The following is a 57,671-nucleotide window of genomic DNA, read 5'->3' as shown; positions in this document are numbered from 1 at the left end:
CTTCCACAAATGCTGGAAAGGGAACAGCTTCCCTTTGTGCTGCAATGGCTACAATGAGCGTAGTTGGCACCATTTCCTGGTGGAAAGTTGTAACGGCGACATAAGTAGCAGGTGCAATTAAAGAAATCATAAACATAAAAATACGCAAAAGACGAATCGAGGTTGCAATGTCAAAACGCGCATAATAATCTTCAGCCGATTGGAAAAATTGCATGAACAAAGCAGGCGCAATCAGTACAAAAGGGGTCCCATCCACAAATATAGCAATCCGTCCTTCCAACAGGTTCCCGGCTACAACGTCAGGTCTTTCGGTGTTGTACATAGTTGGAAAAGGGGTGAATGTTTGATCCTCTATTAGCTGTTCAATATAACCTGATTCCAAAATGCTATCGATATCAATACGATGTAATCGCTGACGAATTTCTTTAACGACTTTATCATTGGCAATGCCATGTATGTACATAAGCGTCACATCTGTCTTTGTTACACGTCCAACTTTTAAAGACTCCATCCATAAATCGGGGGTCTTAATGATACGGCGTACCATAGCTGTATTGGTCCCAAGAGACTCGGTAAATGCTGCTTTTGGCCCTCGCACCACCATTTGGGTAGTAGATTCCGCAATAGAACGCTTTTCTCCACCTTTAGTGCTAGCGCTCAGTGCTCGGTCTACTCCGTCTATTAAAATAAGAGTATCGCCTGCCATTAAAGATGCAAACAGGTCATCCAAGTTAGTGACGGACGATATATTTCCAATGGTCATCATATCTTCAGAAAGCAGGTCTAACGCATTGTACTGATTTATTTCTCCTTTATGATCATCCTTCATCATAGATTGCAGTAGATACTCTTGAATCGACTGATTGTCTACAATTCCATCTACATAGACAATGGCTGTTTTAATATCGGAATTGCTCCCCATTTTTATCTCACGAATAACAACATCTGAACTATTTCCGGTTTTCTGCTTAATCATGTTAAGGTTGTCCGATAATGAAACTTGTATCCGTTCTATTGGGTGATCAGTAGTTTGATTTTCGTCATCCTGTGGTCGTTTCTTTTTTGGTTTGCGATCTTTAAAAAACGAAGGCATAGATTTAAGCACCCTTCTTTCAATTTTTATTACTTTAACCATATAAGAGTTTTTTTATGTAAAAATTAACAATAAATATTTATGTATCATCATAGAAGAAAGAGAAGAACCTATTAAATGGAGCGTGATAAATATGAAAATCATGAGTATTAGTCTTTTAATGATGGGATGCTTAATGGGCTTTTCTTTAGGCATCGATATTCTCCAAGGATTTGATGTTTCTCAGGCGTTGTACAACGCCGTGAGTCCATTTAGGGTAATGGAGGTTGCTGAATTATTTGTACTCTTTTTTCTTCTTTTTCTTTTTTTTGCTGAATCTTTATATCTTTTTATGAAGAAGAAAAAGCAAAGCAAGTAACTATATACTTATAAATCGCTATTTTTTTAAATAGGAGATAAAAATAATAGGAATGTAGCTCAGGCTATCCGTTTCAATCGGTTCTTTCATTAATCAATGGTTCACATAAAATAATTCATCATCTAGATTATTTAGTTGGTTTTTTATCCATTTCCTTACATTATTCATTCTGGAATCAAACGCCATTTGAAAAAGACCCGTTAACTGAAAATCGGTAAAATGACTTCCTTTTAATTGGAGAAAAGCCTCGTGATAGGAAGAGAAATGAAGCTGTTTGAATAAGAAATCATCCATTGCCTCTCGAATATATTCTTTATTTTTCCAACAATTCATGGGAACATGAGCAAATTGCCAAGGCCTAAAGACCCCAGGATAAATAGCTTCAACTATTTGAAAAGGGGAATAGCCTAAAAGAGTAAAGGCGCCACCTAAACTATGTTGTTTAAAAAAATGAAAATTAACCTGAAAGGGTATTTCTTCCATAGGAATCTTCATTTTTTCTTCTATTACATATCTTACTGCCTCAATGGCTCTTCTCTTTCCTTCTTCTCCCTCCCAATATTTATCAGGAGCTTGTTGAAATTGCCAAGGTTTAAATTTTCCTGGATAGGCGTTATCAATGACTTCATAATAATTCCATCCATATAGCATAGCAGGGGGTCTGAGACGATGAGACCACAATGTATTGGCCCTTACTTGAAAAGGGATTTCATCGATGGGGATCGATAAGTATTGCTCAAGTAAATAGCATGTCATATAGCGCATATATTTTTTTCCTTCCTTACCTACAAAGAAATAATTAGGAAACCTTTTTCTTTTCTTGTCTAGAACATCTTGATAAACTTCAATGACTTGTTCTCTATTCACTATCGAAAGCCCCTTTTGAGAAAGTATATTTGTTTATTATTATGTATAATAATGGGATTTATATACGGATGGAGCTGAATCTGATAAGATACATAATGAAAAGAAAAGCTACTGATAAAGGATCAGTAGCTTTTCTTTTCATTATGTAAATAGGGATAGGGGAATTGATAAAGGAAAAATAATATACGCGTGCATATTGGTTCTTGAAACCAAACTCCAACAAGTCCGCCATCCTTTCTAAGCTACGATTTTTTTGTGTTTAAAATAAAAATGTAATCGTTTTCTAATTTGATTTGTTGTAAAATAAAAAAGGCATGTTAATTGGAGATTTTTCGAAATGTCATCTTAACTCATTGAGCCTATTCCCACATCACAGCACCAGGGAATAGGTTTTTTTATGCAATTATAGATATAATATTTAAACCCAAATTTAAAATAGGATTATTTGTATAAATTTAACAATAACACAAAATATATCGTTCATAAAAGTATACGTTTACGAACTTTCCTTTTATATAAGAAAACTATTATTTTTATCGTTCGTTTAAGTTTAAAAATGGATTACGAACGTCTTTTTTAATATAAACACATTTACGAACGTTTTTAGTAAAGTAATAGAAAAGTAATCTAAAAAAGGAATATCTCTACACTGGGCATAGAGATATTCCTTTACTTTTAATGTGTAACCTATTACTCGTAGGTATAGATTCTAATCTTTAACCTTAGTTTTAAATTTCATAATTAGATAAAATATTAAAGAACACCCTAACGAAATATAAATTGATGGTAGTACTAATGCAAGCATTGATTCATCAAATATAGATGACACTGCTATTAATATAGGTACTAGAAGACTAAATAAAATATACAAAAATGCTTCTAACAAAGCATCAGTCTTTTTAATTTTTTTCATAATATAACTTATAAGAAATGAACAGGGTAGCCCATATAATATTACAAATGGAGCAACATATATCCCCCCCATAATGAGTGAGGATAAATATAAAGGATTAGTTCCATTTGAAAATACAACCCCAAAAATAACAGATCCTGTAAATACGGAAATAATTGTCGCTATTATTCTTCTCATCTACTTCCCTCCTTTTATTTTCCTTAACTTAATTTCTATCTTTTAGAAATATTAATTCGTTTGCCTGCATATCCAGTTAAATAGTTAGGGTTTGTACCAGCTTTTATAGGATCAAATTTGTATAAATTCTTCCAACTACCAGAATCATTTCTACGATAAATCTCATACGCTGGAAATTGATCATGTGATCCCCTGATTACGGTTAAACCGTTTCTATAAATATATTCGGTAAACTTATAGTCAATGTTAGGAGGAGTATTGAAAAAGTATGGCAAACCTACGCTATGGCGAATTTCTGCAACTGCCCATACTTTATCATGAGTTGTGACAGATGCTTTCATTCCATTTGCAGAGGCAGTTCTATGACTATAAGGTACATATTTCCCATTAACTTTCTTTAATCGATGAGATGTTCCTACAGCTTTACTAACTGTCCACCCTGTACCATACGTTTTACTTGTATTAGTCCATTTAATTGTAATATCAAATCTTGTTCTATTAGTTCCAGAAGTTGGAGAGAAAGATGCGTATCTTCCACTTTTTCTGTTATCTCCTTTAAAATAGTAAACCCCACCAAGACTTAAAACAGATTGTGGGATAAATGTTCTGTGTCTAATTGTTGTACTACTAGGACCACTTGATCTTGCTGCCATCAATGTCATTTGTTCTTGCAAACTTGTATCTACTGGAATATTAATGGAAAACTCATCTTCATTATCTGGAGTACTATCTTCAATACTTTCTGAACCTGTGTCTTCCATTTCTTCTGGAATATCCGTATCTTCTTCAATTGCCTCAGTACTTTCAAAATCTAAGTTAGAATCATTTGATGTGTCTAAGTCAATGTTATTAGAATCTTCCCCAGAACTTAAATCCTCTTTTGAATAAATTTCATATTCATAGTTGTTTCCTATACTTATGTCATTATCTATAAATTCTGTATCACTTGTTGTAGTTAATAATTCACCATCTTTATAAATTTCATATTCGTTAACACTTCTTAACGGTTGCCATTTAAATGACACATTTGAACTGGTAATAACAGTATCAAAATTCAGTTTGTCAATACCATCATCAAACTTTGTCATTGTATCTATCTTTGCAATATCTAATAGATTGCTATCTTTATCATAAGCTTTGATTTTATAAGAGTATATAGTACCTTGCGCTAAGCCTTTATGAGTAAAGCTAGGTGTATCACCAGAATAAATCTCTTGTGTAACATCATCTAAATCTTTGTATATTATAGAATATTTTGTTGCTGAAGGCACTGGATTCCAAGATAACCCTATGGAATCTTTTTCCTTTGTTACATCAATATTTGTAAATGTTTTTAAAGGGATAGAGGGCATATATGCTTCCGAATTTGCGCTATTTGGATAACCTTGATTACTATATGCTTTAATTCTAAACCAATAATTTTTATTTGAAATATATTTTCCTCCTGAGTTCTTGTATACGGAAGAAGGGTCTAATGCTAATTCACTACCATTTTCATCATGATGTAACGAATATTGACCATTCGCAATTTCACTACTAGTTGGCCAGATTTTTTTTCCTCTTGTCGTCCAATTTGTAGAATTCCCTACATCAAATTCTTCATAGCTTTTCCCATTAAAAACCAATACTTTATATCCTGTAGCTCCAACAACAGACTTCCAATTTAAATCTACATATCCATCGCTTGAATTTGGGATATTACTATACGCAATACCTGTTGGAGTTGCCGGTTGTGATAAAGGAATATATGGTGTAACTTCCTGAGATTTAGGACTATCTCCTTTAGGATAAGTAGCTACAATCCTTACCCAGTATTGATGACGCGTACTATAATTTGTAGAACTTCCAGCTTTATAAGCGTTGCTATAAACAGCAGATGGATCGACAGGAAGCTCTGCTCCAGCTTTGTCTAAGTGTAGCTTATATCTTCCAGCAGCAATTTCACCACTAGTTGGCCAAATTTTTTGTCCCTTTGTTGTCCAATTTGTTACATTTCCAACATTAATATACTCATATTCATACCCATTATAAATAGCAACTTTGTAACCCGTTGCCTCAGGTACAGGATCCCAAGAGATATTAAAATAACCTTGATTAGAACCTGAAGAATACGCTTTGACTGTAGGAGCACTTAGAGCATCATAATGGTAAGTTACGGATAGGTAAGGAACATTTGTTGCGTTGTCTCCTGAAACAACCTTCTTCCAAAATGTTTGTCCATTTCCATTTGTATGGAGTTTGAAGCCATAGTTACTTTTACTCCCACTTAGCCATGATTGAACTGTATTTGTTACACTAAATTGTGCCCATTTATCTCTTCCTACATCTGTTTTTGCAATGTTAGTAGACGAAGGTTTGTTATTCCATGTAAGAGTCGAAGGAGACCAATCACTGGAAACTTCATCTAGCCATAGACCATTAGGTGAATCTGCATAATAGGCATGGGTTACGTAAGCATTGAACGTGGCACTGTCAATAACTGCACCTTTTAAGCTAGATATATCTTGCTTAAGATAAGCATAATTAGTACCAGTTGTTCCATCGTAATAACCTACTTTTAAAGCATATTCATTCTGCCCAGAATCCCATTTTTTTGATGCAGTTCCATAGTTAGTACTAGCATATTGACTAGAAACATAAGCATCTGATGAGGTTTGAACTGAAGTTGTAGGATCAATATAAACGGGATATACACGATCAGAACTCTTTAACCACTGTTCATCTGCTTTCATCGTTAAAAGATAGGATCCAGCTGTTTCCTCTTTAAAATCATAAGTGACCTTATTAGACTCTTCTGCATCCCCAGAACGATCATTAACATTTGAGTCATACATAAATGGTTTAGGCACAACAAAGGCTGTGTTACCCTTAGTGTCTTTAAACGTAATATTTCCATCTTGTGAGTCGACACTAGGAACTAAAGAAGTCTTAATTCTAAATGTAAACGTATTATACCCTTTGTAACTATGTAGAACTAAATCTTCTTTAACATTTTCATTAAAAGTAAGATTCCTTAAATCAATATCAGGATATACCTCTTTGTGTAAGGCTTGATTATCCTTCGTTTCAATACTGCTTTTATTAAACGAAACAGCTTTTTCATCATTGCCTTTAGCGTCTACCAAAGCATATGTAAGAAAATCAGAACCTTTTAAAAAGCTAGCATATTCTCCTTCTTGGGTGATTGAATAAAAATTACTGTCTAGCTTCGTATTTTCAGCTTCTACAACTGATTTTGTACCCTCTTTTGGTATAGATTTGCTACCTGTGATGAGATCTGTAGAAATGTTATTCCATTCACCTTCATCTTTATTATGTATAGGCTCTACATAAATTTTCTTTGTAAAGGTCCCATCTCCATTATCGAAGACCTTAGTATTTTCAGTTCTCTCTTCTGTTATTTCAGCTACTTTCTTATCGTTAACCTTATTTTCCTTAATGTCACTTTCAGTTTGTTTCTCAGCATTTACTTTTCCCACCGCATTAGTATGGATTGTTACTATAGGAATTAATAAGATAAAACATAGAAAACACACTGCAATTTTTGATAATAACTTGCTCACTGTTTCAAATACCCCCTAAAGATTTAATTATAGTAAGTTAAGATTAAATACTTACTCTTTACCAAAGTTTTTCATTTCTTTTGTTACAATCCTCCTATGTTTTTTAAACAACTTTGTAATCATAATGTAATATTTAACGTAATTCAACATATTTTTTGGTTTTTATAGATTTATTTAGTCGAAAAAGCATGATAAATTTCTACTAGCTATATTTTTCATTTATCTTTAGACCTGGTAGTACATTTTAAGAATATAAAATATCTTGTATAAATGATTCCAATAAATAGACAGAAGAGAATGGTTGAAACTAAATTCTTCATGTTTCATTATAGAATGAATACTATATGTACTCTTTGTTTGCATAATCTTAATTTCGTAAAACATTAAAAACGCCATCCCATAGCGTTCAAGGGATGGCTTTCCATAAAAAATTTATCATTTTCACTCTTTATTAATTTATTTTTTTCCTCTGATTGGAATAACCTTTTAATTCCTCAATACGTTTTTTTAAGCTACTTCTCATCATTCCTGTAAGGATATACATTACTAGAAATGCATAAGTAGCAATAAAAAATAAAGGAGCAAGTAAAGGAAAAGGCACTGCATATTTGAAGAGAACACTTGCAACTAAAGCTAGAATCATAAGAAGACGGCTTTGCTTTAACAGTTGATTTGTTTTTTCTAGTAACAATTCTTTTTGAGCAATGAACGTCTTTACCATCGCAGGCCTCTTTTTAATAGCTTCACTTTCTATTTTCCTGTTAGCCTTACCAATGGCAGTAGCTACAATAAAAATTAAACTTGTTACGATTAATGCTATAATAACGGAATTTGACATAAGAGTTTTTTCCCCAATCTTATTTATATTTTTAATCTATAAACACCTTTTTTCTAATAAGCTAGCTACTCAATTAGAGGACAATTGCGAGAATCACTAAATTTCGAAGTTAATTGACTATCATCAACAAAATAGAAGTTAATTTTGTCACAGCGCTTCTCAGCAACACCCTATTTTCTATTTATTTAAGAAAATGACTCTCTTTTTACACATATTCACCGATAAAGTACATTTCGTTTTTTTGATCCATTAACAAGTGATAACAATACGCAAACTCTGGTTTTCGGATGAACATGATTTGCGATTTGATATCCTGATTATGATCAATCACTCTATTTTCCATCTGGATATGCTGACTATCAAAATACTCTTGTATGTGCATATATTCTTGAAAGTCTGAGTCATTGGTGTAAACACGTAAAACCGTATACATTTCATATGAGGTATCTTGCTGCCTGTGTTTTGTAAGTTTTTTCAAGGAGAATACTGAACTCTCACTCTTAAATTTCAAGGCAAACATCACAACGATCCATCCTGAAACGAACATAAGAGGATAAAAGAATCCACTATGGGTTAAATTAAACAGCTGACACGAAACAATTAACACAACAAACGCCGTAATAGGTAGCCAATAATCGCTCCAAACGCCTTTGGCATTCCTAATTACAACGTCTTTTATGCCCTCAACTTGTTCTTTTTCCATGAACTCACCCTCTTTTCATTAAGCTACACGTCGCACATTTCCATTAAATCGATCTTTCCAGTACTTTGTATTTAAATCCCCCACTGATACTCCTTGTGAACTGCTGTCATTAAGAAACTTCCCATCGCCTAAGTAGATGGCAACGTGGCCATTAATCTTATACGTATCAAAGAAAATAACGTCACCACGCTTCATTTCACTTGCTTTAATGACTTTCCCGCGTTTGATTAACGTATCTGTTGTCGTAGCACTTACTGGTCCTAAATCAACTCCAGCTGAACTATAGACCCATCTAACATACGAACTACAATCAAATTTATGTGCGTTAATGTCTTCTTGATTTCGTCCACCGCCCCATACATAAGGGCTTTTTCCTACGATAGATGATCCTACCTTAATCGCTTTTTCAATGGCTTCTGAACCTTTTGCCGAACCACCTTTAATCGAAACAGCTTCAACAGAACCACTTGTGTACTCTTTCATAAATCCCATCACTCGTGATACGTACCAACTGGCATGGTTGTACGCAAACACAGCTTTTTGATAGTTTCCGGAAGCTCCTCCATTTGCAGCCAGATAATTCGCTGTTGAGTACATAGCATCTGTTACATTATAAGGATCAGCTTTTCCGTCCCCATCGCCATCAACACCAAAACCACCATACTTTGATATAGCAGCTGGACTCATTAGAGTCTCTTTGGGAATAGAGGCGTCACCGAGCCTAGTTCCTCCCGGAAAAGACCATCCAACCCATGTTTTTACCATGAACTGACTATGCCCAATGGCCCCAACTGAAGAGGTATTTAAGTCTTGGCCAAAGTTCGTTTCGACACGATGAATCGCGGCAATGAGTGTCCAGGGGATATTGTATTTTTCACCTGCTGCTTTATAAATAGGAATATACTCTTTTGGTATCTGGCCTTCCCCAACCTTGGATATTTGAATATCTCCCAAATCTACAGCTGTACCGTCTAATTCTGCTACATCTTCTTGATCTGGTAAAAGAATACCAAACACACTCACCATAGCCATCGTACTTACAACGACGCCTAATGCTAATAAAGCTGCCACAATAGCTAGTAACATTTTAGATCTTCCTTTGGCAGAATGATTCAATTTATGGATGGGCTTAATTCGGTACGTTGACACGAACACCCACCACCTTATATCCAGCCTCTTGCTTTTCAAGTGTGACTAAATACCAATCTTCCTCTTGTTCAGCGTTTCCATCTACGTCGTACACTTCCCCTTGCATGATGACATTCCATTGAATAACATCGGTATTATCATTTGAAACCTCTGTCGTTTCAAGGTTTTTTGGGACAACCTTATCATAAGTAAGCGTACCTCGTTCTTTTTGTTCTTTATAATTTTCATACATGTCCTCTGACATATAAGGCTTAGATTGTTCAATATGTTTTGAAGGGTTCTTAGCATCAAAACTAGCAAAGGCTTTGACAAACTCTTTTGCGATTTCTTTCGTACTCTGTAAGTCTTCTTTTGTATTTCGTTGTGTCTGATCATAGGGGTTTTTATTGTCTTCTGTAGCCTCTTCTTTCTCTTGTTGCACAGATTCAGAAGAAGGAGCTTGCTTCTCCCCTTTCGAAGAAGCAGGCTTTTCTTTTGAAAGAAAAGAACTAATCATAATGCCCAAAAAGACAACGACACTCAGAAATACAAGCATTTTCTTTTGTTGAACACTCATGAAAAGCCCTCCCTTTTAATCTTGTTGAGACTGTCGCCTCATTTGTTCAATCTCTTTAGAACGGTCTATATGACTTCCATTTGATTCATTCGCAACAGAAGCTTCTTCTTCCCCTTGCTGAATTTCTTGTCGTGCCTGTTGTTGCCTCATTTGTTTATGAAATTGCTGATTGGTTTTGTCTGTTCGTGGTGGTTTAGGTTGTGCTTTTAACGGTGCTTGTTCTTGGTTGAATTGTTTCGTTGAGACTTCTCCACTAGCTGGGACCAAACGGCGAGAACTTTGAATGGGTGCTTGCTGATTTTCTGAACGCGCCTCTTGTTTTCTCATTTGCTCTACAACCTTACTGGATTGAGAAGAACTTGATGTTTGCTGCGGCTGTGCTTTCAATGGTGAGTTTTCTTGTTTTTCTTGTTGTCTTATTTTTTTCATGACTTGTTCATTTTGTTTCCCAGAAGTAGGTGCATTTTCTTTTACGCCCTCTTGTTGAGGTCCTTTAGGCTGTGCCTTTAATGGTGCATGCTCTTGTTTTTTCTGTTGCTTATCAATCTGATTAGACACGGCTTGATTATGATTTGATGCCTGATCCTTTTTGTGAGGGTTTGGAATCACACCGTTTTCAGAAGATAGATTATTTTTTCGTTCTTTCTCTTGGCGTTTTCTAAACGGCATTACATTTCGTTTTGGTGCATCTTCAATCACGTTCCCGTTGCTATCAATAGGTTTGTTTCTTCGTAAAGTCGGTTTATTACTTTGGCGTTCCATTGCTTTTTCCATCTGTTCTCTAGCTCTTGTGTCTGTTGTTCCCCTTTGGCCAGACCTCGAACGTGAATGTACGTTATCCCCTGTATAAAATGGCTCTACATGTGCATATTGACGTTGGGTATCTCGAAATTTAATGGCATCAACTTTTTGTCTCCAAGCTTGTTGGATTTGTTGTTTCTTTTCTGAATAAATCTTGTACCCGAAAAGCTGTTTTTGGAGGGCAAATATGGCTGCAACCACAATCAGAACGGCCACGATGGTTTGAGCATAGGCCCAATTATTCTCACTAGCGACTTTATAGGTGATGTTAACAAAACTAAATAATAAAATGAGTAAAACTGTAAGTCCGATACACATGGCCAAGAACCCTACTAACTTACCAACAAATTGTTTGGCAAACCGTTGAAACGTTGGAAAGATGCTAAGAAATAAAACAAATACCCCTGTAATGGCTGTAAGTAAGAAGCCTACTCCATATATCTGAATGAATGTGGCTAAATAGCCGACCATCGCTAATATGACAAGTGCCGGAACCCAAATTAACAGGGATAAAACAATCCGTTTATTTGTATGCTCTGGAGCAAAAAGAGAGTTATTAGCATTTTCCTTAACTACAGTATCTCTTTTACTACTTCCTGGTTTTTTACTTAACAAATCTTTTACTATCTCTTTACCTTTTTTTATTTGTGCTGATGAGGCATTGTCATTTTTGCCACCACCAATGACACCATAGTTTGTTGTACCAAACTCTAACAACAAATACGGTTTCACAATTAATAAATCATGCATTAAATTTCTTATTCTTGATACACCGTACCGTACGGATGATGTGTCCTTATAGCTTTGTGTAGCTTGATCTCGCTGTCTATCTTCAATCATTTCTTCTTTTATTGCCTCTTCATCCCCATCACCTAGTGAATAAGTAGAAGAAGTCAAAACAGCACCTGAGATATAGTTACGAGCTTGGTTTAATTGACCTAGTAACTGATCACTATTTTGCACATAAACGGTAAAAACCGCGGACAAGAGGGCTGCCATAAAGAGTCCTGAAATAGTAGCACGATATTTCTTTTGAGCAAAAGAGTAGACCAGCCATCCAGCCACCATAATCATCATAAAGCCCATGAATTGACCAATTCCATACATGCCACCTGTTTCTGAAATAAACCCGGGAATGTATGAAAGCATGCTGTTAATGATGTCAAAAGTGAACGCTTGCTCCATTAAGAAAATCCCAAAATTGACAACTACTAAATATCCGTACCAAATGCCACTTAAGATTTGTTGTTGAAAGGCTGCGATGTTGTTATAAACTTTTTCATCGACTTTAAAAATATTAATAGAGTCAAACCAGCCTTTATCGTCGTCATCCTTTACGTACACATCAATGTCGTAGTTTTCCAGAGGAACTTCATTGTATCGAAGTAAAGGCGCATTCGTTTGTGGTAAATTACTGTTCGGCATTAGCTCATCCATCACATTAGGCGCGGCAGCTGATACAGTTGACATGGGACACAGTAAACAGACTACAACTAATAGAAAAAGCAACTTTGTATAAAAGTTCTTTCTCATTATTTATCCCCCCTTATTTTCAATAATTCTCAACAGGTTGTGGGCCAAATGTCGTTTTATCTGTCTTGCTTAAACCCTTTGAATAATATCTTTTATAAGGAACTATGGAGCCTTCATGCTTTATATCATTTTTAACTGCTCCATTAACATAATTGCTAGTTAAATACTTACTACCTTTTTTATAAACTCCAACAGTAAAGTTTTTAACATCTCCGTTACGAAAATCTTTAAATCTAAATTTATAGACATATTTTTTGTTTGGAACTACTTCATACTCTAACAATCCGTATTTTTTAATTTGTTGACCTTGATATTTTTTATAATCTGAAAGAATATGTTCTTTAGCTTCTTTTTCATCGTCATAACTAACAAGGTTTTCATCTTTGTTTTCCATTTCATATGCCTTGTCACTAGCTCCTTGCTCTACATACGTTGTATACTGTAAAGCTGTTTTACAAGGTTCAATTTGTTCACACGTTTTTGGTTTTGGCTCTGTAGTGGCCTCATCATTCCCACAACTTGCAAGCATACCAACAACAACGATAATCGAAATAAAGGCAAGTATCTTTTTCATATTTAGTCTCCCTCTCTCTAAACCTCTTAGAAGGCTCTCCCTCCGTTTTCTAAACGAAAGGATTAACCTTCTACACTTGTTTTGCAAGCTCTCTCACGTCTACAGATGTGTCAAAGGCATCAAATAGATGCTCTTGTAAAATCCGAACCTGCATAACGCCTGTTCGTTGATGCAAATCACGGTATAAACAATAACCCGACTGCATTTTAGGCATCATATCTTCTAACCCCGCACTATCTTCTAGTTTCATAAACTCTTGAATCGTTTCAATTTCCTCTGGTATATCGGTACGGAAACAGTAGGCTGTACCAATTTGGCCACGCATACTACTTGGAATATCCATTAGATTTTGGGTCATTAAGTAAATTGGTGAAAACAAAGAACGTCCTTCACGGAATAAACGATCAATTAAGCGTTCACCTGCTGGATTTTGGAAGAAGTTCCACGCTTCATCAATGGCCACAACCGTTAATTCATTCTGGAACATCCGTAAAAACTTCATCATGTAGGCCGTTAGACTAAACAAAATGGCGACGGATACAATGTTTGCTTCTGTATATTCTTCTGCAGATGTGCTCTTTTTGGGTAGCTGTAAATTATCGACTTGCAGCACATTAAATTGATTCGCATAATTCAAGACATTTTCATCATTCATACGCTTTCCAAAAATCAAACGAGCCAGAGACACATCTTCAAATTCTTCTAAAATGGAAGCTAATTCTAATGCCATTGGACGATGATCTTCTGGTAACGTGTCATGTTCCTGTACTAAATTTCGTAACTCGTCTTTGACGAATCGAATAGATGGATCTGCCAATTGCCCAACACGCTTAACGGCTTTAGTGACAATTGAGCTTTTAACGCTATCGTTTCGAATATTGATATTTAACAAGTAATAAATAATCTCTCTTGAAACCTCCACGGCTTCAGCTCGATTATCAAACAAAAGAAACGGATCTAATTTCCCGGCATCTTCATCCTTAGTAGAAAAAGAGATAAAGTTGAGCTCGCTTCCCAATTCCGTTAATTTTTCATCCCATTTGCAAATATCTTTTCTCTCTGACTTTGGATCCAACAACAATACCTTTCCTCCACTTAATGCCGTTTCGTAAATATCTCGATTGGCAGCCATGGATTTACCAGAACCCGTTTTTCCTGTATACACCGTGACAAGCGACTGTGTAAGGGCCGCGCCTGATGCAGCAAGACCAGGTAAGACATAAACAGCCGTACCACTCAACGTTCTTCCTGCGTAATAGCCGTATTCATCACCTAATTCTTGTCGATTTCCAAAGAAGCTCGCTGTGACGGCATTAATGTCTACGTCTTGGATAAACTCCGTTACATAGCGTCTTGAACCTGGTAGGCATTCAAGCAAACTGCGTAATTGAAGGCCATATGTGTTTTGCAAGGTAATACCCATTCCAGCGTATTCATCAATAAGGTCGTTCACTCGCTGCATCAATTCATCTTTATCAGAGGAACTGACTGAGAAAATAGCACTCATTAAGTATCCGCCTTCTCGTTCCTTTTCCACATTAGAAATGATGCTTTCAGCATGGGAAATCCCTTGATACACATTTGATCCTGCATCTTCTCCAAAGGTGTTTAAATGGTTAGCTTGATCTTCTAAATTGGATTTCTTGCGACGCAACTTGCGCAATCGTTGATCTGCATCTTGATAACTCATTTTTAAATTAACGCCTACCGCAAAGGGCAGAGACCGCAAGGCTTCTAACCATCGCGTTTCTGGGAAGTGAATTTCTTCCGGCATACCAACCATATGCAAGAAAGCCACGTGTGTCTGATGGTTGTAGCCTTTTGCATCGGTCTGATGTAGCGTTAAATACCGACGTGAACGAGGGTTCTCAATGCCCGTTAATTGAAGGTTAAGCACATCTTCTTCTGTCTGAATACGAGCAATAAGCTCTCCTTTTTTATTAAAAATAGGTGTGAAACGATCTTCCCAGTTCTGCCAATTAGGTGGAAAGCGTAAGCCTATATTAAAGATCCAAGGAATTAATTTCGTCATCCCTTCTGGTGTAACAGGCGTAAATGTAAAGGGTAATCCTTCAAGCAACCGTGTGACCTCTCGATTAGCACGATAAATTCTTCGTAAGCGATCTTCGGTTAGATGAACATGACTGTCTCCACGGATTTTGGCAAATTTTGAAGACACCCAATCTTTTAAGGCTTGATACATTTCCTTGTACGTCATATCCTCTGCCTCGTCATCCAGTGTACTCTTACCTAGCTCAACACCGATATAAAAGTCGTAACGACGTTCCTCTGCACCTAATTCATCACTTGTTTTAAGATAATTGAAAACCGATTGGATATGAGAACTTGCTACGACTCGCAAGTTCCCACGGATCATAGATGCATATTTTTCTTGAACATCATCAATGGATTGACGCGTTGGCACCACGATGCATTGAATTTCTCGCTTAATTTCTTTAAATAAGCGCTTTAACTCTGAGAAGTGAGCCATCAGCTGAGCTTCTGAATCAAAACTCGTATGGAATCCACTGAATTTAAACCAGCCTTGATCTCGTGCATCCCTTGTTATGACGGTGTTTTGCCAAACAGCTATAATGTCGTTTTGGATATCCATTTCCATCACTACTCCTTACATCATTTTCGGTAAATAGGAATCTTGCGCTTGTACGTGATCTTTTTGGCTTGCTCCACTTCTTCAAATCGAAAGAGCTCCTTTGGCTCCATGAACGTTTTGAACTTCACTTGCCAATAGCGAATAATATTCATATTTTCTCTTGTCTGAGAGCCAACAAGATAACCAAAGAACATGGGTGCCGCCATACACACAACAATGACGCGTGCAATTTTATTAGGGATCAGAGGAGTTAAAGGAACAACGAGAAGAAGACTAAGAAGAAAGAAGATAAAGATCACAATGATTTGAGTAACTGTAACAGAAAAGGGAAGCGAAATGCTTTCCCTTCCCCCAGCTAGCCCTCTTACGATATTTGGAATGGCAAAAATTTTATTTGTACAATATCCAGTAACACGTCTCATACATAGACCTCCTTAGGTTGAAAGACCAAAGAATTTTAAAAGGGAATCACCTAACGAAACGATGTTACTTGGACCGTAGATGAAAACACCAATCACCCCGCCAAAAACAACAACCATAAGGGCACCACGATATTTTTTCATGACCAACGAACCGATGATCGCAAATAGCACCACCCAGATAAACACCGTTTGTAAAACACCCATTACGTTTGTGTCCCCTTGACTACTAACACCTTGTAAATTAATGTCGCCTAGCATAAATGTGTGTAAGAAGCTTGTAAGCATACTGAATCCCTCCATTTTCACTTATTGAATGTCGTACGAAACAGGTTTCATGTGTAAAATCTCAAATTTATCTTGACCATCGGTTTGAACATCAAACTCATAGCTATGGTTGCTTTGAATACCTGTATCTGGCTGTTCAAACTTGACTGAACATCTGACAATATACCTTCCTTTAGAAGACTTCTCTTCATAGACCGATACCTTGTTTAAAGATTTGTAGTTCATTAATCCATTTAACGATTGCGCTTTTTTCGAATCTTTAAAGAAGAACTTGGTTTCATCACTTCGATCTTTGGCTGTATAGGTTTTAAAGAATGATTCTAGAAAGCTTTGAACCTCATGATTGACAACTGAATCCGTGTTTTTGTTTTGTTCATTCTCAGAAACCGTGACGCGTTGATTTTCTTTTGGCATATACGGTTGTGGCAGATCAATGACGCTATAGCCGTTTTTACCTTCATAGACTCGGACTAGATAGTAAACAGTAGCCGGCTTCTCTTCTTTCGTTTTCTCCACCTTTTCTTTTCCATCTTTGTCTTTCGATTTCTTTTCCACTTCTTTTGTTGCTGTGACCTGAACTTTTATGGATACATCTGAAGTATGGGCATCTTTTTGTTTAATAGAAACGACGTCACTACTGTCATAACGCTGGCTTCCAGGGAGATTGGCATAATCAATTCCAGCGTCTTTATCTAGACCGGTTGCTAAAAAGCTCTGCAACGCATCTTCCCTTGCTTTCTGTTTATCCTCTCCTGGCTCAATGTTCGTGTACTGACGCATAAACTGAGTAGTGAAGTACTCAACAGCTTTAATATTTTGATTATTTTGACTTTTTTCTTCACTCGTACCTTGTTGTTGAGCTGATACTTTGTCTTCTAAATCACTAATAGCCAAGTTGTGGCGAAAGGCACTAAAGACTCCTAAAGCTATAATCACTAGACTTAGAACCATGACAGCTCTTCCTATAATGGCTGCTGTTGATCGTTTCATCGTTGCGCGCTTAATCATCCGTTGTTCTTGTTGCTTTTCTTTTTCATCCCTCTTTAGTAAGTTCGGCATATACTTCTTGGATGAACCGACTTTTTCTTTTCCTTTTTCTTTTGGCACCTGTGAAGGGTCAGTAGAAGCAGGCTTCTTTTTCTTCTGCCATTTCTTCATCGTCATTCCTCCTTATTTTTTACCAAAGAACAAGAAGGCGACAATCGCTATGATGATGAGTGTACCTGTCACGCCATAACTTGCTACACTTTGGTTATAGAAAACGGAAAACTGTTCTTTACCTGTCTCCCAAAGTACGTTCGCTTCTGGGAATGTCCGTAGGATAAAACTTCCTACGAGACAAATTCCAGCGATGTATAGAAGGGTTTTAAATAAACTACGAACCACTAGACGTCCCCTCCTTACAACCCTCTTTTTACCTCTATTGATTCACTGAATACATAGTGATAGATATCTCCAAAGGCATCTTTTTGTACGTCTTCAATGTTTGCTGTCAAAACGGGAATCTTGATATGGGACCTTTCTTGACTGGGAATGCTTAAGATATCGCGCATGGTCTTTTTCGTGTTTGTTTGATTTCCAGCGACAAACAAGACTCGCCAATCTAAAACAGGTTCTTCAAAGCCAACATAAAGATCATATTTTTCGAGTGTTTCTTTTCCACGTTTCAAAAAGTCGTTATACCTTTGTATCTTTTGAATGGTATTTTGTCGTTTGGCTACACTACGTTCCAGTTCAATAAACAAACCAATATTTTGTTCGCTATCTGCTTCTCCCACAACTAATACGCCGTCCGGTTTGATGACCTCTGACTTGCTCTTTCCATATTGGAAGGTCCCTCTTGCTTCTGGAATCCATTCCTTAACGGCTAGCCCTACTTCTTCTGCCTGTTTCCTGTAGGATAAAACCAAACGGTTTAACATCAATTGATGTTGATACCAGGCAGGTACGTCTGTTGACCATTTTTTCTGCCATTTCGAGAATCCTTGCAATTCCTGTACGTTCTCAACACCAAATGCATCGAGTGTATATAAATTGCCTGGCTTTTCATAGCCTGGCATGGGAACAGTAAAGCTCTTAAGGTACTTTGATTCTTCCAGCAATCGCAAGCGCTGCATCACATATTTTCGGTCCGCGTAATTGGTTAAAATGTGATCCACAATAAAGTTTGAATCAATGTAGATGAAGTCATGTAACTTAATAAGTAAATCCGTGTCTTGTTCATTCAGTGTGATATATTTTTTCATGTTGTTTCCCCTCTCCTTTGTCTGTAAGAGAAACGTTACGTTCGTGAGCCATTAATCTATTTTTCTATCTCTATTTATAGTAAAACGCTTACTCCACTCTTTTCCTGCCATCTCTACTCATTCTTTTCTGAAGGTTTTTTCTTTCGTAGTGACACAATAGGCTGTGGCTCCATTGGTAAATCTTCTATTTTTTCCTTAGAAAGCGTAACAGCAGGTTCCGTCGATATAGGATCCACTTCCAGAACTTGTTCTTTCTCTTCTAAAGCAGGCTCGACAGCTGCCGCCGTTTCCTTCATTCCCTGTGCTTCTTCTTTATGAATAGAACTCTTCCATGAAAGGGTAAGCATCGGTTTGAAAGGCGTATGGGCTACTGGTTGTTCCTGTTCTGGCCGTTTTCTCTGTTTTTTTGAAAGGGTAATCGTTGCAAAAGAATCTTTTTGATGTTCAGTCTCTTGCTTCACGCCTTCTTTTTTACTTGGTTCAACTTCATCAACGGATGCTGCAGCAATGCCTTTTGGTGACTCAATAGTTGAATCCGTTTTCCTTTCTAAGGAAACCGGTGCCTCTGGCTGCGCTCGTAACGGGGCCTTTGGTTTCTTAGGCTGTAATTTCTTCACTTGTTTCGGTTCATAGGTTTCACCTTGTAGATAAGCCCGAATCATGACATCAACTTCAGATTGATGATGGCCATTTTTAGATGACAACTCTTTTACTTTGGCTTTTGTCCAAGCATCAGCCTTGGCTTCTTCCGTTGCATGTTTGTATCGTGCTTTTTGTCCATTCGGCATATAACGATCTAACGGAGGTAACTTGGCCACACATTGTACGATTTCATCCACACCGTTTACATTATCTTGTGTACGAATGACCGTTACCAAGTCAGGCAAATTTCGAAAATACGATTCCGAAAAAAGAGGCTGATCTTTTTTGGTGCCTTGAACACTGAACATTTTACTAGCTGCAACTGCACCTTCTGCCCCTTGTCGGCAAACAAAGAAATTCCCCTGAACTTCTGTTAGGGCATTTTTAAGCTCTTGATCCAGTTGATGCATGGATTGTGTACCGATTCCCAGCGACAACCCTTTTTGACGTTGTTCCGCAATGATACGAGGCAGAATCGTCATTTTCTCCAGTCTGGCAGCTTCGTCAAATACAAACTGATGCATTAAAGGATTAGGCATTCTTGTATCAGCCACTCGGTAATACAAGTAGGTGAGAAATCCACCAATTAACCCTGTTTCTTCTTCGCTTAATCCACTAAAGTCATAAAAGATAATATGACCTTGGTCCATCCATTCACGGATAGGAAGAGTGAATTCTTTTTGACCAAACATCCGACGTAATAATGGATTAGCTGAGAAGGTATCTAAGCGATTAAATAACGCAATGCGACTAGCATCAATTAAATCTTCTGCTTCATTCTCCCAAAAATCTAATACGTCATATGCTTCAACATTGTCCTCTAGACGATTCAAAATCCGTTTTCTGAACGTAAAATCATTGACTAATGGTTTTACACCCAAAATTGTATGCTGACCTTCTACGTCCAATACAAGGGTTTTAATACAGTTCACCAAAAGACGTTCCGTTTGTTTCGCCACTTGGAAGTTTTCACCGATAATCCGCATGACGATTTGTGTGACTCGTTCAGGTGATTCATCCGGAAAACGATGAAGCAAATTTAAAGCTGGTGGATATTCCGTATCTTTAAAGGAGATCCAATGAACTTTATCCCAGTTAATAGTCGCCCCGTCATATTCAGCTTTTAGCATTTGATTCAATAAAATCATGGCTGTATTTCTTGCAGGATCACCAAATGAGAAACCAGGTGATGTTTTGTTTTCCATTCCTTGCTTCATAAATTGATGAACATAACTCATCAGCACATTATTGAGCAGCGTTGATTTCCCAGAGCCTGTCACACCAAGCAAGGACCAATGCTTCTGAAGAACACTCATTAAAATCCTGATCGTGCGATCTTTGACAAACGGATGATATTGTACACCGAAATCGACAGACCCCTCTTCATGACTCAAAAGATGGTCTGGAAGAAGTTCTTCACCACGTTTCGAATGCGGGACCTCTTTTGCAAGCTTTTGCATAATCGTTCGTTCATCAAAGTGTGGCAAATGAAGAAGGTTTGCAAGCTCTCCACCCGTCCATGTCATACGATACGGACTCATAGTTGGATACCATTGAACCGCCTTTTTCCACTTCTTGTACTTCAATTCATTTACATGATGCAAAATAGAATTAATAGCGTTGGCCATACTTTTTACAACAGGTACACCAGGGTAGTACTCGGAAGCCATGGACACTGTACAGTCAAAAGCTACTTCATTGCCTGAGTAACGATGTTTTAAGCCTACTAATTCCTCTTTATCAAATGCAGACTGATCTCTGAGAGGCCTATCCCCTTTTAAGTCCTTTTCAAGCTTCTGGATGGCTTTTCGGAGCTTCCACCCATCATTAGGGGTAAAGCCTACTTGTAACCATGTACCAGGCTTCATATGCGAAATGATACCGGGTAGTTGATCTGACTTATACCGTGAAAGAGGAAGTGACTTTTTCAAATTATTGCTTTTTAATTTCAATCGCCCGCCCACGGCCTTTTTTTCTGGAAATTCTAAGTCATCCGCCGGAAAGAACGTTAAATTCGGATAGACACTCTGAAAATTGGACTTAATGGCTTCTAACTGATTCTTTTCGGCTCCCATATAGAAACGGTATTGGATCCCTGCAGATTCATCTACTACGTGGTGGATAAGAAACGAAAAGCGTTCCTTTCCAAGAAAGAGCCTTTCAATCCACCTACGCTTTGTTCCATGAATGCGTCTCATTAATTGCCCTAACATTTCTTTCGACACGCCGTCATCTGCATGTGGCAGCAATTGAACATACTCAAACTGTCGTTGAATGCGAAAGACAGCACATATCCATCGAATCACAAGAAATACAAGCAGCAAGACCAGTAGGAACTGAATGCCATGAATAAAGAGTGTCAACCAATGCTGGATGATTTCTGGACGGTATGGCAGAAGAGATAAAAGCAATTCCTTCTTCCAAATACCAATGCCAGCCAAACCAAGAACAGCAATCGCTCCCCCCTGCCTTGGATGTTCAATCAGTTGATCCAGGATATCGTCAAAGATGGTCGATTGTTTTTTAGATGGTTTTTGTTGCATTTTGTTTCCCCTCCTTGCGAAGAGAGGAAGGAAAAGAGCTATGAAGTTTTCGAGGAACGAGGTTCATAGGGTGTTAGTTTCCGAGTTGTAGTAAAGTACGTTTCTAGGGTGAAGTGCATCGGTTCGTATGGTTGCCAGCATGTGTAAGGCCATGTTGGTTTGACGCTAGGTGCGCCCGCCGCCAATACGAATGACTGATACAAATAAAAATAGGAGTACTAGTAGGACTTCTCCCATCGGTACATGATTACTAGCGTAATCAATGTTACCTCAGGGAAAGTATCTTGAAAAAAGTAGGATGTTTATTGCTTACTTCCATGATATTCCTTCCCTACACGTGCTTCAAGGGATTTCCAGAGAAAACAACCTAATACCTAGTAGAAGTTTTACTACATAGCCCTTTAAGGTCACATTTTTTAACAAAACTGTAATAAAACCTCCTATTTTTATTACTTTCATCCTAATGCATATTTGTCACGAAACATGTGCACATTTAGTCAATTATGTATGAGCTATCCTATTAAGTCATATACCAACTCAAGCTTTAATTAGACATTGACAAAAACGAGGTTGCGATTGCCTTTTGTTCACCGTTTTTATACAATGACAGTGATTATTCTGTAAGGAGAATAGTTACGTTCGTGAGTCGCATCAAGAAAGGAATTTAGATCTTTTCTTGATGTTTTTTTATGAACATCAATCCTCTGTTTTCATGAAAAGTTTGAACTGATTCAAGCTCGAAGTAAGATCAAAAGCAGCATGATTTGTATAATGCTTGCGTCTTTGGCGAGCCGACTCTTCACGTTCTAGCTCTCTTAATTTAGCAACTTGCAGCTTTCGATCCACTACATGCTTTTTCTGCAATATCTCTTCTAACTCCATGCCCACATGAGACAACATAACGTCACTTAAACGCTCAATTTCTTCCACAAATTGAGTCAATTGAGCAGATCGATACTTCTTGAAAAGCCCTTTCATTACCCCAAAGAGATACTTAAAGAAAACATCTTCCCCTTGGAAATCTCCTGCAAGCACAGAACCTTTTTTCTGAACCGTTAAGCCAACAGCCTCCACGGATAAGCGTACATAATGCGGAGTAGACGAAATAGAACGATAAGAAATAGCAAACTCTTTAAAGGCTAACTGAACCTTCCCCCAGGCCCTAAAGATAAAACGACCATCTGTAAAACCCCGGTTAAACAACGCACTAGTAAAGGCGGAAGGAACATTCCCCGGAATAGGTGACGTCTGTAGAGTAGTAGAATACGTAGACGGTAAATTTAAGATACTATGTTCAGAAGAACGAGCAAACTCTATACCCTGAGAAAGCGATAGAGCCGTCCCACCCACCACCGTATCTTTAATTGTATTTGAATTGAGCCCATTATTTTTAGGAGCAGCGTCTTGCTCTTTTTTTGAAGCTTCAGATTGCGCTCTACGCGCTTTTACTTCGTCAACGATACATAACTCTGTTGAAGCCCCTCTCCCTTTACCAGAGACCTTTTTCGAAAGGATTTCTTGTTCTTCCAATCTAGCAATCACTTTCTTAAACGTAGCATAAGGAATTTTCTTGTCAGCATTCACACTTGACGTAATTTGCTCAGCAAGATCACGTTGTGATCCTGATACACGTCCTCCCTGAGCACGAATAAATGCTAATACGTCTCCTTCCCACTCTTGAATGTGGCTATATGTACGTTCTTCACGTGGTTTCGCTTCTTCCCAAATGACATAGCTAAATAGCATGCCCGATAACTCACGAATTTTTTTCGCAGATGGAGCATGAAAACGGCCGTTGTATGCACTCTTTACTTTTCGTTTAACCTCAATTTGGCGCATTTGAGGCGTATTTTTTTGATTCCAGTTATGTAAGTATGCTTCTGCTGTTTTTTCATCGTATCCAGCTGCCTTGTAAGTCAGAGCAAGCGTGTAGCAAGCCGTGTCACGTTGACCTTCATGTACACCTTCTAGGATTTTTTGAACAGCAGGATGCTTTAAAAGAGTTTCATAGCCTTTGCAGAACCCTTTTTTGTATGTATGTACGTCTTGTTGATCTTGCTCTTGAACCATTTGGAACCATTCACATAACGAATCAAACGATACCCGTTCCTGTGAATGAAAGACTGTATTTTCCTCCGTAGGTAAACGGAATAGTCGCTCTGGACCAATCGCATGTACGTCCCCTTTTAACATCTCAGCAATACATGTTTGGATACGACTATAATGAGCATTCAACTTGTCCGAAGCCCGTTTTGACTGTTCTAAAAACCAGTGAACATGAAACCCTTTAGAAGGGGTTTGAACGATTAAAGAAGGCATCGGAAGTCCTGCTTCTGTAATCAACTCTTGCACGTCCGGAAGAGTCATCCCCTCGTTCTCACCGTTCTTTGCATCAATATCAATAGACATCGCATTGATCCAACGTAGCGTACTTAAACGACGTAGGTCATTCCGATAGAACGTATTGGGCGTAAAATATGTATAGTCTTTGCTGACATTAAATAACGAACCATAGGTACGAACGGCTTTTGTGGTTTCTTTTGTAAAATCTTTTGATACGAATACCCAACCTAAACGGCTACTATAACCGTTTTTTTTCTTTTGTGTTTGTTTTTTTGAATATTCCGTCAACTGGTTTCCATAGATTTGTTGTGCAAGGTTTCTCATTACCTGTGTCCCTCCATTTACTCGGAAACACAAAAAGCGTCGTTTACCGTTAAGTGGTAAACGACGCTTTTATATATAGAGAAACCCTATAAATTTAGCGTTACCTGTTCAAATTAATCACTCGTAATATCTTGATTATATTTTCTACTTGTAGTAAAATTCCAAGTAGGAAAATACATTATGTACGTTGAATACGTACATTGAGTGAAAAGCTTGAGCAGCAGTTTACCGTAGTGTCGTTACGGTGAACGATTAGATAGGATTGCCGTCCGATTCTAATCGCTTGAGCTTTTTGCTTTTTTTTCCGTTCATTTAGTTGTACTTCTATGATACTGCTAAACTTAACCACTTTACAAGTATAAAATAAAAAAACACAACCATTTTATTCTAAATTATCTGACAAATAATCGCGCAATCTATTATTTCTTACACTGATTCTTAATACCTTGTTTCCTTAAAATGTGTTATAATACTGGTGTATTATTTATCGAGTATTATGTTACAGAAATACGCCTTTAATGCTGTAGGGTATGTTCAAAACGCGTAGAATCTCAAAAGATTCTACGCGTTTTGTCGTTTTTTTTAAATACAATACTTTATCTTTAAGTATGTTGAATTTTATTATATTTTAAAGAATTAGGTTATAATTAAAATAAGGTTGCTTTAGTTTAACTAAAGTTCAACTTAAAATCACATAAATTCCTATATACATAGGTTTGTATCTTTTAAGTTGAACTTAAAAACCTTCAAAATAACATATATAACTAAAAAATCACCTTTCAAGTTCAACTAACTAAATCAATTGCAAAGAAAGATTAAAATTCCAACATAATAGTTTAACTCAAGTTCAACTATTATGTCTTTTCGGTTTAATAAACCTTATTTTCAAAGTATATTATAGACACTTTCAACCTTCTAACATATGTAGTAACATTAAAAAAACACTCTCTATAAAGAAACAAATTAAAAGATTTTGAATTTGAAAAGAGGATATATTATGCTGATTACATAATAGTTCTATATAGGTTTTAAATTAGGTTCTAACTATTATAGTGCTGATAATCAACTCTACATAAGTTCGATAGTTACATTGATAGGAAGAGAGGTAAAAACATGAGTACTGATGATAATCAAGTTAAAAATCAAGCTGTTAAAGAGCAACCAGAAGAACGTGAATATATTATAAAAGATATAGCAGAGATTTTAGAAGAAGAGCCACATACCATACGTAACTGGTTAAAAGAACTTGAAGGCTATATTCCTTTCACAAAAAAGAAAAATGGATATCGTATTTTTAAAAAAGATGGATTGGAAAGATTTCAATTAATTAAACATCTAAACCGAGATCAAGAGTATACACTTAAAGAGATAGCTTTATACCTTGATACTGGAGGAGAAGCATTCAAACCTGTTCCAGAAATAAAGGCTGATTCCATATTAGCTGATGAAATGAGAAGAATGAGAGAACGTCTTGATCAGTTAGAGGAACGTGATAAAAAACGGGACGAAGTACTTATGAACTTAGCAGAACAGCTAACTAAGCAAAATGCTTATATAGAACATACCTTACAAGAAAGAAATGAAAACCTTACTGCTGCTATGCGTGAGATGCTAGAGGGTAAAAAGCTCACCGCAGTGAGTCAGCATGAAGAACAACCTACTAAGAAAGGTTGGTTACAACGATTATTAGGTAAGTGAAATTGCAGAAGCGAGCATTCAAACACATACAATTGCTTCTCAGTAACCTTTACTTTTAAAGTAATAAGATAATTTTTATAATCGATAAAAAATAACACAATAAAAGGATCTTATCTCATTATGTGCAACAAAAAAACCTTGTTCTTCTAAGGACAAGGTTTTTTTCTATAAAAATATGAATACCTTGAACAAAGACCGCCCATTATGCATAGTTTATAAGGCGGTCTTAACTATATTCATGCTATATGTTTATGGTCAATATATCGACATTATTCTAAAAAGACGTCAGGTAAAAAAAGCAATGGCCAAAATCGTTGCTAAACAAGCTAAATAGATATTCCCACTCCAATCTCTCTTTCCTTTTTCGTCCACCAAATAGCTATTATAAGAGCCTTGAATTGGTTCTATTTTAAGCTTACGTTGTTGCTGAACCTCTTCATCTAAAATCAAGCCGTATTCCTCCATTGTTTGATAGTTGTACGGCAGGAAACGTCCTTGTTCGTCTCTCAATCGGTTGCTGACGTCTCGTTGACTCTGTTTGTTCTTCATTGATAAAAAGCTGCTGTTCGGGTTGAATAATTGTTTCTGATATTGTTCTGCTATTTGTTGATGTTCCAAATAGTGTAGGAGCATTTGAAGACGCTCCTTTTCGCTCACTGTTATCACATTCCCATCCTCCTTTCTCTTCAATAATAGGCTCTTGCTCCATCCATAACTGGTGGGAAGAATGTTTCCACGGAGAGGAGGGAAGAGGGACGTCACTCATTTTATACTTTTTCATTAGTGCTAAGAAAATAGGATTGTGGGCTGCTGTAAAAAGCGCACATCTCATAATTTGATTTCGGTCTAACTCGGTAGCCTGAAAAAGATGATTTACATATGTACGATAAATAGAATGATACCGCACCGTTGGTCGATAAGTGCCTACTTGATTTTTGGGCTTCTTATTTTGCTTCATACGCGTTTTTCTCTTTCAATATGACCTTCTAACATCTGTTTCCCCTCTAAAGTTAAATAGACGTCTTTTGGACTTAACAACGAGATTGCTAATTCTTTTGCCATTTAATTCGCTCCATTCATGTTAGTTTACAATGACGTCTTGCTCTGACGTCTTATTAAATGTTATGAGCCGATGCTTGTCCACTATGCCTACTTAAATAATCATTTATGTATATTTTTGTAGGCAGTTTGGAAATACTGTTAATACATAAAATCTAAAATGAAGGAGCTAGTTGATTACTAATGAATTTTTTCGGTTTAGGAAAACCCTATAAAACCAAATTGGGAAAGTATCTTGAATCTAAAGGAATTAGTGTTACATGGTTAGCAAAAAAGACTGGTTTAAATAGAAATACCATAAATAAGTTAGTTAACGAAAGTAAAGATTATTCCCCCAAGCTAGTGACAATTAAGAAAGTTATGAAGGTAATAAACACTGAAATTGATAAAAATAAGAAAATACATGATTTTTTTGATATTTGACATATAAATACTAAAGATATACGCTATCATTGATATTAAAGCTTTTCAGTTAACGTTTCATCAAAGTTTCGTCTATGCTATAATCAAATTTTTTTAGAGTACATAAATAAAGCCTTAAAATTTTACATAACCTCTTAAAAACTTAATAAATATACTTATCTATATACCATTAAAAATATCTATTAATATATAATATAAAAACTACATGCTTTTTTATAAGAACAGCTGTATAATCGCTGAACTTCAACGTACCAAAAACACCTAATTTTAAAATTAGGTGTTTTTGGTTTAACTTTTAATTCTGACTTCTTTTTTAACTCATCAATTAAACACATCAAATGGAGCTCCATTTTCTTTTTGGCTTATTTCAATGGCCAGCACCCATTTATATATATGATTAAGTGTAAAACCTTTTTTTTTCAAGTCCTTTGGGAAACAGTCTGGATGATCGCGAAGCCAATAAAGACGTTCAAGAGCTTCTGGCATGGATCCGAAACTATATAGAGATTTACTTCTCACCTTTTTTCCTTCACGATAAGTTTTTTTTATAAATAAATAAGTTTTCCCTTTTGATTTTTGCTTTGCAAGATACCCAGGCTCTGTTGTTTTCACTTTCATAAAACCAGCTCCTTTTTGGGTTTTACTACACATTTAAAATTTAAAAATGTAGTAAAACTTTCTAATTCTTCACACGTAAAAGGTTTCACTCCAAGCAACATCATAAACAATTTTTTCGTATCCTTCTCCGCAATCATTATTCATATTGCTTAACATATCATTAGGGTATTTCAGAAAATGAGGTAAAGCTAAGCGATAATAACTTTCTTTCATCTTCATTTTTGAAGCCTCAACTTAAAGAGGTCTGTTTATAACATTATACGATATCGTATATAGTATGTAAATAGCATTTATTTATTTTATTCGGTATTGTATAATTGAATAAAAATATCGGAGGATATACATGTTAAAAGTTCGACCACGCTTAAAAGAACTAATGAAAGAAAAAGGTATCACACAGGCTGTTTTATCGGAAATGACTGGCATTCCACAACCAAGCATTTCACGTTTTGATAGAAACATTCAACATCTTGATTGGCATGTGTTTACTATCGCTAAAGCTCTAGGAGTAACCGTAGAAGATTTATTTGAGATTGAAGAATAATTCTTCATCATTTCACTTTTCATATGCGTTACCTTATGAAAATATAAAAAAGATAAATATAATGTTAGAATCAAATTATCTCGTTGTTCAACTTGCTAAAAAGCAGCCAAAATAAAATATTTTGGCTGCTTTTTAGTTTGTGCTTATAAATTTATTTAAACCTAAGATTAATTTAGGAGTAATTTAATATCTATAGAATAATTCTTATTAACCTAATGCAATTATATAATTTATGGTTCCATAACCTTTATTTACTAAAGTATAAGCTGGGTAGTATAATAGTCATGTGAAACAGTTATATTTATGACATTAATCTTTTTGAGGTGAGGGTTATATAGGCCATGGAGACTATTCGTAAATTGAAAGATTTAAAAGAGTATCAAGAACAGTATATAGCTGAAAGTGAGAGGTATGGTCAAAGTAAGGTACGGTATACTCAAATGGTAAATTCAACTACTTTTTATTTAAGTGAAGAATTTAACTATGAGGGGAGAAAGCTTTTATTAACTGAATTGAAATCTTCGGGTTGTGTCTCTCAAAATCAAATTAAAACATTAGAAGAATTGCATGAAGGTATTTATGAAGATTACTCAGATAACTTTAATGAGGATGTCTCTAAGTTAGCCGTATTTAATTTTTGTAATTTAGTACAACAAGTATTAGAGGGCTTTGATAATGAAACTAAGCTTATGAGATTTGTAACATTAAAAGAAAAATTCAAAAAGAAATAATAATATGGAGGGATTCTATGTTCTCCTTTATGGTTTTAACTAAAGATATAAATATGGATAATTTGAAAAAGGCCGAAGAACATTTCTCTTTTAAATTTGCTTCTGGAAGTGACACTTTTATTTCAGGGTTTAGTTTCTTTAATAATTTAAGTATAACTTGTGGTAGGAACTCCATGAAGTTTGCTCTGTATGATAAATATCTTTCTAAAGATAAGGAGTCCTTGATCAATAGTTATTTCTCCGACAAATTTGTTGGAGAGATTGATGGTATTTCAGTTGAGGATAAACAAAGTCATCTATTTATAGATCAAATCGCAGGCAGAGAAAAGGTTATGTATTAGGATCGGGAGGATTTTTATGACAACTAATAAAAATGTAGCTAGAGAAAGTTTTATAAAACAGATTGCTGTAATACTAGATGAAATGGGCCTAAAGTATAAGAAAATAGAATCAGAGGGTATGTCTGGTTTTGAGTTTGGTTTTGAAAATGATTATGAAGAACCTTTAGACTTAGCCTTGTACATATCTGAAAAGCCTTATAGGATAAATTTTATAGTACCTAACGTAGTAGATTTAGACATGTTGAAAGACGGTAAGTATGTAGAGGTATTGAAGAAAATTAATAATATAAACTCAGAAAAGATTCTATATGGTTCTTTAGGTATTGCTGATGAAATAAATAGTGTTATATATAGTAATGCAGTTTCTTTAGAAGGAAGAAGTAGTATTGAACAACAAGAGCTAATGGATTATATCTTGTATTCTGTATTTATTACCGAGGCAGCTATAAAGGAAATTAATCAGTTTTTATACAGAGAAGATCTTAGGGTAAAATAGTATTCCGTTTATGAATAATATAAATAATAAAAGTGATGATAAAAAAGAATTTGATATTTATGAATTTATCCAGAAGCTAATACTTGCAGTAACTTTTGTAATTTTTATGGTTATCCTTTTTAATGAGCATTATGATGATTTAGGTTTTATGGACTATGTTAACCCTATTTCTTTTATTGCATCTATGGCAATACTATTGATAACTATAGTTAATAAAATTAAATTAGATGATTCAATTATAGATAGTGATAAAAAAGTGCATATTCGATTGATGTATAAGATAATAAGTGGCTTTTTATTTGTATCTATTTTATTGATTGTTTGTTTAATGCTAAAGTTTTTTGCTATTAGTACTAGACCAAGTGACTTATTAGGCATTGTTGCTTTGGGTATAGCATTATCTACTGAATTTATTGCTATCAAAGTAACTTCTCAAATGACAAAAAAATCAAAGAAAAAATTTAAAAACCGTTACAATGATTTTTATAATGATTCTGTTAGATAATTTGGTTGCAGCTCAAAGAATCTATGACAATTGTAAGTAATCCCTTGAGCTTAGCCATACTGAGAGCATTACTCAAAAGAGACATGTTTAATATGAATTATCCCTTAAGAAATATAGACTTTAATCTCAGATAATATTCATTCCATGAAAACGAAGAATTGTTAAACAAGATTATGGAAGATAAGTCTTTAAGTGCTTATGAACTACATCTAATATAAATAAGTTTTAACGGTTATAGTTTGGATTTATTATAAGATGTTAAAGTAATTATATGGTTTAAAAAATAAAAAGCTACCTTGGCAGTGTAGAAGCTGAACTGCACCCCAATTGTTAGACAAAGAAACTCTAATGATTTTTGGAGATGGTACGATAAACTGGACACTAAATTAAGAGAAAAAGGTGATTCGGTTTATGGGTAGAAAAGTTTATGATCGTCAATTTAAAATAGCTGCCGTTCAGTTGGTGCTGGAAGAAAATCTATTTGTAAAAGAGGTTGCGAAAGAATTATCTATTCATCCAAATACGCTATATCGTTGGATAAGTGAATATGAAGAATATGGGGAAAGTGCGTTTCCAGGCCATGGAAGCGCACTTTATAATTCCCAATATGAAATGAAAAAGCTCAAGCGTGAGAATGAAGAACTTAGAAAAGAGCTTGATTTATTAAAAAAGTTCCGGGTCTTCTTGAAGAAAAAGAATGTGTAAGATTTCAATTCTTAAAAGAAAATAAACACAACTATAACATCAAGAAGGCTTGTAGAACGTTAAACATCTCACGATCAGGTTACTATGAATATTTACAGAGAAAACCTTCTAAAAGAGCTTTAGAGAATGAAGTGTTACGTGAGGAAATACAGGAGATATTTAAGGAACATAAGGGGCGATATGGATCCTTAAGAATTACAAAGGTTCTTGAAAGGAAGGGAATCAAGGTAAATCGAAAAAGAGTAGGAAAACTGATGCGTCAAATGAACCTGTATGCGAAAGGAAGTCGGTATCGCTATAAACGTTATAATAAAAAATCACCTTCTATAGAAAGACCCAACCTCTTAAATCAAGTTTTTCACACAGACGGACGAAATAAAATATGGGTCGGTGATATTACCTATATTCCTACTCAAAAGGGCACTTTATACCTTGCGGTATTTGTGGATATGTACTCGAGAAAAGTGAGTGGTTGGTCTATGAGTACACGGATGAAAGATTCTCTTGTGATAGACGCTTTTTTACAAGGATATAACAAAGAAAATCCTCCAATAGGATTAATTATCCATACAGACCAGGGATCCCAATATACAGGTAGTAATTTTCAAGCCATACTGAAAAAGTATGGTGCTGTTTCAAGTGTTAGTAGAAAAGGAAATCCTTATGATAATGCGTTAATGGAATCTTTTTATAAGACCATAAAAAGAGAGCTCATTCATGGTGCCAAATTTACGACACCAGAACAAGCTCGAAAAGAAGTATTTAAATATATAGAGCTCTATTACAATACCAAAAGAATACATTCTTCTCTGCATTATCTTTCCCCTATTGAATACGAAAAAGCTTATTCATCATAGTAGCCTAACTTAGTGTCCAATAAATATTGACAAGTCCAGTTTTTTTGTGGGTACAAAGCATGTGCATTTAGATATATAGTAATCTATTTAATTTACATTATATATAATATTGATTCATTATATACTTGGATTCAATCTGTTAGTCGAATATAAACTTAAGATTTAATTTACTTTTACTATAAAAGCAACTCGTTTGGGTAGAAAATTGTTCAAAATAAATTCTTTATCCTTGCATCTAAGTCAACTTTTCTACATACTTTCATTCAAATTTCATGTCAAACCAAAGCTATAGTGTTGAATCTTATAAATGAATAAGGGAGTGATGATTGTGTCTAGGAGACTAAGCGCACAACAAAAAACGGCTGTAGAAACGACTGAGGGGCCATTATTGATCATAGCTGGACCTGGGTCAGGTAAGACGTTTACATTAGTGGAACGTATTTTATATCTCATTGAACATAAGCAAGTTGAACCACAAAATATTTTAGTAGCTACTTTCACTGAAAAAGCAGCTAATGAGTTAGTAACTCGCATTTCAAATAGGCTCCATGAAGCTGATATCAAATTTAATCTTAATGAGATGTATGTTGGTACAATCCATTCTTTATGTCTTCGTATACTAGAAGAAAATAGAGAATACACACGATTAAAGAAAAACTACATATTAATGGATCAATTTGATCAACAGTATATGCTTTATCAAAAATTAAATCTTTTTTTAGAACTCCATGAAATTGAATCTCTTTTAAATTTTAATACATCTCGTTGGAAACAATCACAAGAATTATTAAAATGGATTAACAAATTAAGTGAGGAAATAGTTAATATTGATGAACTAATCGCTAGCGAGGATACAAGGTTAAATGTTTTAGGACAGTGTTACAAAATCTATGAGCAATTATTAATTGAAGAAAATGCATTAGATTTTTCAACAATTCAACTCGAAACATATAAGCTCCTTCAAAATCATGAAGAGGTAAGAAATAGTCTAAATGAAAAATTACACTACTTAATGGTCGATGAATTTCAGGATACGAATACAATTCAAGAGAAGTTGATGTTTTTACTAGCAGGTAAACAGCAAAATATTTGCGTTGTTGGTGATGATGATCAAGGTTTATACCGATTTAGAGGGGCTACAATCCGTAATATTTTAGAATTCGAAAAAAACTTCTCAAAAGATGTTTGTCAACAAGTAGAACTTTCTACTAACTATCGTTCGAATCCGGAGATTGTTCAGTTTTATAATCAATGGATGGAACAGAACAATTGGTCAAAAAATGGTACCACCTATCGTTTTCATAAAAAAATTACAGCACACGAATCGAACAAGGTAAATCAAAAAACAGTTGTTAAAGTTTCGGGAGAAAATGGCCTAAGTAATTGGGAGAGTGAAGTATATTTATTTCTCCAGGCGATGAAAACGGAAGGTAAAATTTCGGATTGGAATCAAATCGCCTTTCTTTTCCGTTCTGTAAAAAATTCGAAAGTTCTGAGTCTCTCCCGGTATTTAGAAGAAAGAGGCATTCCAGTTTATTCTCCTCGCTCCAATCTATTCTTTGAGAGACAAGAAATTCGATTAGCAATAGGTGCAATCCTATTCTTGTTTCCAATGTATGGAAAACTAAGACAATGGAAAGATAACGCTTCTCTTGCTGAGTGGGATTTTTATGATGCTTGTTTATTAGAATTTGCAGAAGAATTAAGAAAGCCAGAAAATCACAATTTGTTAAATTGGTGTAAAGAGAAAGCTAGAGCCCATATGAATCTAAATAAAAACTTAGACTATGCGTTTTCGGGATTATTTTATCAACTTATTCAATTTGAATTGTTTAGTAATTTATTGAGTGATAATATATTTACCGTTAAGGATAGCAGGGAAGTACGTAATTTATCTCAGTTTTCTAAATTGCTTACTAAATTTGAATACCTTCATCATATTTCGGTATTCACACCAAAAAATATTGGTGATTCAGTAGTACGTTTTTTCAACCAATATATAAGGTTCTTATTACAAGGTGGCATTGACGAATATGAGGATGATTCTGAGTATGCACCAAGTGGCTGTATATCATTTTTGACAATTCACCAATCTAAAGGTTTAGAATTTCCTGTAGTTATTGTAGGATCTCTAGAATCTACACCTAGAAAACAATATACAGATATTGATGCGTTATTACAAAATAAATTTTATCAGAAGCCACCTTTTGAACCAATTGATCTTACAAAAATGTATGACTTTTATCGTTTGTATTACACCGCGTATTCAAGAGCTCAAAATTTACTAGTTTTAAGTTGTCAGGAGAACGTGGCAAGTGGCTCAGGAACACGAAATATACCATCTAAATACTTTACTGAATCCTATCGTCATTTAAAAAATTGGCGAGATGAGCCAACAATTTATGATATCGAATTAGTACAAGTGAAGGATGTTAACATTAAGCGAGAGTATTCTTTTACATCTCATATAAACTTATTTGAAACATGCTCCTTACAATATAAATTTTATAAAGAACTCGGTTTTGCACCTGTACGTCAAGGGGCAACCATTTTTGGTACATTAGTTCATCAAACAATAGAGGATATCCATAAATCTGCGCTAAAAAACGAAGCACACTTAATTACTGTAGCGAATATTGAAGATTGGTTTAACACTAACTATCAGCATCTTTCTAAACGTGAGCGTGTATACCTAGCACCACAAACACAAGAGGCTGCATTGAAACAAGTAAAAAGTTATGTAGAAAAGCAAAATAATGATTGGTCGCATATTCAAGAGGCAGAAGTTGATGTATCCTTAGTAAAGGATAAGTATATTCTCAAGGGAACAATTGATTTAGTAAAAGGTGATGGAGATACAGTAGAAATTGTCGACTTTAAATCTGAAAAGAAACCAGATTTGGTGAAAGAACAAGATGCACTTTATCGTTATAAGAGACAACTTGAGGTGTATGCCCATTTGGTAGAAGAACGGACAAACTATAAGGTAAGCAAAATGCATCTTTACTATACAGGAGAAAAAGACAGTAATCCATATGTTACATTTGAAAAGGATACATCCGTAATCAATCAAACGATTAAATCTTTTGATCGAATTGTCGATCGTATAGAGAATCATGATTATACAATTAAACAGAGACCCAAAAAACACTGTGGAAACTGCGATCTGCGTTTTTACTGTGATCGAAATTTATGAGGTGAAATTAATGAGTAACGAACAAGAATTACAAAATGTAGAAGAATATGAATTTGAACCAATTAAGGGCTACCCTATGCTAAATTGGAAGGGAAAAAGACCATATACATCAACGCAGTATTATCCAGCTCAATTAAAAGAGTCTTATGGTCATTCGGAAAGTGATTGGATGAATAAAATTTTTTGGGGCGATAACCTCCAAACAATGAGTCATTTATTAAAAAAATATAGAGGTAAAATTAGACTGATCTATATTGATCCTCCTTTTGATTCAAAAGCAGATTATAAGAAAACAATTAGTCTTAGAAGTAAAAAAATCAGTAATGATCAAAGTGTGTTTGAAGAAAAGCAATATAATGACATTTGGTCTAACGATGAATATTTACAGTTTATGTATGAAAGGTTAATTTTGTTAAAAGAACTACTAAGTGAGGATGGAAATGTATTTTTACATTGTGATGATGCCAAAAACTATCAACTTAGAATGATGATGGATGAGATATTTTCAGCAGATAACTTTAAAAATGAGATAATTTGGAAAAGATCTACTTCGACAGGTTTATCTACCAAAAGATGTGGAACACTACATGATACAATTTATTGGTATTCTAAGTCAGCTAATAATGTATTTAACATGCAATATCATGAATATGATGAGAAATACTTAAAAAGAGCAAAAACCGATGAAAATGGTAGAAAGTACATTCCTATTCCTACAGGAAATCCTGGTCCTCGTCCTAATTTATATTATGCATATAAAGGTTATTATCCACATGCAAATGGTTACAAATGGACTTATGGAAAAATGGAAAAGTTCGAAAAGGAAGGACGCCTAATTTTCCCAAAAAATAAAGAAGGACGCATTCAATATAAACAGTATTTGGATGAAATGGAAGGGGTAAAACTTCAAGACCTATGGCTAGATATTCCAGCTGTAAATCCTGTTGCTCAAGAGCGAAATGGTTACCCTACACAAAAACCAGAAGCTCTATTAGAGCGTATTATAAAAATGGGGTCAAATGAAGGCGATATTGTATTTGATTGTTTTATGGGTTCAGGAACTACACAAGCAGTAGCAATGAAATTAGATAGAAAGTTTATAGGGGCGGACATTAATCTTGGGGCAATACAGGTTACTACTAAACGGCTATTAGGGGTTCTTAATGAAAATTCAGATACCAAGCCTGGATTTGAAGTATATAATGTCAATAATTATGATATATTCAGAAATCCACTACAAGCAAAAGAAATACTGATTGATGCTTTGGAGATTCAAAAGCTAGATAGCTATAGTTATTTTGATGGTGAAAAAGATGGTCAAATGGTTAAAATTATGCCAATCAATCGTATTACAACAAAGGCTGATTTAAATGATTTAATAACTAATTTAGACTATAAAACCTTTGAAAAACGCCAAAAAGAAAATCCAAATCAATATGTGGAAGATATTTTATTAGTTTGTATGGGACATGAAAAAGACTTAGCAGCAGCATTAAAAAAAGAAATTCCATATAAGATTAATATTACAGTAGTAGATATTTTACGTGATAGAGCTAATCTGGAATTCAAACGGGATGCTGAAGCTTTAATTAAAACAGATGGAGATAAATTAATTATACAAAATTTCTATCCAATGAACTTACTTCAAAAATTAAGTATCATGAAAGAGAACGTCGGAGATTGGAAAGAACTTGTCGAATCAGTGATGATTGATTGGAATTACGATGGAGCAATATTAGAACCTAAGGAGATAGATATACCTTTGAAAACAGAGCTGGTTAAGGGTATTTATGAAATTCCAAAAGATGCTGGTACTATTCGTGTGAAAATAACGGACCTGTTGTCTGAATCATTAGAGGTGAGTATTGAAAATGAGTAAGAAGAATTCTTTTGCTTTAGATTTTGCTTTTCATACACACCTATGGGATTTCTATTTTCAAAACAAAGTACGTATTCGTACAAAATATAAGTTGTTGTCAAAGAAGTTTTTAGATTTTAATGATTATCAAAACCCAACTTCTTTTTTACGTCAACCACAATTTGAAGCGTTAGAGATGTATATTTTCTTAAAAGAATATCAGAACAACAATAAAATACATGATATATTTACTGACTGGTATGAGAGAAAAAACGGTTTCGAAAAACGCGAAGACATGGGACTTGATAAAAACGAACAAATGTCTTTATTTGCGTTAGAATTGGACCAGTATAAGAGTGTGTTTGCTAGAATGAAGAAGTTTGAATTAACCTATGCCAACTACATTTTCGCGTTAACTATGGGTACAGGTAAAACCATTTTAATGGCTACTTGTATTTTTTATGAATTTTTATTAGCTAATAAATTTCCTAAGGATAAACGCTTTTGTCATAATGCAATTGTTTTTGCACCAGACAAAACTGTATTGGAATCTCTACGTGAGATTCAAACTTTTGATAAATCAAAAGTTATCCCGCCAGAGTACTTAACTTGGCTAGATAGTAATCTAAAGATTCATTTTCTAGAAGGTACTAGTACAACTTTAAATACTATTGACCGTTCAAAATATAATATTATCATTTCAAATACACAAAAGATTATTCTAAAGCGTCAACATAAGGAAAAATCAAAAGTCGAAACATTATTTGATTATACCCCATCAACAGAATCAGTTTATGATCAACTAGGCGATTTATATGGTTTTGAAGAACCTTCAGAAGAAGGAGAATTACTAAGCAACCAAAGGTTTTCTAAATTAACTCGTTTGGGGAATTTAGGCGTATTTATTGATGAGGCACATCATGCTTTTGGTGATGATCTAGCGAAGGATATGGGATTAAAAGCAGCTAAAACAAGTCTTAGATTGACGATTAATGAATTAGCAGCTTCCCTAGAGAAATCTGGAACCTCGGTGATTGGATGTTACAATTTTACGGGCACACCATATTCGGGTAAAGAGGTTTTCCCTGAAGTAGTTTACTCCTATGGATTACAAGAGGCTATAAATAAAGAGTATTTGAAAAAGGTTCATATCGAAGGTTATACAAATCCAAAATCTAAAGAGTTTCTTAGAATAGTAGTAAAAGATTTCTGGGAGAAGTATAGCAACCATCGATATGAAGGAATGTTACCTAAATTGGCTATTTTTGCAAGTAATATAGAAGAATTACAAAATGATTTGAGACCAGAATTAGAAGAAATCTTAAATGATCTAGATGTTCCAATTGATAAAATTTTAGTGAATGTTGGTGATGATAAAATCACCTCTAATGATGAAATTAGAGAATTCAATAGGCTAGATTCTCCTGGATCTAATAAGCAATTCATCTTATTGGTGAATAAAGGACGAGAAGGTTGGAATTGCCGTTCTTTATTCGGTGTAGCACTATATCGAAAGCCTAAATCAAAGGTATTTGTATTGCAAGCCACAATGAGATGTTTACGAGCAATTGGACCGATGCAGGAAACAGGACAAGTTTATTTATCAGAGGAGAACTTAGAGATCTTGGATGATGAGTTAAATAAGAACTTCCGTTTAAATGTAGAAGATTTAAATAAAATGCAAACTAATAAAGAAAAATATAAAATCAGGTTAGTTCCACCTCCTGTTAAAGTTACATTAAATAGAACACAAAAATTACACTCATTAAGAGAGAAAACTGTTACAGATGTAATTGATTTTGAATTGGATAAAATTGATTTAACGAAATATCAATTGAGAAGAATTAGTCAGGAAGGATTAAAAGGTATTCGGAAAATCAGCGAAGATTTAAAAGCTGAAAGAGATAAAAGGCAATTTAGCCAATACACCTTAGTAGCTGAAATTGCTAAATACCTTAATAAATCCTGTATTGAAATAGAAAAGCATTTATTAAATTCATCACCTGGCTTCGAACAACTTGTAGAATTAGTAAGTGATTTTAATGAAGTATTGTATGATCATATTATCCCTAAATTCTTTGAGTACCTTTATGAGTTAAAACCGTATGAAAGTAGAGAAGAATATCATATCGATTTGGTTAAGGAGCCAAAAGATGGTTATTATCAGGTTACTGCAAAGCCAGAGCTAGTTGCAGAACTATCTCAACTCGAATATGAAGCTTTAAGAGAAAAGAGCTTTCATTTAGACACTTATTGTTTTGATTCAAAACCTGAAAAACGTTTTTTTGAAGATGTTGTTAATTTACAGGATGTTAAAAAAATCTATTTTACTGGTATGTTGACTCACGGCCAAACAGATTTTTATATTCAATATATTGATCCGGACTCCAACACTGTAAGAAATTATTATCCCGACTTTTTAGTTGAGAAGACTAATGGAGACTATATAATTGTTGAAGTTAAAGGTGATAATAAAATTGAAGATCCGATAGTCTTAGCTAAAGAACGTGCAGCTAGAGAAACTGCGACTGCAAGCAGAATGGAATATAAAATTATTAAAGGTAGCGAAGTAATGAATGGAGAATCTAATAATATTCTTTAAAGTTCATTATATGTTTTACTCCTTCGTTATCTATTAAAAATCCTAAAATTTTCAAAAAAATTCGGACTATCGAGTATATTTTACATCTAGTGTTCAGGGCATATTGTATTTACGGGATAGATTATAGGATATCTTAAAGAACATCCATATTAATTGGTTCAAACTATTTTATAAAATCTAACTGAATAAGTTAATAAAAAGAACTCATTTTGATTAATCTCTTTTCAAGGTGAGTTCTTTTGTTTTGGCTTTAAATCTTCGGTTAGACGATGTTTTTGATTAAATTTTATTTTACAACTACAGTTAATATACAGAAGAAATTAGAGAATTGTATTTAATTTCTAAAAAAAACTATTTTTTCTAGATAGAGAGATTTCCCCTTATATTCATTCAAGTAAATAGTGAAGTAGTTGGGGAAAATATATGTTATGTTATTTGCTCTTATTAATTACAAATAGTCAATCTTACTTCTTATCGTATACCACTCTATCTTCTACTTATCTTTTAAGAAATTATTGTATTTATAATATCCCAATATAAAATTTACAGATCTTTAGCGAGAATTCATTTTTAATATTATAATCTTTGCTAAAAATACAAAATCAATTTCTTTTGTAATAAGAAGTAAATGAATAAACTTACTTATAAAAATAAAGATTTTACCATTTATAGTTAGTGACAACAAATATAGTATTTTTCTATAATTCTCGTAAGTCTAAAAAGGTACACCTATTTAGATGGTAGAAAAACTAATGACAAAACATCTATTTATATTCTTAAATGCACCTTTTTATAAGTTATGTCATATAGTCATATATAGTACGAATATAGAAAAGACCGCCTTATAAACCAAAGGCGGTCTTTGTTATTTATATTTTTAATTATTCTGTGTCACTTTGATTATCTTCTAAGTAAGAAAGTTTTTGTTCCAATAGATTTTTTGGTTCATTTAGAGCCTCTGTTTTTGGCTGTGTTGGAAAAGCTTTTTTTACCTCTTCAGGTGCATTTAAAGGACTATAAAATTGCGTACCCTTGTTGATTAAGTCAGCAAAAAGTCTTACTGAGGTTCTCATTTGGTTTAAACCCTCTGTATCTATATCTTTATTACCCTTAAGGAGTTGAAGTTCTGCATCTACAATTGTGTTCATTTGATCATTAAATAATCCTTTTACAAATTCTAATTGTTCTTTGTTGGATTGTTGAAGTTCCAATTGTTGTTCTAACAGATTTTGAGTAATTTGTACTTGATAAGATTTTTCCTTAACATTCATCGCAGTAGTAATTAATTCTCCCAAAAAGCCAACTACTGCACTAGACCCCATTATTATATCTATCCATAAAGAACCAGTATCAAAATTTTGGAGCTCATATTCATCTTGAAAATTTTGAGTTGCTAAACCCGTATGCATAGCATTATCTAGCTCTTTAAAAAACTTACTTAAATCATTTAAGTCATTATATTGTGGTAATTTTATACTCACAACATTTTCTTCATGTTCAGGTATTGAATTGCTAATAAGTTTTTGATAACCATCTACTTTTTCTCTAGCTGTGTCAATTATCCTCTTAATTGCTTGATGATGATCTTGACTAAGTCTCATTTTATCTTCACTGTTTCTTGATAGGTAAATGCTCTCAAAAAATTTTAATCTTTTGATATCCTCATCGAAAATCCCTAATACTGCAAGATTATCAATAGCATTTATTGCTCTTTGTAACCCATATACATGGTAGTCCCCATTACTGAGCTTCTCTTCTGAATACTGAATAAGGTAGCCGTATTTTTTTAGTAAATCTCTTATCTCTCTTAATCTCACTAACGTTTCCCCCTGTAGTTTCAATTATACTTTTAAAATTTAACATAAGTTCCATGAAATAGCTCGAATTTGATTTACAATAGTTTTTTTCTTATTCATCCTTAGTTAACATAGCCATAAATATGTTTAGTTTCATTTTTTACAATATCATTAGATAATAACTAACGTACTTTATTAAAAATAGTTACAGCATTTACCTACCTTGTAGAAAAACTGCGTATTTGTCGTCATTTTGAGTAAATAATAAAACTTTAATTTATATAAGTTAGTTACAACATTTACATATTCAATATAAGTAATATTGATTTTTAACTTTGTATTAGTATAAGATAATGTGTCATTACGCAATAGAAAGATCCAGATATTTCTACTATATGCTATAAAAAATTATGTAATAAATTAGAAAGTGCTTAATTCCAAAAACACTAAACAATAATTAATATTTCTCTTCTGTAAGTGGTCTTTTTTCTGTAGTTTTAAAATAATAAAATTTGTATTCAAAGAGTTAGTCATACGAGAAATAAAAATTAATTTCGCCAGAGAGTGTTTCTCTGCATTTTAAAATCACCAGGTGAGCCGTTATTAGTCTAAAAAGACGGTTGTTGTGAGGGAAATCTTTCTATGTGAAAGAGGCTTCTAAATCGCTAATATTGATTTTGTTTTTTTGTGAATTGATGCTATTTATTTATCTTTAAATAATCTCCACTTAGCTTAGCTAACGTTGTAAAGTACTTCGAAGTAAGATCTTCACGCTTGAGTTCTTTCTTTATTATTAATTAAGTACTTAACGCATATTAGTATTAAACATTTAAAAACCGAACACATATATTAGGTGCTCGGTTTTTAGTTTTGGTTTACTATTCCTTAAGCTTGTTCAAGGTTTTCAATCACTTTGAGGAAAGCTGTTAGGGAATTACTGTCTGAAGCTATATGAGAAGCCTATTTATTCAGCATTCGTATCGAAAAGCAATTCATGAAGATGACGGGTATCCAGATATTCTTCAATTAATAATATGCCTGTTTCTCCCGTATGAATCGAGAAAAGCACTCGATTATCATAGGACTTTCCTGAAAAACTTGTCCCTTTTGCATGAATTTCGACAAAGGCTCTATCGCCATCTGCGAAAACACCCAGTACGTCAACGTCACCGCCTCGTGCTGCTGCTGGGCTAACCGCCTTGATCAAGTCACCGATTTCATTAGGACCATACTTACGAGCAACAGGAAACCCTCGGTTATCACCTAAGACTTTCCATCCGGCATCACTTCCTTCAAACATGTCTCCAATACCTATAACATTACCCTTAAATAAAGTTTCCAGAAACTTTTTGGCTATCTCTCTGGTCTTCTCAGTTTTTTCATTTAACATACTTCAGTTCCTCCTATTAGGTTACTATTTCTTTATAATAAACCTCTATATTTATATATAGAACTAATTAGTTCCGTAAATAGTATAACAAGATTTATTATAGAACTCAACATCACTGAATTGTTTTTATAAAAATGGTAGGACTTCTTATAATAAGTACGGTTGCTTAGAATGAACAATCATATATTCGTGAGGCTTTCAACTGAGTAAATGTATACACTATATATTCGCGTTTTATTATGTGCGACGCCTGTAGTATTACCCTTCAAGTGTTGAATGATAAATAATAGTCAAATCACAGAAAAAGGAGTAATAAATTTACTAAAAAACTAATTGTTTAAAAAAAGACTCCACTAGTTGTGAAGTCTTTTTTTAGCCATCGTACAGAATCAATTGTGTATAGTTAATTAGCTTCCTCTTTGAGCTTAACTCTTTTAATAAAAAATGAAATCACTAATCCCACAATGGCGACAACAACTGCAAAGATGAAAGAATTTTGAACACCGTTGTTAAAAGCAAGAACTTGATTTAACGGATCCATTTTATCTGATACCGTCTCAAGGAAGCTTCTTGAACCTGATGAAAGAATGGAGATTCCAACAGCTGTTCCAACTGCACCAGCAACCTGCTGCAAGGTGTTCATAATAGCAGTTCCATGAGGGTACAGTTCAGATGGAAGTTGATTTAAACCATTCGTTTGAGCTGGCATCATAATCATCGAAATAGATATCATAAGTGCAATGTGTAAAGCAACAATAAACCCTGTTGAAGTTTCCGGCGTTATCGTTGAGAAACCATACATTGTGCCGGCTACAATCACAAGTCCAGGGATAACTAACCATTTAGGGCCGAAACGGTCAAACAGCCCACCCATAACTGGTGAAAGGATGCCATTAATAATTCCTCCAGGAAGAAGCATAAGACCAGCTGTAAACGTTGATAAAGCTAATGATGTTTGTAAATACAACGGTAAAATCATCATTGCAGAAAGCATGATCAGCATACAGACTAGAATTAATAGAAGACCAATTGTAAACATTGGATACTTAAAGGCTTTAAGGTCTAACATTGGCTCTTTCATCTTCGTTTGACGAACAGAAAACGCAATTAATGCGATAGTTCCAATGACAAGAGATAGAATAACCTGTAAACTTCCCCAGCCTCCACCTTCTCCAGCGCTGCTAAATCCAAATACAATTCCGCCAAAACCTATTGTTGAAAGAACGACAGAAACTATATCGATTTTTAGCTTTGTTGGTGTGGTAACGTTCTGCACAAAAAAAGTTCCAAACACTAAAGCAACGACTAATAACGGAAGCGAAATCCAGAAAATCCAGTGCCATGTTAATGTTTTTAAAATTAAACCTGTTACGGTTGGCCCAACAGCCGGGGCAAACATAATGACTAACCCAATAATCCCCATTGATTTTCCACGTTTATGGGGTGGAATGATAACAAGGATGGTGTTAAACATAAGTGGTAAAAGTATAGCTGTTCCAATTGCCTGCACTACACGAGCAACCATTAGTACACCAAACGTTGGTGCGATAGCTGCAATGAACGTTCCTATGATGGAAGAAATAAGAGACGTTATGAAAAGCTGTCTGGTCGTAAATCGTTGAAGAATAAAACCTGAAATAGGTACCAGAATTCCTAATGTTAACAGGTACCCTGTTGTCAGCCACTGGGCGGTAGTTTCATGAATACCAAAGCCAGAAATTAAATCTTTTAATGCCATATTTAAAGCTGTTTCACTAAACAAACCAATAAATCCGGCAATCAGAAATGATGTAATAATAGGTATAGTCTTTATATGAGAACTTTCCATACCTTTTTGTTGTTTGTTCATCTTAATCCTATCTCCTTTTTTATACTGTATATATCTCATCAGCCAACCTATATCTTTATAAGATATAGGTTGGCTGATATTCATGTTTGATACGCTGAATCAAAATATGCGCTCTCCTTAAAGAAAGGGCAATTGTCTCGTTTTAAAAGCGTTACTTAAAGATTTTGACGTCCCCATTCCGCCATTGTAGTCCCAGGACGACCCAGCACTGTTAAGACGTCATCGTGAACAACAGTCTGAAGGGGCATTTTACCAGCTGCAGCTAATTTCATCGTTATGGCAGCGCTCTCCATATAGGCGCGCTCTGGTACGGTTGTAATCTGAGCAGCATACGCTTCCGAGTCCGCAGGATCAAGTGTAATACATTTAATCTCTTTTCCTGATGCCTCAGTTAGAATATCGGCGACCTCAGGGCCTGTCAGCACCTCCGTGCTCAACCAGTAATTAGCACTTCCGTGCTTCTCGGGACCCTCTCGTAACACGGCAGAAGCAACAGCAGCAATATCTTGTGCGAATACCCACCCTTGCGGCATGTCATCCCAATAGACTGGGAAAGAATGTGTTTCGGTTATTGAAGCAAAAGCAAAGATTGTATCCGCAATCACGTTGGGGTGAAGATGTGTCCAAGCGATTCCACTTGCTTCAATATAGGTTTCTACAAGGTCATGCCAATTAAAATGAGGTATAAAATCCTGACGCGAAGTGAATACACCCAGATGGACGATATGAGTTACTCCCGCATTGACCGATGCATCAACAAATTTTTTACTTTGATACAGCATGTCAGAAGTATAACCCGTTAGCAAAAATACCCGGTCCACGTCCTCTAGAGCTTCAGCGAAGGTATCAGGTCGATTAAGGTCAAGTACGACGGCATCACGGCCCTCAGCTCGCCACTTTTTCGCAACTTCTGGACGACTTGTTGCAAGCCGAATGACGACACCCTCATCATTTTTGTCAAACTCTTTGACTACTTGTGATCCCACATTTCCAGTTGCGCCGATAACCAATACTCTCGCTACCATATTTCGTTTTTTGAAATTATTACTTGACGATGTTGACATATGTGATTCCCCCGCATCTTTTATATATGGAACTTTAAAGTTCCGTAAAATCATAGCATAGATAATTATAGAACGCAATATTATCGTAATATATGATAAAGATGCTATAATTATGTATGTAAATAAGAAAGTTAACCTAGAGGAAAGGTGTCGAGAATTTTATGACATATGAACAACAGCAACAAACAGAAGTAAAAAGAGGGCGCCCTCTAGATTTATCACGCAATAGGGTTATTCTTGAAACAACTATAGATTTACTAGCCGAAAACGGGTATGACTCCTTAACATTAGACGCAGTTGCTTCAAAGGCAAAAGTGGGAAAGGGGACAATCTATAGACGTTGGTCTTCTAAAATGGACCTTGTCCTTGACGCTGCTATTTCGATGAGTCGTTTCGAAATAGCAAAAGAGAAATTAAATAAAAATCAAGATCTGAGAGGACAATTGATTGAGCTGCTTTCTCTGTTACTCCTGGAAGATAATAAAAATTATCAGAAAGCGATGAATGCAATTTGTAATTGTGTTTCTTGTAATGAAGAATTAGAAAAAGGGCTGCGGGCTGCTTTTTACTGGCGCTACAGGAACGTTATTGAATCAATGCTTGATCCTTATGTAAAAGAAAATCATATTACTGATGACGATATAGAGCTCATTACAGATATTGGCCCTGCTTTAGTTATGTATAATCTTTACTCTAGAAATCAGTCTACTAATTCTCATTACATCGAACGAGTTGTTGATAAGTTAATGATGCCAATCATATTAAAACAAGTGTAGTTACTGAAATAGTGAACCGAATTTTGAAGCCGATTACATATCTTATTATGTAATCGACTTTATAAATTATGGCATTCTTATTCAGAGCTTACTTAACTAAATATCAATACTAGAAGAAAACTCCTCAAAAATTCCAATCATATATAAGAATATAAATAGTTGTAAATCACCTTTTAAATACTTCACCTTTTTAAAAACACCAGCTTAGCAAAGTTGAAGGAATTGTGAGACTCAAAGGAAGAAGGTAGTAAATTTAACCAGAAATAGATAAATCTTATGAAGGAAGCTTGTATTTTGCCTTTAAACGTAGAAGCAAAAAAAGTATATATTTAAAGTCAAAAAGAGCCTGTTTCTAAGGAATTCAGGCTCTTTTCACGTTTTATAGGTCATTTGTTAACTCTAAATAATGGCATATTACAAAGTAATGAAATCAATTATTGAAACCTAGATAAGAAAACCTATGATTTGATCAATAAACAAAAAATTTAAATACGATAATGTTGCGTACCGTAATTTTTTTTGCTAAGATTCATTTGTGGAACTTTTAAGTTCTATAATTCAGGAATTTGGAGAGTGAGAAACAACATGAAAAATAGAGTAACGGAAATATTAAATACAAAATATCCCTTAATACAAGCCCCTATGTCATGGAATACAGATGCACAATTAGTAGCCGCAGTAGCAAATGCAGGAGGATTAGGAATATTAGGGCCAAATGCTGGACAAAAAACATTAACGAGTGATCCAAAGGAAACCGCAGAAAGAATGCGAAATGAAATAAGAAAAACAAGAGAACTAACAAGTAATTCATTTGGATTAAATATTATTTCAAGTGGGGAAGAAAGAGATAAAGATAATCCTTTCTATAATGAATTATTGAGAGTAGCATTCGAGGAAAAAATAAAATATTTTGCGATTGTAGGAGAAGCAAATAAAGTACTGTTCGATAAAATAAAAGAACATAATGGAGTAATCATATACAGACCAATAACTCCAACACCCGAAATAATGAAAATAGCAGAGAGAATGGGCGCAGATTTATTAGTTGCTACGGGATATGATGAAGGAGGAGGTTTACCAGCAAAATCTGTCGGTACCTTTACAGTGGTACCTACGATGGTTGATTCAGTAAATATTCCAGTGTTAGCAGCAGGTGGAATTAACGATTCACGTGGGGTAAAAGCAGCCTTTGCGTTGGGAGCAGAAGGCGTGTATATTGGGACAAGATTTATTGCGACGAAAGAAGCGCCATCAGCAAGAGAAACGAAACAAGCAATCCTAGATTCAGGCCATGAGGATATGGCATTTATCGTAAAGACATTGCGCTCAATACTAACCAAAAAGGCAGAAATAATTCTCAAAAAACATGAGAATAATGAAGATACATCTTCGGACATCACAGGTGGTTTTAGGACTGGAATGTTAGAAGGGAAATTCGATGAAGGGATAATCTCTGTAAATAATGGTATCGATATCATAAAAGACATACCAACAGTAGAAGAATTAATAGAAAGATTTTTCGGAAAATAAGATTATTAATAAAAACAACGACTCTGTTTAGTTAAACAAATAGGTTCCCCAAAAGGAATCATGGCAAAATGAATTATAAGACTACATGGTAGTAAATCTCGATTTTATAAGCATGTACGATGTGATTTTTAACTCTATACAGTTTTTTCATAAACTTGGACGTTTTGAAAAAAGTCATTTAGAGATATTTGATGGAATCGAATACTAATAATTATAAAACCTAGCACATATCATATATGTGCTAGGTTTTATAATTCTCTTCAATATGGGATTGTTTACACTTTTTTTAATGACACAAGAGGCATCATTAATTTATCAACGAGTCGCTCGATGTAATGAGAATCATTAGATTGGTTTTTAAATTGAATTTTATACATAAGTAGTGCAGGGCCAATATCTGCCATGAGTTCCAAATCACCATCAGTAATTAAATTTTCCTTTATATAAGGCTCGAGAATTGATTCAATCGCGCTTCTGTAACGCCAGTAAAAAGCCTCACGTATACCTTGTTCTAATTTTTCGTTAACAGCATTACAAATCGCACTAGTAGCTTTCTGATATTTTTTATTATCTTGCTGAAAGAATAGTGTGAGTAAATCAATCAATTGTCCTCTCAAGTCTTGATTTGTATTCAGTTCTTTTACTGATATCTCGAAAGGGCTCATTAACGTGGCGGCGTCAATGACAAGGTCCATTTTAGAAGACCAACGTCTATAAATGGTTCCTTTTCCTACTTTTGCTTTGATAGCAACTGCATCTATTGTTAAGGATTCATATCCATTTTCTGCTAATAGGTCTAAAGTTGTTTCAAGTATTACTTTATTACGCGACAAATCTAGAGGACGTCCTCTTTTTCCTTCTCTCGGATGATTTTTTTCATCTAACATAAAAACCTTTGTCACCCTTCCTATAGGTAGACTTTTTTATTTTCTTATCTAATAATACCACTTTCTTATATAAGAAAACAATTTGCAGTTTTCTAATTAGATACTGTCGCGTTCTTTAATTAGCTCTGCTGAGATTTTTTATGGAACTAAATAATTCCTTATACACAGAAGATTTAGAGGCATGATAAATAATAGTATAGAGAGCACTATTTATCGGTATATCAGGTTGACTCACAGGCAGTCAAAGAGGTGAACAAAAGGATGAAAAGCTCTTACTATTAGAAGCTTTTTTGTTAAATAACTCCCAACAAATTACTAACAGCATATTGTCAGTAAAGAGTAAAATTTTGTACCCTTGAGTGGTTAATACTATACGATACTAATTTTTATCCTAATAGTTCTGCTTCTCAAGTTTTAGGGCAAATAATCCAGTTATCACCTATTTATTAACAGTTAAAAGCCTCAAAATAAGAAGTGGATAATCTTTATACGACATGTAGAATTAGTTAACATAAAACCATTTATCGGAAATTACATACTGAAAACCTTTTTTGTTAAGAAAAAATTCATATCTATTATTAAGTTAGTAAATATTATCCAAGAGGTGATAATGTGGATAAGAATAAGTTAAAACTCACATCTTCTGAAATAGGGACACTATGGGGAGAGTATGTAAACGGAACAATGACGGATATAGTAAATCGATATATGTTCTCTATTATTGAGGACGAGTCAATAAAGGCCGTTTTTGAAGATGCTATCAAGACCTTCGCAAAACAAAAAAAACAAATTGTAGCTTTTATAGAGAGCGAAGGGTTTCCAGTTCCAATTGGATTTACTGAGTCTGATCTTAATAAAGGTACTAAGAGATTGTTCACGGACATATTCTGCTTAAATTATTTACATATCATGACGTTGCATGGCTTGCTAGGACATACAACCTCATTAGGTGTTTCTGTCAGAGAAGACTTACGCCATTTCTACGATTCATGTGATAACGATGCAAAAAAAATGTATCATCAAACGATTGAATTATTACTTGAAAAAGGGGAGTTTCAGAGGGACCCTTATTTTTATCCTACTGCGAATCCTGAATATATTTCTAGCCAGGATTTTACGGATGGTTTTTTCGGAAAAGGCAGACGTTTGACGGCACTAGAAATCATAAGTATTTCTTTCAACCTTAAAAAAAGCATTATGGCTAAAACTCTTTCTATTGGATTTAGTCAGGTCGCTCAATCAAAAGAAGTGAGAAAATTTTTAGAGGATTCGGAAAAAACAGCTGACGAACAAATACAATCCTTTTCAAAAATCATGCACGCTGATAATTTACCAATTCCTAAATCATGGGAGACAGAAGTAACAACTTCAACAGACGCTCCTTTTTCTGATAAATTAATGATGTATCATATTGGATTTTTATTCCAAGCTGCGCAAGCCTATCATGGAACAGGTTTAGCGTCAGCTATGCGAACAGATCTTGTAGCTGCTTATGAAGGTGTTATCCTAAAAAATTTAATGGTCACAAAAAAATGGTTTGATATTATGGTAAAAAATAAATGGTTAGAACAACCACCACTTGCTCCTAACAGAAAAGAAATAGCAAAAGAAAAATAATAAAATCTAATATTTTGAGCAAATTACACAAGACGCCGTGAGGCATCAGCGAAAATCCTTACTGCAATAGAGCAGAAAAAACCTACCTCTTTGGATTGGGAAGAGATAGGTTTTTTCGATTTTTAAGCTGTATACTCTATACAAAGTTAGTTAACATAATCACTCTTCAAGGAAGCAAGAAAGCAAAAGAATCCTTGGAGCAGTAAGCTTCCACCAAGGATTCTTTTTCCGGAATATGCAACTTTTTATACATCGTTGATATGACTACATTTTTTGAATAGTTGAAAGAAACGAGAATGTATAAAAAGCGCACCTTTTATTCATATGCTCGTACGGAAAAATATAGTCCATAAGGAAAAAATGTGTTATTATATGTCTGCACATGCATTTTATAGTAGAAAGCCACCTGTCCTGCAAATAATGGGTGGCTTTTTATTTTGTTAACGCTAATAAGACAAGCATACCTAAAATTTTCGATTTTAGTTAATATATATTACTTAAAGCTGGAACACTACTAACAGTTCTTTGTTGTTTCCAAAATGTTTACCAATCGCTGCTTTCCTTGTTCAGCTGTAGAAATCATCTCATCAAACAATTCTTGAACCGTAGGAACATCATTAATTAGTCCGATAACCTGTCCAGCCCAACCAAATCCCTCCCCTTCATTCCCATTGTAAATATATTTGCAGTTTGCCTTACCACTTACCATATCTTTTAAATCTTCATAAGTTGCCCCTTTGTGTTCACGCTCAATAATATTGCTAGTATATTTTGATTCTAAAACACGACCAGGATGCCCTAAAGTTTTCTTAATAATAACTGTATCTGTCTCTTTTCCCTTCACAAGTGCTTCTTTGTATACAGGGTTTGCATGCACACACTCTTGCGTAGCAATAAATCTTGTTCCCATTTCTATTCCTTCTGCTCCAAGGGCGAAGGCTGCTAATAAGCCTCTTCCATCTCCAATGCCTCCACTAGCTAGTACAGGAATTGACACAGATTCAACTACACGAGGGATAAGGACCATTGTGCCAATATCATCCCGTCCTAAGTGGCCGCCTCCTTCTTGTCCTACTGCCATTACGGCATCAGCCCCAAGTTCCTCAGCCTTTTTTGCTTGTCTAACTCCTGAAACTAGAACAAGAGTTTTAATATTTTCTCCTTTTATCCGTTCAAAAACAGGTTGAGGATTCCCTCCGGTTATAGAGATAGCAGGCACCTTCTCCTCGATAGCCACTTCTAGCAAGTCTTTATAATTTCCATCATGCCTTGCAATCGCAAAGTTTACTCCAAATGGCTTATCGGTCATGGTACGTACTTTACGAATTTCTTCTCGAAGCTTTTCTGGAGTTCCTAGAGTCGCAGCTGTAATTTGCCCAAGTCCACCAGCATTGGAGACAGCTGAAGCTAATTCAGCATAAGCTAAATAGGCTAATCCTCCTTGAACGATCGGATATTGAATTCCGAAAATTTCAGTTATTCTTGTTTTCATAAGTTCTTCCTCTCCTTTGTTAAATGATAGCTTGTTTTAATCATTTCATCTATTTCTTTTTCTGGTACGGTACCGTCTAAAATGATAGAATTCCAATGTTTTTTATTAAGATGATAGGCAGGTACTATAGAATCGTAACTTTGACGTAAATGACGATTTATCTCTGGTTCACCCTTTAAGTTTATCCAAATGTGGTCGTCTCTCTCAAAAATCCATGCAAACACTTTCTGATTTTCCTTATGTCTAATGGTAGTCCAGTTCTTATCCCGAAACGGTTGATCTTCAAATACATTTCTATATTTCATGCAGTAATTAATAGCTTCCTGCCTAGAGTTCATGACTTTTCCTCCTTTCTCTAGGTAAGACAAACACTTTCTACCTAAGGAAAGGTTTGTTAGATAAGACTGATTATTTTAATTTAAGTATTATTTTTCCTTTTGCTCTTCCCGCTTCTGAATACTCCAATGCTTTTTGGGCATCTTCAAAAATAAAAATTTTATCAACTGTAGGCTTAATCACTTCTGACTCTAACATTTCTGTGAAAATTTTCAACTGCTCTCCACTATGCTTCATAAAGAGAAACGTGTATTGCACATTATGTTTTTTTTCTAGCTTCGTAAGTTTATAACTTGCAATTGAAAATAAGGTTTTTTTTAATGAGCTAAATCCGTTTTCTTTAGCAAAGCGTGCATTCGGGATTCCAGATATAGAAACAATCTTTCCTCCTTTTTTTAATGTTACAAATGACCTCTCTAACGTCGCTCCCCCAATGGTATCAAGAACTGCGTCGTAGTCACGAATCGAATGCTCGAACTTTTCTGTCTTGTAATTAATAACTTCGTCAGCGCCAAGAGATTTTACTAAATCACTACCATCACTAGCTGTAGTTGCGACAAAAGCCCCCATATGTTTTGCAAGTTGGATAGCAAATGTTCCTACTCCCCCTGCTCCTGCATGTATTAATATTTTATGTCCTTTTTCAATTCGCAGAATATCATGTAAAGCTTGGTAGGATGTCAATCCGACTAGAGGGATTGAGGCGGCTTCTTCAAAATTTAAATTTTTAGGTTTTAATGCAATATCTTCTTGGTTAACAGAGATATATTCAGTAAAAGTTCCCATTTTATTTGCTCTAGGTCGACCATATACCTCATCACCGACTTTAAACTTCGTGACACTAGTACCTACTTCAACAATTTTTCCAGAAAAATCGTTTCCTAAAATTAACGGCATCTTGTATTTCAATAATAATTTTAATTCTCCTTTTCGAATTTTTGTATCAAGAGGATTTATACTTGCCGCATATATCTCAACTAAGACCTCGTCATTGTTTATTTTGGGCATAGGGAAGTCTAAAAAATTTGGTTTTTCACCGTAGTTTTCAATTGCTAAAGCTTTCATGACAATCCTCCACATTTTTTATTTAACCCACATGTATGTTTTCATAACAAACCTAAGAAAAAGAATATGAATATCCCTAAATAGGATATCCATATTAAATAAATCATTTTAAAAAAGGATAATCTGTATAGCCTTCTTTTCTCCTTCATAGAGCGTATTTTTGTCAGGTTCGTTTAGGGGATCTCCTGATTGAATCCGTTCTACAAAGTCTGGATTAGCTAGTACCCAAGTACCTACTGTGACAACATCTGCAAGATTATTATTTACATCAGACGAAAGTTGAATAAGAATTAGAATCAAGAAATGAGTTTACGTGTTCTGCAAATAGTTCTGGAAATTGAAACAGATGCCCGTGACCAGAATCAGGATAGATAATCAGCTGTGCTTTGGGTAATTTCTCTGTTAAGATATAACTGTTTTTAGTCGGTACCATCACATCATTAACCCCATTAGTAACAAGTACAGGGTGTTTGATGTTTTGTAACCATTCATAGTCATGATTAGATTTTTGTTTAGCCCATTTTGCAATGGCTTGTAATTGTGCCTCTTTTACTTGTTCTGAACTGTTTACTTTTTTCTGATTGAAAATTCTTTGTAGTGAAGCCATTCCTGCAGATTTACTTGTTTTGGTTTGCTCGTAGAAAAAGAACATAAAATCATTTATTCCATCTTCTTCCGTTCCGCCGTGACGATTCATTCTTTCAAGAATCTCTGGATCTGGATTAATACCAGATTCAGGTGAAGTACCTGCCATAATAATTTTTCTTACTAAATCTCCTTCTTGTAAAGCTAGCTCTTGTGCAACCATGCCACCAATGGAAAAACCAAGAATGTCAACTTGTTCTAATCCAAGAGCTTTTATAAATGTTGCTGTGTCTTTTGCCATATCTGCAATTGTAGTAGGCGTTAGTCCATCGGTCTCACCAACCCCTTTATTGTCAAATAAGATTACTGGGCGTGTATTTGCAATAGGTTCAATCATGTTTGGATCCCAGTTTTCCATCGTTCCTCTAAAGTGAACAAGAAATACTACTGGTATACCATCTTGTGTACCAAATTTTCTATATGCGTAACGAGTTCCATCTGCTTCAATAAATTCTGATTCTGTTGGTATTTTAAAGTTTGTCATTTTTGTGTTCCTCCTTAGAAATTTAAAAACGATTAAGTATGCATTATGATGGTTTGTTTCATAACAATTTTAGAATGAACGTTCTAAAAAAGGTAAAAAAAGAAAGCTAGTCCAACACTGAAAGTGCTAGAGTGATGATGCCTTCTAATTCTTTTTTATTGTAATTAGTTTTTATTAGTACTCTTATACCTACTAAATTGTTGTGTAAGAAACGAGATGTGTTAGCAGAATCGATATCTTTTGATAGCTCTCCACTAGATTGGCCTCGTTTTATAAGGCTATTAAACATATCTTCAGTACGGTTAAACATTTTTGTAACTATGCGTCCAATTTCTTTGTCCAACAAAGATAATTCAATGGCTGCATTTACTGATAGACAACCTTTTGGGTATTGTCCAATGGAATTCAGTACGAAAATAAAAACATCACGTATCGCCTGTTTAATGGATGAAGTGTTACTAATTATGCTTTTCATCTCATTCACGATGAGTTCTTCATAGTGATTAAGGGAAGCTAAAAACAATGAACGCTTGTCACCAAATGTGTCATAGATACTCCTACGATGTATCCCCATATGATCGACCAAATCTTGCATGGATGTTTTTTCATAACCCTGTTCCCAGAAAAGCTCCATTGCTTTTCTTAATACTGCTTTTTCGTCAAACTCTTTACTTCTAGCCATTTTATTTCTCCTTAAAAAAATCCATGAGTCAATACTAACAAAAACAAACGTCATAATCCATTATAGAATGAACATTCTAAAATAAAGACATGAATTTCAAACCATGATTAAAGAATACCTTTTTTAGAACGATTAGTAAAGAATTATAACTAACCAATAATCCCAAAAACATTTGCTGCGTATCAAAATGGTATCCATTAACGTTCACTTAGGGGTATCGCCAAAAGTTTCTTCTATTCGTTTAGTTTCTTCAGGATTGTTTTCTTCCACTGTTTCAATTAATGAATCAAACTCTTCTACAGATGCACTCATACTAAATAAACAAGAAACAGCAATTAGAAAAAACCACCTGATCCCTTACTCAAACAAACTGCCCCTTTAGTTGTATAAGAACCTGAAAGAAGAAGAGAAAAATTAAAACAAGAAGAATTAAAATGAAATCCTTGACTATATTCCTTTAACGTTTTAAAACAGAATTAAATATATCGTCCGTAAAAGCATATCTTTTTAGAAAAATCCGCGTCGAAATAAAAGAAATACCTGTTAAATAATCATTGATATTCTGTGATTTAGAAGCGTAATATTTTGTAGAAAAAAGCTTCATTTGTCTACATGGAGTAAAATCAATAACACTACTTTTAATAACATACGTTTAGTTTTACTTAATGATATGACGAAAAGTAAACTAAACATAATCAGCTTTTTTAAAAGGGGAAGAAAGATCAATATTAAAATCAACAATTCCTAGAGACTATCGATTATTTGCTTTCCTCAATTTTAAGTATGTATATGCACTTAACGTGATGGCTACTATTACTATACAAGTAAGAGGAAATAGAATTGTATTAACAAAATGATCATAAAACCAGGTATACATGAAAACCACCTCAAATAGTTTAAATTCACCCTGATAAGCCTTGTCTTATAGGGATTTAACAGATTGTAAGAACCACCTCATCTTCGGAGGAAATAATGCAAATAAACCTTTTATTCCCTCTGTTTCTTTCTATTTTTCAAGAAAGCTACAAGAAGAAGCAGAGGAGGAATAATCCCGAGGATAGGCATATGCAGAATAAACATTTCTACCTTTAGTCCTTCATGAAGATGTTCTTGAAAATTTCTGGCAATCGTGCTAGCCATAAATAGAATAACGAAGCCCAAAGGGTATGAAAGGCGTGAAGGTGATTTAATCTTAAATAAGTTAGCCGTACCTATGACAGCTGCATATAACAACACGCTAATCTTAATGAAACCACCGATAACTAAAGCAAGCATAAAAAATACATCAAGACGTTCCAAAAAGTCAGCTACCTGGATGCTTTGTACGGTACTAAGAAGAGGGAATTGTGAACGTGCAGTCAAATCAACCCCAAGTACACTAATGTTAATAAGCATTGTAATAGTTAAGTTGATTCCACTTAATCCAGTTGCACATAACATGGTCAATTTTGCCTTTTTTTGGTCTTTTAAATACGGTAAAATCATCGTAAATACAATCGCTTCTGCAAACGGGAAATAGATAGTTTGAGTAAATGCAACTTTCAGGACGGGTAAAACACCCTCTTCAAGTACTGGCTGTAAGTTTGTAAACTCGATTAAACCTGAACATACGATGAGAACAAACCCCGCCATGGCAAAAGTATACATGAATATAAAAAGGATTTCTCCTGAGCGAGCTACAACCTCGATTCCTTTTCGAATCGTATAAATAATAACAAGCATTAATAAAGTATGTGCAATGAATAAAGGAGTCTCAGGGTAGGCGGAGGTTAACAACATCTCGCCAAAATCACGGAGAACCCTCGCTGCATCATACATAAAATAAAGGATGTAGACAAAGGCAAGTACCGTTCCAATCCCTTTACCCATGATTTTTTGCAT

Annotated in this window: 47 protein-coding genes (1 of these 47 running past the window's edge); 15 read left to right on the top strand and 32 right to left on the bottom strand. The window is 34.7% G+C overall.

Features of this window, described 5'->3' with window-relative positions; genetic code table 11:
• Window positions 1-1,093, bottom strand: the 5' portion of a protein-coding gene (locus tag ACFX4E_RS24780; RefSeq protein WP_269871416.1) for a spore germination protein. 530 nt of this gene lie to the left of the window's left edge; 1,093 of the gene's 1,623 nt are visible here — the first part of the coding sequence; its start codon is at window positions 1,091-1,093; its stop codon lies off the left edge, out of view.
• Between the two features lie 133 nt (window positions 1,094-1,226).
• Between ACFX4E_RS24780 and ACFX4E_RS24775 the strand changes: the two genes are divergently transcribed.
• On the top strand, window positions 1,227-1,451 hold the full coding sequence (locus ACFX4E_RS24775; protein ID WP_269871415.1) for a YczF family membrane protein: 225 nt from the start codon (window positions 1,227-1,229) through the stop codon (window positions 1,449-1,451).
• Window positions 1,452-1,544: 93 nt separating this feature from the next.
• On the opposite strand, the gene ACFX4E_RS24770 is transcribed toward ACFX4E_RS24775, so the two are convergent.
• The 17 genes from ACFX4E_RS24770 to ACFX4E_RS24690 all read right to left on the bottom strand — a co-directional run bounded on the left by ACFX4E_RS24770 (window position 1,545) and on the right by ACFX4E_RS24690 (window position 24,544).
• A complete protein-coding gene (locus tag ACFX4E_RS24770; protein WP_269871414.1) occupies window positions 1,545-2,318 on the bottom strand; it encodes a DUF4046 domain-containing protein in 774 nt (257 codons plus the stop codon).
• Between the two features lie 709 nt (window positions 2,319-3,027).
• A complete protein-coding gene (locus ACFX4E_RS24765) occupies window positions 3,028-3,408 on the bottom strand; it encodes a hypothetical protein (protein WP_277448600.1) in 381 nt (126 codons plus the stop codon).
• 35 nt (window positions 3,409-3,443) lie between these two features.
• Window positions 3,444-6,971 (bottom strand): DNRLRE domain-containing protein, encoded by a 3,528-nt coding sequence (locus ACFX4E_RS24760; protein WP_277448599.1) that lies wholly within the window; start codon window positions 6,969-6,971, stop codon window positions 3,444-3,446.
• 451 nt (window positions 6,972-7,422) lie between these two features.
• The gene (locus ACFX4E_RS24755) at window positions 7,423-7,809 is read right to left on the bottom strand and encodes a hypothetical protein (protein WP_277448598.1); all 387 of its coding nucleotides are present in this window, start codon (window positions 7,807-7,809) and stop codon (window positions 7,423-7,425) included.
• A 205-nt stretch (window positions 7,810-8,014) separates the two neighbouring features.
• Window positions 8,015-8,512, bottom strand: a complete 498-nt coding sequence (locus tag ACFX4E_RS24750) for a hypothetical protein (protein ID WP_377579965.1) — start codon at window positions 8,510-8,512, stop codon at window positions 8,015-8,017.
• A gap of 18 nt (window positions 8,513-8,530) precedes the next feature.
• A complete protein-coding gene (locus ACFX4E_RS24745; protein WP_277448596.1) occupies window positions 8,531-9,661 on the bottom strand; it encodes a bifunctional lytic transglycosylase/C40 family peptidase in 1,131 nt (376 codons plus the stop codon).
• Window positions 9,642-10,217 carry a Tim44 domain-containing protein gene (locus tag ACFX4E_RS24740; RefSeq protein WP_277448595.1) on the bottom strand — a complete coding sequence of 192 codons (576 nt, stop codon included), beginning with the start codon at window positions 10,215-10,217 and terminating at the stop codon, window positions 9,642-9,644. The genes ACFX4E_RS24745 and ACFX4E_RS24740 overlap by 20 nt, the downstream gene beginning before the upstream one ends.
• A gap of 15 nt (window positions 10,218-10,232) precedes the next feature.
• Complete coding sequence (locus ACFX4E_RS24735; RefSeq protein WP_277448594.1) at window positions 10,233-12,551, bottom strand: MFS transporter; 2,319 nt, start codon at window positions 12,549-12,551, stop codon at window positions 10,233-10,235.
• 19 nt (window positions 12,552-12,570) lie between these two features.
• Complete coding sequence (locus tag ACFX4E_RS24730; RefSeq protein ID WP_277448593.1) at window positions 12,571-13,125, bottom strand: hypothetical protein; 555 nt, start codon at window positions 13,123-13,125, stop codon at window positions 12,571-12,573.
• A 70-nt stretch (window positions 13,126-13,195) separates the two neighbouring features.
• Window positions 13,196-15,745 carry an ATP-binding protein gene (locus ACFX4E_RS24725; RefSeq protein WP_377579962.1) on the bottom strand — a complete coding sequence of 850 codons (2,550 nt, stop codon included), beginning with the start codon at window positions 15,743-15,745 and terminating at the stop codon, window positions 13,196-13,198.
• Between the two features lie 14 nt (window positions 15,746-15,759).
• Window positions 15,760-16,161, bottom strand: a complete 402-nt coding sequence (locus tag ACFX4E_RS24720; RefSeq protein WP_155008765.1) for a hypothetical protein — start codon at window positions 16,159-16,161, stop codon at window positions 15,760-15,762.
• Window positions 16,162-16,173: 12 nt separating this feature from the next.
• The gene (locus ACFX4E_RS24715) at window positions 16,174-16,365 is read right to left on the bottom strand and encodes a hypothetical protein (RefSeq protein ID WP_217599852.1); all 192 of its coding nucleotides are present in this window, start codon (window positions 16,363-16,365) and stop codon (window positions 16,174-16,176) included.
• Between the two features lie 102 nt (window positions 16,366-16,467).
• Window positions 16,468-17,604, bottom strand: coding sequence for a conjugal transfer protein (locus ACFX4E_RS24710; RefSeq protein ID WP_377579959.1), 1,137 nt, complete (start codon window positions 17,602-17,604; stop codon window positions 16,468-16,470).
• Between the two features lie 12 nt (window positions 17,605-17,616).
• The gene (locus tag ACFX4E_RS24705) at window positions 17,617-17,832 is read right to left on the bottom strand and encodes a hypothetical protein (RefSeq protein ID WP_025753473.1); all 216 of its coding nucleotides are present in this window, start codon (window positions 17,830-17,832) and stop codon (window positions 17,617-17,619) included.
• Window positions 17,833-17,846: 14 nt separating this feature from the next.
• Window positions 17,847-18,692, bottom strand: a complete 846-nt coding sequence (locus ACFX4E_RS24700; protein WP_272816276.1) for a replication-relaxation family protein — start codon at window positions 18,690-18,692, stop codon at window positions 17,847-17,849.
• A gap of 113 nt (window positions 18,693-18,805) precedes the next feature.
• The gene (locus ACFX4E_RS24695) at window positions 18,806-21,877 is read right to left on the bottom strand and encodes a TraM recognition domain-containing protein (protein ID WP_377579956.1); all 3,072 of its coding nucleotides are present in this window, start codon (window positions 21,875-21,877) and stop codon (window positions 18,806-18,808) included.
• A 696-nt stretch (window positions 21,878-22,573) separates the two neighbouring features.
• Window positions 22,574-24,544: a primase C-terminal domain-containing protein gene (locus tag ACFX4E_RS24690; protein WP_377579954.1), complete on the bottom strand. Its 1,971-nt coding sequence runs from the start codon at window positions 24,542-24,544 to the stop codon at window positions 22,574-22,576.
• A 1,113-nt stretch (window positions 24,545-25,657) separates the two neighbouring features.
• Here ACFX4E_RS24690 and ACFX4E_RS24685 point away from each other — a divergent pair.
• On the top strand, window positions 25,658-26,242 hold the full coding sequence (locus ACFX4E_RS24685; RefSeq protein WP_377579952.1) for a helix-turn-helix domain-containing protein: 585 nt from the start codon (window positions 25,658-25,660) through the stop codon (window positions 26,240-26,242).
• A gap of 285 nt (window positions 26,243-26,527) precedes the next feature.
• Here the strand turns inward: ACFX4E_RS24685 and ACFX4E_RS24680 are convergent, their stop codons facing one another.
• Both ACFX4E_RS24680 and ACFX4E_RS24675 read right to left on the bottom strand, forming a co-directional pair.
• Complete coding sequence (locus ACFX4E_RS24680) at window positions 26,528-26,692, bottom strand: hypothetical protein (RefSeq protein ID WP_336079128.1); 165 nt, start codon at window positions 26,690-26,692, stop codon at window positions 26,528-26,530.
• On the bottom strand, window positions 26,679-27,200 hold the full coding sequence (locus ACFX4E_RS24675) for a hypothetical protein (protein WP_377579950.1): 522 nt from the start codon (window positions 27,198-27,200) through the stop codon (window positions 26,679-26,681). The genes ACFX4E_RS24680 and ACFX4E_RS24675 overlap by 14 nt, the downstream gene beginning before the upstream one ends.
• Before the next feature lie 284 nt (window positions 27,201-27,484).
• Here ACFX4E_RS24675 and ACFX4E_RS24670 point away from each other — a divergent pair, with 284 nt between their 5' ends.
• Window positions 27,485-27,724: a helix-turn-helix transcriptional regulator gene (locus tag ACFX4E_RS24670; RefSeq protein ID WP_225049902.1), complete on the top strand. Its 240-nt coding sequence runs from the start codon at window positions 27,485-27,487 to the stop codon at window positions 27,722-27,724.
• A gap of 321 nt (window positions 27,725-28,045) precedes the next feature.
• Here ACFX4E_RS24670 and ACFX4E_RS24665 read toward each other — a convergent pair whose 3' ends face one another.
• Window positions 28,046-28,342 (bottom strand): hypothetical protein, encoded by a 297-nt coding sequence (locus ACFX4E_RS24665; RefSeq protein WP_377579948.1) that lies wholly within the window; start codon window positions 28,340-28,342, stop codon window positions 28,046-28,048.
• 343 nt (window positions 28,343-28,685) lie between these two features.
• Between ACFX4E_RS24665 and ACFX4E_RS24660 the strand changes: the two genes are divergently transcribed.
• The 9 genes from ACFX4E_RS24660 to ACFX4E_RS24620 all read left to right on the top strand — a co-directional run bounded on the left by ACFX4E_RS24660 (window position 28,686) and on the right by ACFX4E_RS24620 (window position 40,177).
• On the top strand, window positions 28,686-28,886 hold the full coding sequence (locus ACFX4E_RS24660) for a helix-turn-helix domain-containing protein (RefSeq protein ID WP_194758312.1): 201 nt from the start codon (window positions 28,686-28,688) through the stop codon (window positions 28,884-28,886).
• A gap of 341 nt (window positions 28,887-29,227) precedes the next feature.
• The gene (locus ACFX4E_RS24655; protein ID WP_377579946.1) at window positions 29,228-29,617 is read left to right on the top strand and encodes a hypothetical protein; all 390 of its coding nucleotides are present in this window, start codon (window positions 29,228-29,230) and stop codon (window positions 29,615-29,617) included.
• A gap of 17 nt (window positions 29,618-29,634) precedes the next feature.
• Window positions 29,635-29,958 carry a hypothetical protein gene (locus ACFX4E_RS24650; RefSeq protein WP_377579944.1) on the top strand — a complete coding sequence of 108 codons (324 nt, stop codon included), beginning with the start codon at window positions 29,635-29,637 and terminating at the stop codon, window positions 29,956-29,958.
• Between the two features lie 16 nt (window positions 29,959-29,974).
• Window positions 29,975-30,454, top strand: a complete 480-nt coding sequence (locus ACFX4E_RS24645) for a hypothetical protein (protein WP_377579943.1) — start codon at window positions 29,975-29,977, stop codon at window positions 30,452-30,454.
• Between the two features lie 10 nt (window positions 30,455-30,464).
• On the top strand, window positions 30,465-30,959 hold the full coding sequence (locus tag ACFX4E_RS24640; RefSeq protein ID WP_377579941.1) for a hypothetical protein: 495 nt from the start codon (window positions 30,465-30,467) through the stop codon (window positions 30,957-30,959).
• A gap of 411 nt (window positions 30,960-31,370) precedes the next feature.
• Window positions 31,371-32,521 (top strand): IS3 family transposase gene (locus ACFX4E_RS24635; protein ID WP_377579939.1). Its coding sequence is split into 2 segments (ribosomal slippage): window positions 31,371-31,623 and window positions 31,623-32,521, totalling 1,152 coding nucleotides; the frame shifts between segments, so codons are not numbered across the junction.
• A 322-nt stretch (window positions 32,522-32,843) separates the two neighbouring features.
• The gene (locus ACFX4E_RS24630) at window positions 32,844-35,717 is read left to right on the top strand and encodes an ATP-dependent helicase (RefSeq protein WP_377579969.1); all 2,874 of its coding nucleotides are present in this window, start codon (window positions 32,844-32,846) and stop codon (window positions 35,715-35,717) included.
• A gap of 10 nt (window positions 35,718-35,727) precedes the next feature.
• Window positions 35,728-37,596: a site-specific DNA-methyltransferase gene (locus ACFX4E_RS24625; RefSeq protein WP_377579937.1), complete on the top strand. Its 1,869-nt coding sequence runs from the start codon at window positions 35,728-35,730 to the stop codon at window positions 37,594-37,596.
• Window positions 37,589-40,177 carry a TnsA endonuclease N-terminal domain-containing protein gene (locus ACFX4E_RS24620; protein WP_377579935.1) on the top strand — a complete coding sequence of 863 codons (2,589 nt, stop codon included), beginning with the start codon at window positions 37,589-37,591 and terminating at the stop codon, window positions 40,175-40,177. Before ACFX4E_RS24625 ends, ACFX4E_RS24620 begins: the two co-directional genes overlap by 8 nt.
• Window positions 40,178-41,058: 881 nt before the next feature.
• Here ACFX4E_RS24620 and ACFX4E_RS24615 read toward each other — a convergent pair.
• From ACFX4E_RS24615 to ACFX4E_RS24600, 4 genes are all read right to left on the bottom strand, one after another.
• Window positions 41,059-41,994 (bottom strand): hypothetical protein, encoded by a 936-nt coding sequence (locus tag ACFX4E_RS24615; RefSeq protein ID WP_377579933.1) that lies wholly within the window; start codon window positions 41,992-41,994, stop codon window positions 41,059-41,061.
• Window positions 41,995-42,937: 943 nt separating this feature from the next.
• Complete coding sequence (locus ACFX4E_RS24610; protein ID WP_377579931.1) at window positions 42,938-43,363, bottom strand: nuclear transport factor 2 family protein; 426 nt, start codon at window positions 43,361-43,363, stop codon at window positions 42,938-42,940.
• A 403-nt stretch (window positions 43,364-43,766) separates the two neighbouring features.
• Window positions 43,767-45,212, bottom strand: a complete 1,446-nt coding sequence (locus ACFX4E_RS24605; protein ID WP_263034361.1) for a DHA2 family efflux MFS transporter permease subunit — start codon at window positions 45,210-45,212, stop codon at window positions 43,767-43,769.
• A gap of 155 nt (window positions 45,213-45,367) precedes the next feature.
• Window positions 45,368-46,276 carry an NmrA family NAD(P)-binding protein gene (locus ACFX4E_RS24600; RefSeq protein ID WP_263034362.1) on the bottom strand — a complete coding sequence of 303 codons (909 nt, stop codon included), beginning with the start codon at window positions 46,274-46,276 and terminating at the stop codon, window positions 45,368-45,370.
• Window positions 46,277-46,437: 161 nt separating this feature from the next.
• Here ACFX4E_RS24600 and ACFX4E_RS24595 point away from each other — a divergent pair, with 161 nt between their 5' ends.
• Window positions 46,438-47,052, top strand: a complete 615-nt coding sequence (locus ACFX4E_RS24595) for a TetR/AcrR family transcriptional regulator (protein ID WP_263034363.1) — start codon at window positions 46,438-46,440, stop codon at window positions 47,050-47,052.
• 585 nt (window positions 47,053-47,637) lie between these two features.
• Window positions 47,638-48,582 carry an NAD(P)H-dependent flavin oxidoreductase gene (locus tag ACFX4E_RS24590; RefSeq protein WP_263034364.1) on the top strand — a complete coding sequence of 315 codons (945 nt, stop codon included), beginning with the start codon at window positions 47,638-47,640 and terminating at the stop codon, window positions 48,580-48,582.
• A 275-nt stretch (window positions 48,583-48,857) separates the two neighbouring features.
• Here the strand turns inward: ACFX4E_RS24590 and ACFX4E_RS24585 are convergent, their stop codons facing one another.
• Entirely contained in the window at window positions 48,858-49,469 is a 612-nt protein-coding gene (locus ACFX4E_RS24585) for a TetR/AcrR family transcriptional regulator (protein WP_263034365.1), read from the bottom strand.
• A gap of 612 nt (window positions 49,470-50,081) precedes the next feature.
• On the opposite strand from ACFX4E_RS24585, the gene ACFX4E_RS24580 reads away from it, so the two are divergent.
• Entirely contained in the window at window positions 50,082-51,086 is a 1,005-nt protein-coding gene (locus ACFX4E_RS24580; RefSeq protein WP_263034854.1) for a DUF3231 family protein, read from the top strand.
• 514 nt (window positions 51,087-51,600) lie between these two features.
• On the opposite strand, the gene ACFX4E_RS24575 is transcribed toward ACFX4E_RS24580, so the two are convergent.
• The 6 genes from ACFX4E_RS24575 to ACFX4E_RS24550 all read right to left on the bottom strand — a co-directional run.
• The gene (locus ACFX4E_RS24575) at window positions 51,601-52,578 is read right to left on the bottom strand and encodes an NAD(P)H-dependent flavin oxidoreductase (protein WP_269871423.1); all 978 of its coding nucleotides are present in this window, start codon (window positions 52,576-52,578) and stop codon (window positions 51,601-51,603) included.
• A complete protein-coding gene (locus ACFX4E_RS24570) occupies window positions 52,575-52,916 on the bottom strand; it encodes an MmcQ/YjbR family DNA-binding protein (RefSeq protein WP_269871422.1) in 342 nt (113 codons plus the stop codon). The genes ACFX4E_RS24575 and ACFX4E_RS24570 overlap by 4 nt, the downstream gene beginning before the upstream one ends.
• 70 nt (window positions 52,917-52,986) lie before the next feature.
• The gene (locus ACFX4E_RS24565) at window positions 52,987-53,979 is read right to left on the bottom strand and encodes an NADP-dependent oxidoreductase (RefSeq protein ID WP_269871421.1); all 993 of its coding nucleotides are present in this window, start codon (window positions 53,977-53,979) and stop codon (window positions 52,987-52,989) included.
• A gap of 268 nt (window positions 53,980-54,247) precedes the next feature.
• Window positions 54,248-55,108: an alpha/beta fold hydrolase gene (locus ACFX4E_RS24560; RefSeq protein ID WP_230184978.1), complete on the bottom strand. Its 861-nt coding sequence runs from the start codon at window positions 55,106-55,108 to the stop codon at window positions 54,248-54,250.
• A 106-nt stretch (window positions 55,109-55,214) separates the two neighbouring features.
• Window positions 55,215-55,790: a TetR/AcrR family transcriptional regulator gene (locus ACFX4E_RS24555; RefSeq protein ID WP_269871420.1), complete on the bottom strand. Its 576-nt coding sequence runs from the start codon at window positions 55,788-55,790 to the stop codon at window positions 55,215-55,217.
• Window positions 55,791-56,777: 987 nt separating this feature from the next.
• Window positions 56,778-57,671, bottom strand: an 894-nt coding sequence (locus ACFX4E_RS24550) for a GerAB/ArcD/ProY family transporter (protein ID WP_377579925.1), incomplete at its 5' end; no start/stop codon positions are given.

Source organism: Priestia sp. YIM B13491, from assembly GCF_042787605.1.
GTDB classification, from domain to species: domain Bacteria; phylum Bacillota; class Bacilli; order Bacillales; family Bacillaceae_H; genus Priestia; species Priestia megaterium_E.
This window is presented reverse-complemented; position numbering and strand designations above follow the sequence as displayed.

Bases quoted from the DNA above. Each gene is read 5' to 3' on its own strand.
- ACFX4E_RS24645 (WP_377579943.1), top strand. From the start codon at position 29,975: ATGACAACTAATAAAAATGTAGCTAGAGAAAGTTTTATAAAACAGATT.
- ACFX4E_RS24660 (WP_194758312.1), top strand. From the start codon at position 28,686: ATGTTAAAAGTTCGACCACGCTTAAAAGAACTAATGAAAGAAAAAGGT.
- ACFX4E_RS24740 (WP_277448595.1), bottom strand. From the start codon at position 10,217: ATGAGTGTTCAACAAAAGAAAATGCTTGTATTTCTGAGTGTCGTTGTC.
- ACFX4E_RS24765 (WP_277448600.1), bottom strand. From the start codon at position 3,408: ATGAGAAGAATAATAGCGACAATTATTTCCGTATTTACAGGATCTGTT.
- ACFX4E_RS24610 (WP_377579931.1), bottom strand. From the start codon at position 43,363: ATGTTAAATGAAAAAACTGAGAAGACCAGAGAGATAGCCAAAAAGTTT.
- ACFX4E_RS24730 (WP_277448593.1), bottom strand. From the start codon at position 13,125: ATGAAAAAGATACTTGCCTTTATTTCGATTATCGTTGTTGTTGGTATG.
- ACFX4E_RS24720 (WP_155008765.1), bottom strand. From the start codon at position 16,161: ATGAGACGTGTTACTGGATATTGTACAAATAAAATTTTTGCCATTCCA.
- ACFX4E_RS24665 (WP_377579948.1), bottom strand. From the start codon at position 28,342: ATGAAAGTGAAAACAACAGAGCCTGGGTATCTTGCAAAGCAAAAATCA.
- ACFX4E_RS24685 (WP_377579952.1), top strand. From the start codon at position 25,658: ATGAGTACTGATGATAATCAAGTTAAAAATCAAGCTGTTAAAGAGCAA.
- ACFX4E_RS24755 (WP_277448598.1), bottom strand. From the start codon at position 7,809: ATGTCAAATTCCGTTATTATAGCATTAATCGTAACAAGTTTAATTTTT.
- ACFX4E_RS24650 (WP_377579944.1), top strand. From the start codon at position 29,635: ATGTTCTCCTTTATGGTTTTAACTAAAGATATAAATATGGATAATTTG.
- ACFX4E_RS24605 (WP_263034361.1), bottom strand. From the start codon at position 45,212: ATGAACAAACAACAAAAAGGTATGGAAAGTTCTCATATAAAGACTATA.
- ACFX4E_RS24710 (WP_377579959.1), bottom strand. From the start codon at position 17,604: ATGAAGAAATGGCAGAAGAAAAAGAAGCCTGCTTCTACTGACCCTTCA.
- ACFX4E_RS24700 (WP_272816276.1), bottom strand. From the start codon at position 18,692: ATGAAAAAATATATCACACTGAATGAACAAGACACGGATTTACTTATT.
- ACFX4E_RS24625 (WP_377579937.1), top strand. From the start codon at position 35,728: ATGAGTAACGAACAAGAATTACAAAATGTAGAAGAATATGAATTTGAA.
- ACFX4E_RS24775 (WP_269871415.1), top strand. From the start codon at position 1,227: ATGAAAATCATGAGTATTAGTCTTTTAATGATGGGATGCTTAATGGGC.
- ACFX4E_RS24725 (WP_377579962.1), bottom strand. From the start codon at position 15,745: ATGGAAATGGATATCCAAAACGACATTATAGCTGTTTGGCAAAACACC.
- ACFX4E_RS24590 (WP_263034364.1), top strand. From the start codon at position 47,638: ATGAAAAATAGAGTAACGGAAATATTAAATACAAAATATCCCTTAATA.
- ACFX4E_RS24695 (WP_377579956.1), bottom strand. From the start codon at position 21,877: ATGCAACAAAAACCATCTAAAAAACAATCGACCATCTTTGACGATATC.
- ACFX4E_RS24675 (WP_377579950.1), bottom strand. From the start codon at position 27,200: ATGAAGCAAAATAAGAAGCCCAAAAATCAAGTAGGCACTTATCGACCA.
- ACFX4E_RS24555 (WP_269871420.1), bottom strand. From the start codon at position 55,790: ATGGCTAGAAGTAAAGAGTTTGACGAAAAAGCAGTATTAAGAAAAGCA.
- ACFX4E_RS24620 (WP_377579935.1), top strand. From the start codon at position 37,589: ATGAGTAAGAAGAATTCTTTTGCTTTAGATTTTGCTTTTCATACACAC.
- ACFX4E_RS24630 (WP_377579969.1), top strand. From the start codon at position 32,844: ATGATTGTGTCTAGGAGACTAAGCGCACAACAAAAAACGGCTGTAGAA.
- ACFX4E_RS24575 (WP_269871423.1), bottom strand. From the start codon at position 52,578: ATGAAAACAAGAATAACTGAAATTTTCGGAATTCAATATCCGATCGTT.
- ACFX4E_RS24560 (WP_230184978.1), bottom strand. From the start codon at position 55,108: ATGACAAACTTTAAAATACCAACAGAATCAGAATTTATTGAAGCAGAT.
- ACFX4E_RS24640 (WP_377579941.1), top strand. From the start codon at position 30,465: ATGAATAATATAAATAATAAAAGTGATGATAAAAAAGAATTTGATATT.
- ACFX4E_RS24565 (WP_269871421.1), bottom strand. From the start codon at position 53,979: ATGAAAGCTTTAGCAATTGAAAACTACGGTGAAAAACCAAATTTTTTA.
- ACFX4E_RS24735 (WP_277448594.1), bottom strand. From the start codon at position 12,551: ATGAGAAAGAACTTTTATACAAAGTTGCTTTTTCTATTAGTTGTAGTC.
- ACFX4E_RS24585 (WP_263034365.1), bottom strand. From the start codon at position 49,469: ATGTTAGATGAAAAAAATCATCCGAGAGAAGGAAAAAGAGGACGTCCT.
- ACFX4E_RS24570 (WP_269871422.1), bottom strand. From the start codon at position 52,916: ATGAACTCTAGGCAGGAAGCTATTAATTACTGCATGAAATATAGAAAT.
- ACFX4E_RS24670 (WP_225049902.1), top strand. From the start codon at position 27,485: ATGAATTTTTTCGGTTTAGGAAAACCCTATAAAACCAAATTGGGAAAG.
- ACFX4E_RS24595 (WP_263034363.1), top strand. From the start codon at position 46,438: ATGACATATGAACAACAGCAACAAACAGAAGTAAAAAGAGGGCGCCCT.
- ACFX4E_RS24655 (WP_377579946.1), top strand. From the start codon at position 29,228: ATGGAGACTATTCGTAAATTGAAAGATTTAAAAGAGTATCAAGAACAG.
- ACFX4E_RS24690 (WP_377579954.1), bottom strand. From the start codon at position 24,544: ATGAGAAACCTTGCACAACAAATCTATGGAAACCAGTTGACGGAATAT.
- ACFX4E_RS24750 (WP_377579965.1), bottom strand. From the start codon at position 8,512: ATGGAAAAAGAACAAGTTGAGGGCATAAAAGACGTTGTAATTAGGAAT.
- ACFX4E_RS24715 (WP_217599852.1), bottom strand. From the start codon at position 16,365: ATGGGTGTTTTACAAACGGTGTTTATCTGGGTGGTGCTATTTGCGATC.
- ACFX4E_RS24600 (WP_263034362.1), bottom strand. From the start codon at position 46,276: ATGTCAACATCGTCAAGTAATAATTTCAAAAAACGAAATATGGTAGCG.